Source organism: Thermostichus sp. MS-CIW-37, assembly GCF_054060065.1.
Map to the genome: position 1 here is coordinate 1 of NZ_JBSSCV010000027.1, position 41,535 is coordinate 41,535.

The window sequence follows — 41,535 nt, forward strand, 5'->3', positions numbered from 1 at the left end:
CTTGCCAACTGCAGGGCTACCGTTCGCGCCAGCGGGCCGGAGGCCTTAAGCCCGCCCTGTACTGCGAAGCAGTCAGGGTTGGGTAGTTTACCACTGCACCTTTCTATAAATGGGTGGAGCGATACTCACATCCTATCAGGAGACGGTAGCTTATCCCTAGGCATAAATGCCGGGGCCTGAGCCGCCGAGTTTTCGGTCAGCTCGCAGTTCCGGGCCGTCTACACAATCTGTGCCGTCACGAATAGGCGCTGATGCTCGGCTGGGATCCGCTCTTTCTCTTGGGCCGGGATCACCAGGGGAGGTTGCTGAGTGTAATTGATGGGATCCCGAAACCAAGCGCGGCTGTAGGTGTTGTAGAGAAGAGGACGGGGAGCGGGCGAGCGATTGGCCCGACCCAGGTGAATCAGGCGGTAGTCAAACAGGAGGCAGGATCCCTTGGCCAGGGGCGGATCGACAAAGGGCATCTGCTGGGCCAGCTCGGTATAGTGGGCATCGAAGACCGCATGGCTGCCGGGCCAGAGACGGGTCATGCCGTTCTCTTCGTTGACCTCCACCAGAGGAATAAGCAAATTCAGGGCATAGCAAGGAATGATTGCATCCAAGGTCTCGTCGCCAAACAGATGAGACAGATCCCGGTGAACTTGTTGATCGGCGGATCCCGGCAGAGAGACCACCGCCCCCAGCCCGCTCAAGATCAACTCCGGCCCCAAAATCCGCTTCAGGATGGGCAAGATCAGAGGATGGGCATAGATGAGGGGATCGTTGAAGGGGCCCTCCAGGCGAACCGTTACCATCACCCGTCTATTGCCCACTAACAGGGCATCGGCGTGGTTTTCGTGGGTGCAGTAGTGGCTGTAGGTGGCCAGAAAGCTGCTGTGCAACTTGTCGATGAGCTCGGGGGGAAAGATCTCCGGCAACACCAGATAGCCCTCTGTGGAAAACAGTTCAAAAGCCTGCTCTACGGTCTCTGGATCCGGCTGCTGGAGCTCCTGTAAGGACTCCGTCCCGCTGACGCGAACCGCAGGGCTGAAGCGCAACTGGGCCAACATGGGCTAGGTCTCCTGCAAACTGGCCACAGCCATTAACATGCCCCGCGCTTTGTTCAGACATTCTTGGTATTCCCGCTCCGGATCCGAGTCGGCCACAATACCTGCCCCGGCCTGCAAGCTCACCTGGCCCTGATGAACCAGCAGGGTGCGGATGGTGATGGCGGTGTTCAGTTGGCCGGAAAAGTCGTAGTAGCCATAGGCGCCGGCATAGGGCCCGCGGCGGCATCCTTCCAGCTCATGAATAATCTGCATGGCGCGGATTTTGGGGGCACCCGTAACGGTTCCGGCGGGGAAGGTGGCCCGCAGCAGATCCCAGGCGCTGTACTGGGGATCCAGCCGCCCCACCACGTTGCTGACAATGTGCATCACATGGCTGTAGCGCTCGATCTGCATCAGGTCATCCACCTGCACAGATCCCAGTTGGCAGACCCGTCCCAGGTCGTTGCGGGCCAGATCCACCAACATCACATGTTCGGCCCGTTCTTTCGGATCTGCCAACAGCTCTTGCTCTAACTGCCGGTCTTCCTGAGGGGTGGTGCCACGGGGGCGGGTGCCGGCAATGGGGCGCACGGTGGCGATGCGGTCTTCTCCCACCCGGCTGAGTTTGACCATCACCTCTGGGCTGGAGCCGATGAGGCAGAGATTCCCAAACTGCAAAAACGCCATATAAGGGGAAGGGTTAATCAGCCGCAACGAGCGGTAGAGGCAAAAGGGATCCCCCGCAAAGGAGATGGTAAACCGCTGCGAGAGCACTACCTGGAAGATATCTCCGGCGCGGATGTAGTCCTTAGCCCGTTCCACCGCTTGGCAGTAGGCCGGGCGGCTCAGGGTGCTGGGAGGGATTTGTTCGCGCCAGCGGGACGGAGTCCTTTCCGACAGGTGGGGCTTCCAGTTGAGGTGCAGATGGGCCAGAGAAAGAGGAGCGCTGAGCTGCTGCATCAGCTTTTCCACCCGCCGGCAGGCTTGGGCATAGGCTTCCTCAGGAGCGTGGTGACGGGTATCGGCGAAGGCCACCACCCAGATCTTGCGCTTCACCTGGTCGAAGAGCAAAATGCTGTCCACCTGCATAAAAACGGCGTCAGGAGGATCCCCCGGCTGCAGGGGGTGGATGGGCACCTTGGGTTCGACCCAGCGAATCAGCTCATAGCCCCAGTAGCCAAATAGCCCGCCAATGCTGCTGGGCAGTTCCGACAAATGCACCGGCTCATAAGGCTGCAAACAGCGGGCCAAAATTGCGAAGGGATCCCCTTGGTGGTGCTCCTGTCGGCCATCGCGGTATCGCTGTAGCGCCTGATCCCCGCGTATTTCCAAAACCCACAGGGGATCGCAGCCCAAGAAGCTGTAGCGGGCCACCTGTTCCCCCCCCTCCACCGACTCCAGGAGAAAGTTGTAGGGCTGGCCAGCACAAACCCGATACCAGGCAGAAACCGGCGTTTCCAAATCCGCCACCCATTCCTGGTACACCGGGATAAAGTTGCCCTGCTTGGTGAGGGCAAGAAACTCCTTCAAGGGGGGGTAAATCATGGCCTGCAACTTTTGTGCTTTCCCTGACTCTACCCCAGACAGGGAATCCCAAGGGCGTTGTGGATCCCTCTGGATGGCCCGGTTGCAACAGCGCCGGAAACCATTAAGCTGAGAGCGGCTCTACTCTCGAGAACCCTTGCCATGCAAAACCCATCTCAGGTGATTCGTGAGCGCCTCCGCTATCAAGGCCACAAATACACCTTCGTCAGCCAGCGTTTGCGTTTTCCCAACGGCAAAGAGGGAGAGCGGGAGTACCTCATCCATCCTGGCGGGGTGGTGGCAGTGCCCGTCACTGCAGCAGGCAAGTTCGTCTGCATTCGTCAATATCGCTTTGCGGTTGCCTCCTACCTTTATGAATTTCCGGCAGGCACAGTCGAGCCAGGGGAGCATCCCGATGACACCATTCGCCGCGAGCTGGAAGAAGAAACGGGCCTGCGTGCCCATCGCTGGGATCCCCTTGGCCAATTTTATTTGTGCCCCGGCTATTCCAGCGAGATTATGTATGCCTATTTGGCGCGGGAGCTGGAAGTGCTGGATTCCCCTCCCGATAAGGATGAGGATGAAGATATTACCGTAGTGGAGTTTTCTGCTTCTGAGCTTACAGAAATGGCCCGTTTGGGAATGGATTTGGACAGCAAGTCCATTGCCTGCTTTTGGCGGGCCCAATTGTTTTTGGCTGCCGAAAAATAGAGCCCTCCGTCGGGGGGGGCTGCCCCTTGCTCCTGGGGGATCCCTTTCCAATTGGCGGGGCGTCGTTCCAAGCCGACTTTGTTGGCTACAGAGGAAGCTCCAGGCTTTTCACCCTAACTTGGTAGCCCATTGCCAGGCGAGATCAAGGTGAGATCGAGGTTGCGTTCGACATAAAAGGGATCCCTGTATCCCGGCTGTTTGGTTGACTGGGAGAACCTTGGAGTCCTTTAGAATTTTAGGGGCGAGGAGTGAGGAGAGGAGTGAGGAAATATGCGGAAGCTGTTGTGTTCCTGTGGTCGAATAGCCTGGGGAGCGGCCTTGGCTGCCACTCTACCGGTTGCTGCTGTTCCTGCCTATCCCCAGCCTGTGCTTCCGCTGCTGCCGGTTCCTTCTGAGGGTGGCACTGCTCGAGGTGGGGTCGTGGCTTTATTCAATCAATCCATTTGGTGGGATTTCATTCGCGGCAATCGCGGTGAAAACCTGCGCCTGTTCCCGGCCAGCCTAACCTCTCCATCTCGCCAGGATGTGGTGGCCGTGTTTCAGATTCAGCGGCAGCCCACCGTGGAGCCGGTGGTGCGCGTTCTCAGCTTCGAGCACCAGGGGGGGTATAGCTTTCGTCTGCTCCACACAGCTGAGCCGATCCCAGGGCGGTTGGTGGAGGCTCACCTGCGCACGGACATTACCTCCAGCCCACAGCCCAAGTTGGTGCTCCTCACCGAGCGAGGGGGCATCAGCCTGCTGCGCTCTGTCTTGGTCTTGGAACACCGGCCTGAGGGACTTGTGCCACTGCTGAGCGTGACGGATCTGAGCAATGCCAGCCTGCGGGTCAGCCCGCAAGGGATCCTGGTCATCTCAAGCCCGCCCGGTGCCAGCCGTGACTTGAGGGCTACCCTCTACCAATGGGAGGGGGATGGCTTTGTCCGTCGAGATCTATAAGTCCATCATCTGTTGTGACTATTGTGAATCTGCCTGTCAATATCCATCTTTGTCAGCGAGGTCTCGCGCGGAGCGGATGTCCGTCTCGGCTATCGCTGCCCTTGCCAGCAAGCTCCCAAACTGGGGGCTTGTCCCACCTGCCAAAGGAACAGGCTTTCGGCCCCAAGGGGATGAATGCTCCAGGGATCCAGGCCAGACCCAAACCACCCGTAGGGATCGACGGCAGCTGGTTGGCCGGAGTTGGTGTTGTCGAAGCGACGCACCTCGAAATGGAGATGGGGCCCGCTGGCACAGCCGCTGTCTCCCGATAGGCCGATGACTGCTCCTGCGGCCACCACTTGCCCCTCCTGCACCCCGATTTGACTGAGGTGGGCGTAGAGGGTCTCCCAGCGGGGAAGTGCTCTCCCGTCTGTTCTCTCCCCCTCCGAGAGTTCTGGCTCGTGCAGAAGGCGCACCCGCAACCCCCTGACCAGCCGGCCCAAGCTGGGGCAAAAAAACTCCGGCTCCTCGCGGGCCACGGTGACCCGTCCTGCGGCAGCAGCCAAAATCGGGGTTCCCACCGGCATCTCCCAGTCATAACCGGCATGGCCATCGCTTTTGCCACACGGGTGCAGCGGGCCAGGGATCCAAACTTGGCCTTGCCCACTCACAAACCGTCTGTTGCCATCCCTCTCCCCCAAAGGCAAGTCATGGTCGAAGAGGTTGGTGACAGGAAATTCCCCAACAAAGGGCTTGTGCAAAAACGGCCACTGGGGCGGCGGCGGATCCCCATAAGCAGAACGATATTTTTCCAGCTCCAGCCGATAGTCTTCCAGATCCTGACGCTGGGCGGGATCTTCCGTGTGCTGCTGCAACAGATCCACCAGCTGCAGGGCCTGAAGCCAGTCCTGGCGCTCCACAGCACGAGCCAACTGGGCGTACACCCCCACCCGGGATCCCTGCGGCGAAGACGGGGAGGAGACCTGAGGAAAAACGGGCGATATGTTTACGAATTGATACAATAGACAGCAAAATATCAGCAGTGTCACCGTTAGCGGTGGTGACATCCCTGCCCAGAGGGCCATCCCAAGTAGGCCGGCCTGCAAGCAAGCGGGCTTGTTCTTGGCTTTAGGCTCTCTCTTGGGGCCATCCGCTTTTTCCCTCAGCTGCCGTATGGGTTGCAAGGAGACAGAGCGGCTTCGCTTAACCACTCTTCGGGAGTTTCTCATGCGTTGGTTCTCGTCCTCTGGTGTTCTCGTCAGCCTGCCTTTCCAGTCTTCTGTTGGGCGAAGTGTTCTGCCCCTGTCTGGCTCGATTTGGCAGCGGCTGGAGGCCTTAGCTCTGGGTTTGCACATTCTGTCTTTGCTTTTTGGGTTGGCAGGGTTGCTCTGGGTTGTACCCCATCCTGAGTGGGTGGCCAGTTTGCCCCCCATTGGCATTCAAGCTTTCTCCTTGAGCATGGGCAATGGCGGCGTGGCCTACATGGTGTTCGGTGCGCTGGCGGCAGCTCTGATGGGATCCCGGCTGTTGGGGATGCGGCGCCTGTTGATGTTTTTGATCCCGGCGGTGGGCATTTCCTTGGGCAGTGAGCTGTTGGGTACCAGCACTGGGATCCCTTTTGGCAACTACGGCTACCTGAGTGGGCTGGGCTACAAGATTGCCGGTTTGGTGCCTTTTACCATCCCTCTGTCTTGGTTTTATGTGGGGTTGTCGTCCTACTTGTTGGCGCGTGTGGCTCTGCAAACCCAGCGCCACTGGCTGATTCACTTCGAGGCCATTATGTTGGGGGCGTTGCTGCTCACCGCTTGGGACTTCGTGCTGGATCCGGCCATGACCCGCGGCTTGATCCCGTTTTGGACGTGGTTTCAGCCGGGGCCCTTCTTCGGCATGCCGTTGCAAAACTTCGGGGGTTGGATGCTGACTGGGGCTGCCTTCATGACGGTGGCCAATCTGCTGTGGGGCGAGGATCAACCCATCCTTGACCGCCGCCAGTTGGTGGGGCCGCTGGTGCTCTATGTAGCTAATTTTGCTTTTGCCCTGCTGATGAGCCTGGGCTCCGGCATTGTTGCGCCGGCGGGGCTGGGCCTGTTGTTGGGGTTGGGGCCCGCTTTGGGGTTGTGGTGGAGTGCAAAGACCCCATCCCGCTATTGCGAAAGGACTCCGTCCCGCTATCGCGACCAGCCTGAGCCGCCTTCCCATCCCCAAAAGGACTCTGTCCCGCCATTGCAAGCGGTCGAGGGAGAGGCAGGTCGGGACTGGGATACTTTGGAGGATCCCGGTTGGGTTGGCGCGAAGTAAGCCGGCCCTAACCCTTCCTCGGCGAGATCCCTTGGGTTGTCCATGCCATGAACTTTTGCAGCGACAATGTTACAGGCGCTTGTCCTGAGGTGATGGAAGCCCTGTTGGCCCTCAACCGGGGATCCGCCATGCCCTATGGAGGAGACGAATGCACAGCGCAGGTGCAGAGGCTCTTTGCCGAGATCTTTGAGCATGAAGTGGCGGTGTTTCCGGTGGCAACGGGATCTGCTGCCAACGCCTTGGCCCTTTCGGTGCTCACCCCGCCCTACGGGGCGATTTATTGCCATCCCGAGGCCCACATCAATCTGGACGAATGTGGAGCGCCAGAGCTGTTTACAGGTGGGGCCAAGTTGGTGGGGATCCCCGGAGAGCAAGGCCGTATTGACTGGGGCAACTTAAAAGCAGCCCTGGAGCGGGCGGGGTTTGGGGTGGTTCATCACGTGCAGCCTGCCTGCCTCAGCCTGACGCAAGCCACTGAGGCCGGCACCCTCTACTCCTTGGAGCAACTTGGATCCCTGGCGGATTTGGCCCATCACTTTGGCCTTAAGGTGCATATGGATGGGGCCCGCTTTGCCAATGCCCTGGTTAGTTTGGGTTGCACCCCTGCCGAGATGACCTGGAAAGCGGGGGTGGATGTGCTGTCCTTTGGGGCCACCAAAAATGGGGCCTGGGCTGCGGAAGCGGTGGTGTTTTTTCATCCAGATCAGGTGGGCGATTTTGAGTTTCGCCGCAAGCGCAGTGGCCATCTGGTTTCGAAGATGCGCTTTTTGTCTGCCCAATTGCAGGCTTATCTCCAGGATGGGGTGTGGCTGCGCAATGCTCGCCATGCCAACGCGATGGCCCAACGGTTGGCGCAGGGACTGGGATCCCTGCCGGGAGCCAAGTTGGTGTATCCTACCGAGGCCAATGAGGTTTTTATCGAGCTGCCGGAGCCGGTTCTCCAGGCCCTAGAGGGAGCGGGGTTTCGGTTTTACCGCTGGCTGGGGGAAGGTCACCACTTAATCCGCCTGGTGACGGCTTTTAACACTTTGCCCGCAGATGTCGAGCGCTTCTGCCAGGTGGCTCAGCAAGCCAGCCGTTTGCAATAGGCGGACGGAGTCCTTGCAGCTGACCAGGGATCCCCCTTGCCAAGGACATGAGCATCCCAAGGGATCCCTGAAGGCTGTTCATCGGCTGGTCAATCCTTAAAGTGGGTGCTGTCGCGACTGGGCTTTTTCTCCAAGCGAGGCGAGGTAGCAGTCGATCCCGTTTTCTTTGAGTTGTCCTGTAGCAAACCGATCAGCAGGCAGGCCACCCCGAGGTTGATGGCCACATCCGCCACGTTGAATACCGGAAAGCGAATCCAGATCAAATTGAAAAAATCCACCACATAGCCGTTGACGAAGCGGTCGATGCCGTTCCCCACCGCTCCTGCCCACACCAAGCCATAGCCCGCCTGTTCCCAACGGCTCAGGATCCCGCCGCGGATGGCCAGCAGCCCCAATGCCAGCGCTACCCCCAACGAGATCCACTTCAAGAGCTCTGCCGAATCTTCAAACAGGCTCCAAGCAGCGCCGGTATTCTCCACGTAGGTGAGGTGAAACACCCCTGGCCACAGCTCAATCTCTGGCCCCGGCAGCAGCCGTTCTACCGCCCAGCGCTTGGTCGCCTGATCCAAGATTACCCCCAGGATCCCGGCCAGCCAAAAGCCTTTGTTTTTCATGTCGTCTTGGCCTCAATCACGTCCACCGGCAAGAGCGCCCGGATGAGCACTTTTCCCATCCTGACATGCCGCTCTTCTGTCGGCTCATTGCCCAGAAGCTCAAGGGCGGAGCCTTGGATCCAAGGTTGGGCCTGCGGCGGGATCCAACACCGGTGAGTGGCCTCAGAAGCGATTGGCCGCCTCTGGCTTGAGAGGAGCAGCAAGAAAACCGTCCAGCTTAGGCAACTGGACGGGGATCCCCTGGGGGTGGACAGGATTGGCTACCGACCCTGCTGCTCCAGGGAGCGGCGCAATTCACTGGCCATCTGCATAAACTCTTGCGGATTGCCCGCCTTGCCGTAGGAGGAGCGATCTTGAACCTTTTTGCCGCTGCCTTGGCGGGTGCGGGTGCTGAGCAAAGCGCTGGCCATTTCCATGAACTTGGCAGGATTTCCCTCGCTGCTGCCCCGCACGAGAGGGGCGCGTCCGGCACGAGTGACAGCCATAGATACCTCAATTTCAGAAATGAAATGCTTGTTACATTTTCTCACAAGGGATCCGCGATCAACCAGGGCCAGCGTTTCCTTGCTGTTACAGCGACTCCGGCCAATGCTTGGGGATCCTTCTAAGCCGCAAACCTTGCCTGAGGTTGGAAAGAGCCATCAGCGAGTTGAGGTTTTCTCTTGAGTCCAATGATGGGTCAGCCAAATGGGGAGCACCGTCAGGCCGATCACCCCCAGGGCCACCACGCTGATCACCGGGCGCTGCCGAGGCTTGGTGAGCTGGCTGAACACCCAGATCGGCAGGGTTTGCTGCTGGCCAGCGGTGAAGGTGGTGACGATGATTTCATCGAAAGACAGGGCAAACGCCAGCAGGGATCCCGCCAATAGGGCCGAGGCCAGTTCGGGCAGAAGGATGTAGCGAAAAGTTTGCAGGGGGTTGGCCCCCAAATCGGCAGAAGCTTCTAGCTGAGAGCGTCCCATGCGGCGAAACCGCGCCAGCACGTTGTTGTACACCACCACCAGGCAAAAGGTGGCATGGCCGATGACAATCGTCCAAAAGCTGAAGGGGATACCCAGCAAATGGATCGCCGAGCGCAAGGCAATCCCGGAGACAATGCCCGGCAAGGCGATGGGCAGCAACACCAAAAATGAGATCGTCTCGCGGCCAAAAAATCGGCTACGATAGACAGCCGCTGCCGCCAGGGATCCCAGCACCACTGCCACTCCGGTAGCCAGCAAAGCCACCCGCAAAGACAAAAACAAGGCCCGCCAAATATCGGCCCGCCCCCAAGCCACGGCAAACCAATGCCAGGTCAGCCCCGGCAAAGGGAAGCGCAAGGTCGCCTCATCGGGGCTGAAGGCATAAAGGACGATCACCAGCAGAGGAAGATGGAGAAAGAGCAGCACCCCCAGCGAGAACAGGATCCAAAGCCATTGGCCGATGGGAAAAGGGCGAATCGGCATGGATGAGGGAGAATACAGAGCTGGATGGGGAACAGTCTACAGGTAGAGAAATGGTCTGTGAAATAGCCTTGTAGGGAAGCAGCCTTTGGCAAGGACTTTAGATTGCTTGGCCGACTTTGGAGCTCCAGTCGAGCAGAGCATCCCAAACCCAGATTAAACTCGCAGCATGATCGCGTTTTTAAGCGGCCACCTTGTTGCCATCGAATGGGGAGAGCGCAGCAGCCTCACCGTTGAGGTGCAGGGGATCGGCTATCGCGTCAAGGCCCCAGGACGTTTTCTCAAGCAACTGCCCGCAGTGGGGGAGCCCGTCCGGGTGTTCACCCATTTGGTGGTGCGAGAGACCGAGCTGGTGTTGTACGGGTTTGGCTCGCCAGCCGAGCGCGATTTGTTTGTGGAACTCATCAAAGTCTCGGGGGTGGGGCCGGCTTTGGGCTTGGCCCTGCTGAATACCTTCGGCCTGCCGGAGCTGGTGCAGGCGGTGGTGACCGAAAACGTGCGCCTGCTCTCCCTCACGCCGGGGGTAGGCCATAAAACGGCCCAACGGCTGGCCCTGGAGCTGAAAACCAAGCTGGCCCACTGGCGACAGGGGGTGGGAGTTGCGGATCAACCCTTGGCCGGAGGGCCGCCCATGCCCATCCGAGAAGAGGTGGAAATGGCCTTACTGGCCCTGGGCTACAGCACTCAGGAAATTCAGGCTGCCTTGCAAGCTCTGCCCACTCACCCCCGCCCAACGGAAGACTGGCTGCGGGATGCCATCACCTACCTGAGCCAGCAGCCATGAAGCACCGCCGCATTGCCATTCTGGGTGGAACCTTCAACCCTGTACACCACGGCCACTTGATCATGGCAGAACAAGCCCTTTGGCAGTTTGACCTGGATCAGGTGCTGTGGATGCCCGCCGGGGATCCCCCCCACAAGCCTCTGGCCCCTGGTGCCAGCAAAGCCGACCGCCTGGCCATGGTCAAGCTGGCCATTGCCGACCACGAGCGCTTCGCCTGCTCAGAGCTGGAGATCTGCCGTCCGGGGCGCTCCTACACCATCGAGACGCTGCGCACCCTCATCCAGGAGCAACCCAATACCCAGTGGTACTGGATCATCGGCGTGGATGCTCTGCGGGATCTGCCCCAGTGGTATCAAGCGGAAGAACTGGCCCGCCTCTGCCATTGGATTGTTGCCCCACGGGTGGATGCCGGCGATGCTGCCCAGGTGTTGCAGGCGGTAGCCGAAAAGTTGCCCATCCAAGCCCAAATCCTGGAAGCCCCTACCCTGACGCTCTCTTCCACTTACCTAAGGCAGCAAATCCAAAAGGGAAGGTCTATCCGCTACCTGGTGCCCCCTGCCGTGGAGCACTACATCCGTCAGCACCGCCTCTATCTGCAGCCCTAGTTTCCAATTTCTTCCAATTTCTAGGGATCCCCCCGAAGGGGGAACCTGAACCTGGTTATGGAAAGTTAGTTGATAGATCAGGTACAGTTTCCAATTTCTAGGGATCCCCCCGAAGGGGGAACGCCTTAGACTTACGAGCTACGTTCTTCTTCACGGCTTTATTAGTTTCCAATTTCTAGGGATCCCCCCGAAGGGGGAACAACAAGCGAGTGGAACGGTACTACGCAGTCTACTAGTTTCCAATTTCTAGGGATCCCCCCGAAGGGGGAACTTCAACAAACAGGTTCGCAAGAACCTGGGCCGCAATGTTTCCAATTTCTAGGGATCCCCCCGAAGGGGGAACACCCAAGTTATACCGGGGAAGGCGTTGAAGTCATCGTTTCCAATTTCTAGGGATCCCCCCGAAGGGGGAACTCTGGTTAGTAACAGCATTCGGGAGTCCTACGAATGGTTTCCAATTTCTAGGGATCCCCCCGAAGGGGGAACTAGAGGTTGAAAAGGATGAGGTCAAACCCATCCCTGCCCTGGTTTCCAATTTCTAGGGATCCCCCCGAAGGGGGAACATCTGTCGCATGTTCCGTACCAGCACCGGATGCTGGTCGAGTTTCCAATTTCTAGGGATCCCCCCGAAGGGGGAACTTTAGAGGCAGGTTTCAGTCATTCACTGCCTTTAGGAGGGTTTCCAATTTCTAGGGATCCCCCCGAAGGGGGAACGACAGGGCAGAATCCCATTTTGTATATTAGTTGGACAGTTTCCAATTTCTAGGGATCCCCCCGAAGGGGGAACCCAAAGGGATGCTGTGGTACTGGCAAACCTGGAACGGTGTTTCCAATTTCTAGGGATCCCCCCGAAGGGGGAACCTGAGGTAGACCCAAATGACGAGTCTAACTTCGACTGTTTCCAATTTCTAGGGATCCCCCCGAAGGGGGAACATCTTCTCTGATACAGTGTCCGGCACACGCCAACGGTCCGTTTCCAATTTCTAGGGATCCCCCCGAAGGGGGAACTTTCTTCAGAGGAGTATTGAAACAACTTAAGAATGTTTCCAATTTCTAGGGATCCCCCCGAAGGGGGAACGTTGGTGTTGATCTTGGATTAAAGACTTTAGCTACAGTTTCCAATTTCTAGGGATCCCCCCGAAGGGGGAACCCTTCGGTACTACCCTGGGCTTGCGCCCGATCCAGCCGTTTCCAATTTCTAGGGATCCCCCCGAAGGGGGAACCCTAAAGGCAGGGAATACACGAACCTGCCTTTCAAAAAGTTTCCAATTTCTAGGGATCCCCCCGAAGGGGGAACTCCACCCCTATTAAACCCAAGCAGGGCAAGGAATGCAAGACCCATTTGCGAGGGATCCGGAAAAAAGTCGGCAAAAAGAGCTGCGGCGAGGGGGTTTTGGGGCTGGAAAGCCTTGTGGCGCAAGGCATCGAGGGATCCGACGAAAGAATCGGCCTTTGCGGCTTTTGGCGGATCGCTCGCGGAGGCGTTGATACCGTTTGGGTGTTGTCTTGGAAACAAGGGTGAGTACCCGAGCCTCAACCGGAGTTTGCGGGGCTTGGCGATTGCCCAAGGCGTGCCCCCTAGCCGCGGGTGTAGCCGGCTGGGGGATGAAAGCAGATACGATGTTTTCAACTTTTCACAGTCGGAGAAATCTCATGAAAAAGTGGATTGCCTCGGCTACAACCCTGCTCTGCTGTGTGCTTGTCCTGGTTCTGTTTTGGCCCCACGTTACCTCTGCCCAGAGGCAGACCCTCAATCTCTACATCTGGTCAGAATACATCGATCCCGACATCCTCACTGCCTTTGAAAAAGCCACCAACAGCCGCGTGGTGGTCAGCGTGTACGAATCCAACGAAGACATGGTGGCCAAACTGCGGGGGGGTGGCACCAGTCAGTACGACATTGTTGTTCCTACCGACTACATCGTGCCCAACATGTTGGAGCTGGGGCTGCTGCAGCCTCTCAACAAAGAATTGATCCCCAACCTGAGCAACCTGGGCGAAAAATTTGTCGGCCTGCCCTTCGACCCAGAAAACACCTACACCGCCGCCTATCAGTGGGGCACCACCGGCATTGGCTACCGCAAAGACCGCCTGCCCGAAAACTTTGAACGCTCTTGGGGACTGATTTTCGACCCGCAGCAGCAGTATGGCCCCTTTGTGATGATCGATGAGATGCGATCCATGATCGGTGCCGCTGCCGTTTACCTGGGCTTCGATATGAATACCACCGTTCGCTCAGAGCTGCAGCAGATCCAGCAGCTTTTGATCGACACCAAGCGCCGCAGTGCCGGCTTAATCGGGGGCGTGGGGGGTAAAAACCAACTGGTTTCTGGAACGGCCAATGTAGCCATCGTCTACAGCGGCGATGCCCTGCAAGCTGCCGAAGAAAACCCCAACATCGGCTATTTTGTCCCCCGCGAGGGTGCCCACATTTGGCTGGATGTAATGGCCATTCCCGCCCAGGCCCCCAACCCCGAGCTGGCCAATCGCTTCATCAATTTCATCCTGGATGCTGAAGTCGGCGCTCAACTGAGCAACCACAACCGCTTCGCCACCCCCAACGCTGCAGCTCTGCCCATGATCAACCCAGAAGATCGGCAAAACCCGGCCATCTACCCCGACGAAGAGGCCCTGGCCAAACTCACCTACCTTAAAGTGCTGTCAGGGGAAGAGCTGCGCCTCATCGACGCCCTCTGGACAGCGGTGAAAAGCAGCTAGGGATCCCTTTCCTCTCAGCTACCGCCTCAGTGGGGCAGAAGCGAGCAGGCTAGAATGAGCGGATCCCCTACGCCATCGACCGCTACGTGAGAGAGACCCAGCGCCTGTTTGGAGTGGTGGAACAAGCCTTGATGGAGTCGGAGTACCTGGCGGGCGACTACTCCATCGCCGATATTACCAGCTTCCCCTGGATGCGGGGCTATGAGCGGCAAGGGTTGGACATCGAGCCATTTCCCAATCTCAAACGCTGGTTGGCAGCCATCGAAGCCCGTCCCGCCGTGCAGAAGGGCTTGCAACTGCTGGCAGAGGTACGCCGTTCCCTCGAGCAGCTCCTCAGTGACGAGGAACACGGGATCCTGTTTGGCGACCGGCAATACCAAAGGTGCTGATGCCAGAGGAAAGGGACAATCTTGTTAGCTCTCGACATAAAACTTGACACTTTTTAATATCTGAGCCACATTAAAGATGTCACCTGTTGATGGAGCTAGAACCATGGAAAACCAAGAAGCTAAGTTTGGCTTTACCACCTTCGCCGAAAAATGGAATGGCCGTTTGGCAATGTTGGGCTTTGTGATCGGCGTTGCGACCGAGTTGCTGACCGGCCAAGGGATCCTCTCTCAAATCGGCCTGATGTAATCCCGGTGGGCCTAGGACACTGCTGTAGATCCTTGCTTGCCTGGCTGTAGTTTCCACCCTCTGTAAAGCAGCCAGGCTTTTGCATTGCCCTCGATTCTGGATTTAGGTCTGAATGAATCCAAATGGAAGTGGAAGCGAAATGCAGGCTGTTAAGTCCAGCTTCCACTGCCTTGCTTCTGCCGCTGACTCTCCTCTTCCACTGGGAGAGGGGCGGGGAGTGAAAGCTAGCAGCGCAGAAGGCTTGGGATCCCTAGGAATCTACTCTTCCAAATCCTGCAAGTACTGGCGGATATCGGCCAAGATGCGTTCTAGGTCTTCTGGGGCCTGGAGAGCGCGTGCCCATTCTAGGTCATGACCACCTTGGGATCCCTGCTGGGCCAGCGCTACCCCCAAGTGCTCCAGCTCGCGAACCACTTGGCAAAAAGCGTTGGCTCCCACATTGGAGCTGGCTCCTTTGAGGCGATGGGCGATCCGCCGCATTCTTTCTGCGTCGTAACCGGCAATGGCTTGGCGCAGTTGCGGAAGCTGGTCTTCACAATCTTGGATGAACACCTGCAATAGCTCTCGCTGAAACCCGCGATCCCCGCCGGAAACCTGATCCAGATAGGCAGAGTCGATGGGGTAGGGCTGGGTGGGAGAAGAGGGATCCCGGCTCTCGGCGGGGGAAGCTGGAGAGGCTGCTTTAGAAGCGGATCCATTGGAGGATCCTGCTGCAGACTGGGCAATCACCTGGCTCCAGTGGTTGAGCACCCTTTCCAAATCTTCCTTCAGCACCGGCTTGCTGAGATAGTCATCCATGCCTGCCTGCAGGCAGCGCTCCCTATCCTCCTGCATGGCGTTAGCCGTGATGGCGATGATGACGGCGCGACGGCGGGATCCCTTCTCCAGTCTTTCCTGCTGGCGGATACGGCGGGTGGCCTCGTAGCCATCCATCACCGGCATCTGACAATCCATGAGAATAAGGTCATATCTGACCTGCTGCAGGAGATCCAATACCTCCTGACCGTTGGCCACCACATCGGCCTTGTAGCCCAAACTCTCGAGCTGGCGCAAAGCCACCTTTTGGTTGACGGGGTTATCCTCTGCCAGCAAAATGCGCAGGGACTGCTGGGGTCGGTCGGCCATAGGCGTCGTCTGAGAGAGAGGGGGGCCAATGCCCAAAAGAGAGGTGGAGAGGCCAGAAGATTTCCCCAGGGCGATGGCCAACGCCTCCTGAAGGCGGCTTTGTTTTACCGGCTTAACCAAGTAGGCGGCAAAGCCGATTTCGGCAGCGCGGCGGGAGTGCTCCCCCAGTCCCAGGGAGGTCATCATCACCAGTTGCGTCTCGGCCAGTTGCGGATCTGCCTTGATCCAGCGGCCCAAGGTCTCCCCATCCACCTCCGGCATTTGCATATCTAAAATGGCCAGGGGGAAGGGTCTGCCTTCCCGAACGGCTTGGCGTAGCTTGTCCATGGCCTGATAGGCATTTTCGGCCTCTTCCACCACCATTCCCCAAGCCGTGGCCTGGCAGCGCAGGATCTTGCGATTGGTGGCATTGTCGTCCACCACCAACAGCCGCTTGCCCTGCAAATCCACCGGGACACGAGCAGAAGGCTGGGCAAGCTGCTGGACGTAGGGCTGCCGCTCCAGAGTCAGCTCAACGCTGAAGGTGCTGCCCTGTCCCTCTTGGCTGTGCAACGAGATGGTTCCCCCCATCAGTTCTGTCAGTTGTTTGCAGATGGCCAAGCCCAGTCCCGTACCTCCGTATTTGCGGGTAGTAGAGGCATCCACCTGGCTAAACGGTTGAAACAGCTTGCTCTGCGCCGCCGCCGGGATCCCGATTCCGGTATCTCTCACCGAGAGCTTGAGGTGGGCATGGGTAGCGGTTTCTTGCAGCACCTCTGCTTGGATCACCACCTCTCCTCGGTGGGTGAACTTAATGGCGTTGCTCACCAAGTTGTTGAGGATTTGCCGCAGACGCGAAGCATCTCCCCGCAGGTAGCGCGGCACTTCCGGTGGCATGAGCACCGCCAGCTCCAATCCCTTGGCGTGGGCAGTGGGGGCAAACAGATCCGCCACCTCCTCCAGACACGAGCGGAGATCGAAATCCAGGATCTCCAGCTCCATTTCCCCGACCTCCAATTTGGAGAAGTCCAGGATGTCGTTGATGAGGGTGAGCAGCGCATCGCCGCTGACGCGGATGGTCTCTACAAAGTCCCGCTGTTCTGCATTGAGGGGGGTCTCCAGCAGCAGGCCCGTCATCCCCAACACCGCGTTCATGGGGGTGCGGATCTCGTGGCTCATGGTGGCTAAGAAGCTGCTTTTGGCCTGTGCAGCCTGCTCTGCTGCTTTGCGGGCTTGTTCCAGCTCGAGGCCGCGCTTTCTCTCCCGCTCCAAAAGGGCTGCCTGGGTGAGGGCAATGCCAATTTGGTTGGCCAACTGCGACAGCAGCTCCATCTCAAACGGCTGCCACTGACGCGGGCCAGAGCACTGGTGGGCCAGCAACAACCCCCACAACTGCTGCTCCAAAAACAGCGGCACCACCAAGTTGGCCCTGACCTGCATTTTTTGCAGCAGCTCTAGGTAACAAGGCTCCAGTCCTTCACTTTCCACATCGCTAACAACGCGAACGCGGCCCTGGCTGTAGAGCTGGGCGTACTTTTCCTGAAAACAGGGATCCTCGATCACCTCTCCCATCAAGGAGGGGATCCCCGGCTGAGTTTTCTCGTTGGAGATGATCCCAGAACCATCCGGCTGGAAGCGGTAGACCAAGACTCGGTCGGCTTTGAGCAGGGCTTGGATTTCTGTTACCGCCGTCTCTAGGATCTCGGCGATATCCAAAGATTCGCGGATCTTCAAGCTGAGATTGGCTAGCAACTGAGCCCGGCGGTTTTGCCGCTCCAATTCTTCTGCCGCTTTCTTCTGCTCGGTAATGTTGCGGAAGATGCCCCGCGTAGCCACCATTACCCCATCTTCAAAGCGGCAGTTGACATTGCCCTCCACCCAAACGGTTTCACCGCTGGCCGTGAGGAAAGCTGTCTCTACTCTCTCTACTTTCTCCCCCGATAGAAGCTTCTGGAAAAGAGCCTGGCAGTGCTCTCGGCAGTCGGGATGGAGAATGTCGAAGAGGGTCATTTGATAAACTTGAGCTTCGTCATAGCCCAAGGTCTCTTTCCAAGCGCGGTTGACATATAAAAAGTGCCCTTCAGCATCCACGCTCTGGATGAGGTCGCTGGCATTTTCAAAGAGATCCCGGTAGCGCTCTTCGCTTTCTTTCAAGGCCAGCTCCGCCAGCTTGCGGTCGGTGATGTCGATGCCGGTGCCCATGACAAACTCCACCTCGCCGGCAGCGTTGATTAGGGCGGTGTTAGACCAAGAAATAAGCCGCAGTGCCCCCTGCTTGCTGCGCCAAAAATTCTCATGGCGATTCAAAAAGAGGGAATGATTGCCCTTGAGCTGTTCAAAAGCTTGCTTTACACCAGGCACATCTTCCGGTGGGATCAAACCTAAGTCCCATAGCAGCCGGTTCTTAACTTCTGCCAGCGAGTAGCCAGAAAGCTGCTCGGCAGCGCGGTTGAAGCGCAAAATGTGTCCCTCAGGATCCAGAACCACCACCAGCGCCCCTGCTGTATCAATAACCGCGTTGGTAAAATCCCGCTCTTGCTTGAGGGATCGTTCTGCCTCTTCTCGCTCGGCAGTCTCCCGGCGGATGAGGAAGTAAACCGAGGCCAAAACCAGGTAAGTAAAAATGAGCCCGCCAAAAGCAATGAGATTGGTTCTAACCCAGGCAAACTGAAGTTCCTGGCTGCGTTGCTGCAGAAGGCGATTTTCCTCCTGCTGGAGCACCCGAATCAACTCGGCAATTTGCTCCACCAACCTTGGCCCTTCGCTGCTTTCCAGGGCTTCCTGGGTGGCGAGTAGCCCCTCTTGCTCCCTCAGCCGGATTAAGTCTTGGATGACTCGTAGCCGTTGCTCCAGCAGCAGCTCTAGGCGCTTCAGACGCTCCTGTTGCAGGGGGTTGTCGACAGTCAGTTCCTGCAGCAGGCGCAGACGGGTAGAGATTGCTTCAAGGCTGTCTTGGTACTCACCGAGGTAGCGAGGATTATCGGTCAGAAGATAGCCACGTTTACCGGCTTCGGCGGCGCGGGTTTCCGCCAGCAATCCTTCCAAGTTTTGGATCACTTTTAGAGTGTGGGCCACTCGTTCTGTAAGCTGCGGCAGTTGAGAGGCATTCCGCTGAGCTGAGTAGGTGATCCCGCCCAAAAGCAAGGCAGCCAGGCCAAAACCGGCGGTAACTTTGAGGAGAAAGCGGTTTTTGCGGGCAGGTTTAGTATCCCCCGACTTAGGCAGCAAAGGCGTCCGAGCCAGTTCCCTCAAGCTACGGCGCAGCTCCAACTGAGCTACTACCTGATGGGCCAGAGCCTTGAGCTGCTCCAATTGCTCCGGGCTAAGCTGCCGAGGCTGATAATCGATAACGCAAAGCGTGCCTAAGGCTTGCCCTTCTGGAGTTACCAGAGGGATGCCAGCATAGAAGCGGATGTGGGGCTCTTGCGTAACAAACGGGTTATCGGCAAAGCGCGGATCCTGGGTAGCATCGGGCACCACCAGCGGCTCTTTAGGCGACAAGATGGCGTGGGCGCAGAAGGCCACATCCCGTGGGGTCTCCTGCACATCGACGCCGAATTTGGCTTTAAACCACTGGCGGTGTTCGTCGATAAGGCTGACCAGAGCAATGGGCGTGCCGCAGATGTAGGCGGCAAGGCGGACGATCTCGTCAAAGCTGTTCTCAGGAGCGGTGTCCAAAATCTGATACTGCCGCAGGGCAGCCAGCCGTTGCTCCTCATTGGGGGGGAGGGGGGCCTTAGGCATAGGTCAAACTAAGCGGAGAGGAAGGGTTCCGATCCCCCGATCTCGGAGGTCGATAGTCTCAAGGTAAAAGAGGTAACCCCAGCATAACTTCCAAGCCTCTCCACCGGAAGCTACAGGGATCCGATCCCCAAACCAGCTTCCCGTTGGTTCAGCTCGCTACATTTTCACCACGCCTGCGTCAGCTACTCTAGCTCCTGCAAACGAGCCAAAATAAGGGTCTGAGCCGTGGCCCGTCCAGAGCCGCCGCGGGCAGAAGGGAAAAAAAAGACTTACCGGATCCCAGTTTCAGTATTTATACTGATGTCAAAGATGAGAAAGCTCAATAAGCTTCCTCTAATGCATTTGGTTTCACTTACCCTATAAATAATCAAATCCTAACATTTTTAAGCAAGCTTCGAGTTGAAATTTCTCAACGGAAGACTTACTATAGAGCGACGAGCTTTGTAAAGGGGGAACACTCTCAGTCATGCAAAAACTCCAAGACAGTTTGGTAAAAGCTCTGAGCATCGATGGAGCACTGGGGGTAGCGCTGGGGGACTGGAAAACTGGGATGTGCTTGGGATATAAGGGCACCAACAGCCCCGCTTTCCCAGAAGCTAACTTGGAGCTGGCAATCGCCGGAAACACAGAAGTGATTCGCGCTAAGATGCGAGTCGCGGAGTCACTTAAGTTCACCGACAGAATTGAAGAGATTTTAATCATCCTGGAAACTCAGTACCATCTAATGCGTATGCTTAAAACCATAAACGGCCTATTTTTCTACCTAGCCTTAGACCGAGAAAAAGGGAACTTAGCTCTTGCCCGCATTAAACTCAGTCAAATTGAGAGCGAATTGACCCTCTAAGGGCAACTTGAAAGAGATGAAGCATCACGGCGAGCAGGGAGTCTAATTTGGCCGTGGAGCTACACCCCCAATACTTATCCTTGGCCGACAGGGCATGTCGGCATAGCTTAACCTAAGTGTTGAAGGAAAGAGAGTGCGGAACCGGGGACTTGAACCCCGATGGCATTGCTGCCACTAGAACCTGAATCTAGCGCGTCTACCATTCCGCCAGTTCCGCGGCGATCTACAAGTGTGCCCAAAGCAGGGGATCCCTGTCAAGGCTGGCAAAAGGGATCCCTTGCCGGCGGCTCTATCTGTGCTAAGCTCTGCTGCGCACAAGATTAAAGCCGATAACGCTGACCTTGGCCGACTTTACCTTTACTTGTGAGGGCACTTGCCCCCATACCCAAGCGCGGGCAGGATACTTCGTCACCCCCCACGGTGGGATCCCTACTCCTTGTTTTATGCCGGTGGGAACTTTGGCCAACGTGAAAACCCTCACCCCGGCCCAGCTCAAGGAAACGGGCGCCCATATTATTCTCAGCAACACCTATCACCTGCACCTACAGCCCGGCGAGGACATCATTCAAGCAGCAGGGGGGCTGCACCGCTTTATGGGCTGGTCGGGCCCCATCCTCACCGATTCAGGCGGCTTTCAGGTCTTTAGCCTTAGCGCCATTCGCCAAATCAACGAGGAGGGAGTGACGTTCCGCTCTCCTCTCGATGGCCGCATCATTCACTTCACCCCAGAGCTATCCATCCAGATTCAAAATGCCTTGGGTGCCGATGTGATCATGGCCTTCGACGAGTGCCCGCCCTACCCTGCCAGCCCTGAGGAAGTGGAAGCAGCGGTGCGGCGAACCACCCAGTGGCTGAAACGGTGCGTGAAAGCCCATCGCCGCTCAGATCAGGCTTTGTTTGGCATTGTGCAGGGGGGAGTTTACCCTGAGCTGCGCCGGCGGGCGGTGGAAGAGGTCTGTCGGTTGGATCTGCCGGGCTATGCCATTGGCGGGGTGAGTGTGGGGGAGCCGGTCGAGTTTATGCACGCCGTTGTGCGGCAAACAGCCCCTCTACTGCCGGCAGATCGCCCCCGTTATCTCATGGGGGTGGGCACCTATGCAGAGATGCGGGCCGCCGTGGCCGCCGGAGTGGATTTGTTTGACTGCGTGATCCCCACCCGCTATGCCCGCCATGGCACGGTGATCAGCCGCGGCCAACGCTGGAACATCAAAAATGCCGAGCACCGCCGCAGCCTGGATCCCATCGATCCCGACTGTCCCTGCTACACCTGCCGCCACTTCAGCCGCGCCTACTTGTGCCACCTCATCCGCGCGCAAGAGATCCTGGGCTACACTCTGCTTTCTATCCACAACATCACTGAGCTAGTGCGCTACATGCAGAAAATGCGCCAGGCCATCCTGGAAGGTAAGTTTCACGAAAATTGGGATCCCTGGAGCTAAGCCGGCCGGGAGATTTGTCTGGAAGCATCTGATCCATTTTGGTAGAATAAGTACATGGGATAGTACGTGCATTTAAGCTATCCCATGTAGCCGCAGGAAGGAGTCAGATCATGGCTATCCGAACCCTCAGCAGCGTGATTGAACAGCACATCGCCGGCCTTCCGGGCTTGATTGCTGTTTTGATAGGGCGGGCCACTGATGGTGCTACAGTAGCCAAAGTAACCTACGTCAGCGATTCCCAAGAGGAGCAAGCCCTAGAACGTTTGGGCACCTACGCCGGCGACCTAGTCCAAGCCAACAGTCGTCTATGCCAGCTTGTCAGCTCTGACCAAGAGGCGGACTACCTTTTGGCCGGCACTTCGGCGTTGCGGGTTGTCATCAAAGCGTTTCCCAAAAGCCCCTACTTTGTGTTACTCCTGACCCGTTCCATCACCGACCTCAGAGCCATTTCAGAGCGCATCAAAGCCATTCTGATTGACGGAAAGCCGCTACTGCCCCCTGTGCAGGACAGCACCATGTCTTTGGCTCAGGCTCTGATGGACTATGCCAAGCGCTACGCTCCGGATCCCAACTTTGTGGCCCTGCGTCTGTCTTTGAAAACGGGCCTAGACCGCAACCGTCTCGAAAAGGGCACCCTGACCCGGCAGGAGCTGCGCATTCTTTACAAAGCGGTAGCAGATCTTTTGGGCCGAGAGCGTCTGCCTATTGCCATGCCGGCCTGAGTAGTTCAAAATAGCTAGCAAGCTTTGTCCAGGGGTAGCTGCTACACGTGGAAGGCTTTTTTAGGTTTACTTTAAGTTTATTTGCTCGCGCTTAAACCCTTTCATCTCGACTGCGACCGCAGGCTCGTCTCTTGAAGGCTGAGTTTGGGGGACGGGCAATCTCTTGCAATCTCAATCTCTATCTGGAGGCAAACTGGTGACCATACGTACCCTTATCAGTGTGGTTGAGCAGCACATTGCCGGTCTTCCGGGCTTGATCGCAGCTTTGGTGGGGCGAGTAACCGATGGCGTTGCAGTGGCTAGGGTTGCGTACACCAACGATGTGCAGGAAGAGATCTCCCTGGAACAGTTGGGCAACTACGCGGCTGACTTGATACAGGCCAACAATCGCCTCTGCCAGTCGGCAAGCCCTGACCAAGAGGCGGACTACCTTTTGGCCGGCACGTCGGGGTTGCGGGTTGTCATCAAAGCATTTCCCAAAAGCCCCTACTTTGTTTTATTTCTAACTCGCTCTCACACTGACCTCAAGGCAATTTCAGAGCGTGTCAAAGCCATCCTCATCGACGGAAAGCCTCTGTTACCCCCCGTTCAGGACACCACCACATCCACTACTCAGGCTTTGGTGAGCTATGCCAGGCGCTACGCTCCGGATCCCAACTTTGTGGCCATGCGCCTGTCTTTGAAAACGGGCCTAGACCGCAACCGCCTTGAAAAAGGCACCCTGACCCGGCAGGAGCTGCGCATTCTCTACAAAGCAGTGGCCGATCTTTTGGGCCGAGAGCGGCTGCCTATTGCCATGCCGGTTTGAGTAGTCGAGAATAGCTGGCGAGGTTTGTCTGAGGGCAGTTGCTGCGCTTGTGGGATCCCCTATTGTTTATCTGAGTTCACTTGCCTATGCTTGAGCATCTACATCTCGACCGCGACCGTAAGCTCATCTCCCTGTTTGGAGAGCCGGTTATCTTCCACTGCCATCACTACAACCTATTCCTGCAGCAGACTATTGAAGATCCCGACTGGATCGATGGAGTGGGAATTCTGCGCACCGCAGCCCAGGAGATCTTTTACAGTCTTCTGTACGGAGCTTTCAAGGCTCTTGGCATTCAGGAGACCCAAGAGCGCCTGGCAGTGGCAGCTCAGATCTTCAGTTTTTTAGGATTTGGGCGGCTGGCGTTTGAGGTGACACCTTCAGGCGGGGAAGTGCAGCTGACCCATTCTCACTACGCAGAAGGTTGGCTGAGCAAGTACGGGGATCAGGTCAACCGCACACGTCCCATTGACCACTTGGCGGTGGGCTATGTGGCGGCAGCTCTGGATGCCACGTTTGGCGAGCTGGGAAGCTACGGGGCAGAAGAAACGGAGTGTATGGCCGTTACGCGCAAGGATCACTGCGTGATCCAGGCCACTCGGCTGCCGCGGCCCCAGTTGTTGACTCCCAGTCCAGGGATGGGCAAGTTGATCGAGCAGCCGCTCCGGTTCCCCCGGCCCACAACAGCAGTGGACTACGATGCGGTCAACGAAGCTCTGTGGGGCTTGCCTTTGGCCGGAGATGAGCGGGGGCAAATTCGCGCGTTTAACGTGTTGCTAACGCGCATGCCTGCCAACTACTACAACCGCATTCAATATCGCTTTTTACAGGAGCTGAAGGCGGTGCAGGCTGAGCTGATGGGGGTGGGGGAAGCTCTTATCCGCGAGTCGGGGCATGTTTGTGTCTTCTACACCTTCGGCAACATCATGGAATCGGTGGAGTGGGAAACCCTGGTGGGGCCGATGCTGGAGAAGGACACGGACTGGATCCACGGCGGCTATGCGGTGGCCAGCAGCCTGGGGTGGGGTCGCTGGCAGGCTTTGGAGGTGGTGAGTGGCCAGTCTTGCCGGGTGGCCATTGATGGCAACTACGAAGCCAACTACTTTTTGGCTTCCTACCCACGGGCAGAGGATCCCGCCTGCTATTTTGCTCAAGGGGCGGTGCCGGCGATGATGAATCTGGTCTACAACGGCAACATCCAGCAGAAGCCGGTTTTGGATCAAGTCTTCTACAACCGCCTCTTCCAGCGGGGTGGGCTCTTCCACGGCCAGGAGACCAAGGCCAGAGAGAAGGGGGATCCCTGGTGCGAGTTCTACGCCGCTCGCGTCAGCGGGACGGAGTCCTTGCGGATGTAGGGATCCATGCAGGTGCGTATCCTCAGGCGGCGGGAGTGTGGAGCGGGGTGGGCCACCGACCTGCTGCTGCCACGTTGCCTTGTCTGGTCAGAGGTAGAGGCTCTGGCCCAGGAATGGGGAGCCGCTTGTCGCTGTTTTCAAGGGCAACTGGTGTGGCTGGATCTGCCCTCAGGCCGGATTACGGCTTCACTGCGGGTGCCCCGCCTAACGTTGCGACTCCACGATGCCAACGCTGAGGCGCAGATCTTAAATCGTTTGCAGCAGTTGGCCAAGTCTTCTGGTTCCCAGACAGAGGGAAGTTAAGGGCAAAACGAGAAGTTTAGCTTGGCACCGACATTTTGCGGCAGACTATCGACCAATGCAGGATCGACTTTCCAGGAGTGCCATGCGCCCACCAAGTTCGAGCCTGCTGAGGAACTGGGAGCCGCGTTCATACTCGCTCATAGTCATAATGTATGCAGCATGCATGCAGCTCGGTACCTACCTTGCCATAGCAAAGAGAGCGCTCCATTCTTGGTTGGGCACACCCGGCTTGGCGATGATCTCAAGGATGCGATTTTGGGCGGCGGGCTGGAATAAACTTTCGACGGCCACTTGGGCTACCTTCGTGCGGGGGATGCTGCCGTCAAAGAGGGTATCCGCCTTGGACAGGACAATACCATCGTCGTTGTCTTGGTTTTTTAGGCCCCCCGGTCGAACGATGGTGTAGGTGAGGCCGCTTTTTTGCAGGTATTCTTCTGCGCGTTTTTTCCACACCAAAATCAGCCAAAACAAGTTGAGGGGATGGAACAGCTGGGAAACACACAGGGAAGAGATTAAAACAAAGTGTTGGATCCCTTTGGCTTTGGCCACATCTACCAGGTTCTTGGTGCCTTCATAATCCACTCGGTAGGGCTGAAAGGGATCCCAACTGGGCCTGGCCCCGGTGGCACAGAGCACCACTGTGCATCCTTCCATGCCCGTCTCCAGCGTGGCCGGATCCAGCACATCCCCCACCACCACTTCCGCTTCGGGGGGCAAAACCCGAGCGGCCAGCTCGCGGCTGCGCACCAGCGCCCGCACTCGGATGCCGCGGCCCACCAACTCTTTGACAATGCGGCGTCCGGTTTCTCCTGTAGCCCCTGCAACAAAAGCCTGCATAAGTTTCTCCTGCAAAGCTGCCTATACCCGGCGTAGCTATTCGAGGATTTGCGGTGGCCCCATCTGCCATTATCTTCCCAAAATCGGCCTCAGGTTCCATTCTTTCCATGACAGGATGGTAGGGATCCTGCGCCCCAGTTCACCCAGTTCATCAGATGGTTGCCCAAGCTGCTCCTACCGCCTACGAGGCCCAAACCCAAGCTCTTGCCCAATCTCTGTTCGCCTCTCTTTCGGGAGAGAAGAGATCCCTGCTGGCCCAGTGGCGGGATCAACTGCGCTGGGAGGACAAGCTGCTGGCCTGGGCGATGGAGAACCCCCACCTGCGCACCCAGTTGTTCCGCTTGATCGATGTCTTGCCCAGCTTGAAAAGCAAGGCTGAGGTGGCCCGCCATTTGCAGGAGTATCTTTCAGATCCGGCGGTGGAATTGCCGGGAATGCTGAAGAGCCTGCTCAACTTCGCAGACCCCGACTCCCTGCCAGGACAATTGGCTGCCACCACCCTAACCGCTGCCGTGGAAGCCTTGGCCCGTCGATACATTGCCGGAGAAACTCTACAGCAAGTCAGCAAAACTCTGGAAGCTTTGCACCGGCAGGGTATGGCTTTCACCCTGGATTTGCTGGGGGAAGCCGTCATCACCGAAGCGGAAGCCCAATCCTATCTGGATCGCTATCTGCAGGTGATGGAGCATTTGGCAAAGATGGTCAAAACCTGGCCACAACCGCAGCCGGTGCCGCAAGTGTCGGTGAAGCTGACAGCCTTCTATTCCCAGTTCGATCCCATCGATCCCCTGGGGGCCAAAGCCAAAGTGGGGGAACGGATTCGCATCCTGTTGCGCCGGGCAGAAGCTCTGGGAGTCGGGATCCATTTCGACATGGAGCAGTACCGCTACAAATCCCTCACCCTGGCCATTTTGCAGGAGCTGCTGCTGGAGCCGGAGTTCAAAAGCCGCACCGACGTTGGCCTGACGCTGCAGGCCTACCTGCGGGATAGCTACACCGATCTGCAAAACCTGATCGCCTGGGCCAAGGAGCGGGGATCCCCGGTGACGGTGCGCTTGGTCAAGGGGGCCTACTGGGATCAAGAGACCATCCTGGCGGCGCAAAAGCACTGGCCACAGCCGGTTTACAACAGCAAGTCTGCTACCGACGCCAACTTCGAGCGCATGACCCAGCTTTTGTTGGAGCACCACACCCATCTCCACGCCGCCATCGCCAGCCACAATGTGCGCTCTCAGGCCAAAGCCATCGCCATTGCCCAAGCCCTGGAGGTGCCCCAGTCTGCTTTTGAACTGCAGGTGCTCTATGGCATGGCCGATCCCCTGGCCAAGGCCCTGGTGCAGAAGGGACAGCGGGTGCGGGTGTACTGCCCCTACGGGGAGCTGCTGCCGGGTATGGCCTACCTGATCCGGCGCTTGCTGGAAAACACCGCCAACACCTCTTTTCTGCGGCAAAGCGTTCAGGGCTACAACCCCGAGCAACTGTTGGCCCCGCCGGTCTTGGACGAGGGATCCGTTTTCCAGGCTCCTTCTCTCTCGTTTGCCGCCGCTCCCGATACGGATTTCAGCCAGCCCCAGCAGCGGGATCCCTTTTTTCAGGCATTGGACGAGATCCGACCTCAACTGGGTCAGAGGGTTCAGCCCTGGATTGCCGGAGAATATCGCCCCACCCAACAAGCGATGCTCTCCCTCAACCCTGCGGATCCTGAACAGGTGGTGGCGGAAATTGGGTTGACCGAGCCGGAACAGGTGGAGCAAGCCTTGGCAGCGGCCCAAGCCAGCTTCCCCAGCTGGAGGCGCACCCCCGTTGCCGTGAGGGCGGGGATCCTGCGGCGGGTGGCGGAGCAAATCGAAGCCCAGCGGGCGGAGCTGGCTGCCTGGATGGTGCTGGAGGTGGGCAAGCCCATTGCCCAGGCCGATGGGGAAGTTTCCGAGGCCATCGATTTTTGCCGCTACTACGCCCAACAGATGGAGGCTCTGGAGCGGGGACGGGAGTGCAACCTGCCCGGCGAAACCAACCATTACCACTACCAGCCCCGCGGTGTGGCGGTGGTGATCGCCCCCTGGAACTTCCCCCTCTCCATCCCCTGTGGCATGACAGCGGCGGCTTTGGTGGCCGGAAACTGCGTGCTCCTCAAACCGGCGGAGCAATCTTCGCTGATCGCCGCCAAACTGGCGGAGTTTATCCTCAAGGCCCTTGCCGAAGCTGGGATCCCGAAGGGTGTCTTTCAATTCCTGCCGGGGGTGGGCGAGGCCATTGGCCCCCTGTTGGTTCAAGACCGGCGGGTGCACCTGATTGCCTTCACCGGATCCCAGGCAGTGGGTTGCCAGATCCTCGCCCAAGCCGCGCAACTGCAGCCGGGCCAGCACCACATCAAACGGGTCATTGCCGAGATGGGGGGCAAAAACGCCATCCTCATCGACGAAAGCGCCGACCTGGATCAGGCGGTCAAAGGAGTGGTCAACTCCGCCTTTGGCTACAGTGGCCAGAAGTGCTCCGCCTGCTCGCGGGCGATCGTTTTGCAGTCCATTCACGACCTGTTCTTGGGACGGCTCGTCGAGGCGGTGCGCTCTTTAAATGTGGGGGATCCGGCCCACCCCGGCACCCAAGTTGGCCCGGTCATCGATGCAGAAGCCCAAGCTCGCCTGCACCAGGCCATTCAATCGGCCCAAGCCTATGCCCGTCTCGACCTCAGCCTGCCCGTGCCGGAAAAAGGCTACTTCGTCGGCCCCACCGTGTTCAGCCAGGTGGATCCCCAGTCAGAGCTGGCGCAGCGGGAGCTGTTTGGCCCGGTTTTGGCGGTGATCTCAGCGCCGGACTTTTCTTCTGCTCTGCAGATGGCCAATGCCACCCCCTACGCCCTCACCGGCGGTCTCTACAGCCGCACCCCTTCCCACATTCAACAGGCTCGCCAGGACTTTGCCGTCGGCAACCTCTACATCAACCGCGAGATCACCGGGGCGTTGGTGGAGCGGCAGCCCTTCGGCGGCTTCAAGCTCTCCGGCGTGGGATCCAAAGCCGGCGGCCCCGACTACCTGCTGCAATTTTTAGAACCCCGCACCGTAACCGAAAACACACAACGGCAGGGCTTTGCTCCCCTCGAGGGATCCTGAGGATCGAGTTTGGGAGGGGCGGTTCAGGGGTTTACTGGAGAGGCTTGGCTACATCCCCAACCTTGAAGCCTGCCCCGCTGAGAATGCGTCCCACACTGGAGCTGTCATCCACCTCCGTCAGTTGGACCTGTCCGGCTGGCTCAGTCAATTTGCGCAAGACTGTCCCCGTGGCCGGATCCTTGACTTCGCGGACGACGCGCTCCACAGAAAGAATCAATCCCACCCGATAGCCATCGCGGCTGCCCTTGTTCAGGATCACCTGGTTGCCGTAGACATCCGCCACCAAGGCGTCAACCGTTGGCAGAGAGCGAGGCTGAGCTGCCAAGCGCCCGGCAAAACCGGCCAACTGCTGGGCAATTTGCTCCACCGCCTGTTGGGTTGCCAATACCAACAGCTTCTCTTCGTTGCTGGTGGCGGATCCCCCCCCAAAGCCGGCGACCGTGACCGTGCTATCGGATTGGCTGACATTGCCCCGGCCCTCGACCACGGCCAAGATCTCGGCAGTGCTGGTGCTCACCAGGCGAGCATTTAACTGCACGTTGGCATCGGCATCCACCGACTCAGCCCCCACCGCCAGCGGGAAGCTGCCAAAGGGGGTCAAGACCGGCGCCCCACCCCCGGAACGACGCACCGACACATCAAATTGGGTCACACTGCCGAGGATCACAGCATCGACCCCCAGGATCCGGCCTACCTGAGCAGCGGTATTGGCATCCAGCCGCCCGGATAGACCCAGGTTCTGCTCGGCCAAGATCGCGTCCAGCCGCGAGCGCTCGATGACGGAAAAGGTGCCATCTTTCACCAACCGATCCACCAACAGATCGCTCACCCCCCGCGAAGCCTCGCGGATGCTGTAGGGATTGCTGAGGCTGCTGAAATCAAAGTCCAAGACCGCAATCCGAGGACGGGATGTGGGTTGCGGCGCTTGTCCCACCTGGCTGGGGGCAGAGAGAGTGCAGCGAATATCTTGGGGAAATTTCTGACAGAGGGCCTGATTGGCAGATTGGGCCACCACCGGGATCCCTGTCCAACTGAGGCTCACCAAAGGGATCCCGAACAGCAAAACGGAAGAGAGGTTGCGCATGGTTAAACGATCTCCTAGATCTGGGAAGTGGCCACAGTTACTCTCAGCTTGCACCCAAAAGAGCTTCAGGGCGGTGACCGGTATCACCTGGCAGCTAAGGGTTAAGGATCCCGGCATCGCCTGTTCCCAGCAGATGTCCCATACTCTAGCGGCTACAGGGCTGTTGGGAAAATGGATTGAGAAGATTTGCACAGAAGAGTTGACAGATCTCAACTCTGTTGAGCCGAGATGCTTGCCCTCTTTCAGAAACCGCTTAATGGCCGGCGGTTAACTAGGATCCAATCTCTGATGACCCCCGATAGTCTGAAAGAGCTACTCAACCACACCACCAGAGAACAGTTGGTGCAGGGAGCCCTACGAGCGGAACGTTCCAAAAGCTACTTGGCTTTTCAAATGCTTTCGAATTTGCTTTCTATGAATCCCCCCGAAGGGGGGACTTGCGGACAGCAGGCGTTAGGCAAGAGCGGTTGACTACCCCGCCGCTACAGGCAGCATAGTGCAAAGCCGCCCTGGAAGGACGGGGCTTTAAACCCAGTTTTTTGGTTAAGCTTGATGACGACTCTTTCCCAGGCATCAATGCCGGGGCTTGCACGCCAAACTCTCGGTGAAGCTTTTGCCAGTAATTTATAGGCAATTGCAAATCAGGATGCAACCAGCCCCCAGCAACTCAGTAGGCCAAGCCCATGCTGCGGGTGGTTTCGGGGCCAAGGTAGACCCGGATGCTCAGGAAGTCGGTAGGGCAAGCGGTTTCACAGCGTTTGCAGCCAACACAGTCTTCGGTGCGGGGGGCAGCCGCGATCATCCCAGCTTTGTTTTTTCCCTTCCAGGGCACCATCTCCAACACGTCGGTGGGACAAGCCCGCACACACTGAGTGCAGCCGATGCAGGTGTCGTAGATCTTGACCGAGTGAGCCATTAGCGTTCTCCAGTCGAGCAGGTTGAAAAGTTAAAAAAAGGTTTACCGAATCGGCATGGCAGCAACATCGCTGCGCCAGTGCCCTCAGTGTACTGTAGTCCTGGGAAGCCTCCAAAATCTCCGATCCAAATGTTCAAACAAATTTACATCCGGTCGGGTCGTCCTCTGAGCTGATGGGAAGGTTGCTAGGGTTGGGCTAGGATCGGCCTGAAGATCACAGGACAAGGGATCCTGAACATGGGGCGTTCGGTGCAGGATTGGCGAAGGCAAACTCAGGGCAATCTGCGTCGTCTGGGGCCGATTTTGCTGGAGATCTTCGAGGAGAACAGGCCTCGCCTGCGCCAATGGGATCAGCAGCTCACCGATTGGGTGCGCAGCCGCCGCTGGGGGGTGGATCCGTCTCTGCCCAAGGTGGCTATCTATGTCCTGGGCGCAGTGGTGATCCTGGCGATCCCACTTCTCACGTTTGTGGCTTTGGGGGCCTTTCTGACCTTTCTGGGTGTCCAAATTGTCCAAAAGTGGTCACAAGGGGATCCCGCTCGCCAAACTCAGCGCCGCTATCTGCGCAGTGCTGACGCGGATGATGATGACTTTGATCTGGATTGAGAAAGGGGCTGCGGGGAATGGGCGGGCTAACTGTCCGCCGACCGTTGGGGCTCCTGGGAGTCTTGCTGCATGCCCAAGCGTTGTTTGACCTGTCTGATCACCTTCTGGTGAGAGCGGTTTTCCAGCCTGTTTAGGCCGATGGCGCCGGCCAGGATCCCCAACTGCAAGGCCAAGCTGGGCAAGGTGGTGCTTAAGTCTCGCCCCGCCAGGGCCTGAAAGAAAAACACAAACGCCCCAATGGTGGCCGAGAAGCCCGCTGCCAGGTAGATGAAGCGCCGCAAGCTGCGATAGGGAGCGGCCAGCTCCGTCAAGAGCCTCACTTGCTCCGCTGAAGAGGGATCCCGCCGCTGCGACAGGGGCGATCTTGGCTTGGGATCGGAGTCTGCCATTGGCTACACCTCCTCAGGCAACAAGAGGGGCTCCCGACCGGAAACCCCCGCCAAGACGGCTTCAGCAGCACGGCAGGCGGCCAGAATATCTCGCTCTTCCCCTCCCAAGTACACGCGGCCAAAGCTACCGAAAGGCATCACCTCCAGGATGTTGATCTGGGCAGATTTTTCTGCCTCGTTGGCAGCCAGGGGGGCATAGCCTGCCGGTTGCACCTCCAGGATATAGAGGGTTTGGCCGGCCAGGAGCATTTGGCCACGGCGGGAACGGTTAATCAACTGGGTTTGGTGGGGATCGATGTTGCGGATGATCTGGCTGGAGATGATGCGGGGCTTGAGGCGCTCCTGTTCACTCACCCCTAAGGCAGCCAGAATCGCCCGTCCGGCGGTGCGGGTATCCCCTTGGTTGCTGGAGTGTACTTCCAGAAGGCCGTAGAGGCGTTCCACCACCTGCAGCCCCGGCCTCACCGAGGTGGCCTTCAGGGCAATATCCATAACGCGGTTGATCTCGATGCCGGGGGAAATCTCGACCCACAAAGAAGTGTCCCCAGGCAGGGGCAAAAAGCCGTAGGCTACTGTGCCCAGATAAGCAGCATACTGGGGTTGCAGCCGATCCAAAAACACGTAACTGCGAAGGTCGATCCCCAAAAAAGTCCTCCCTTTGGGCTCAGTTGGATGTTGAGCTGATGGCGATCTACATTCTCATTCTCCAGCCTCATCCCAGCTCTTGGATCTTGGGCAGACCGGCCAACCTTGGCGCATCAGTTGGGTTGCTGCCCGGCTCTACAGATCGCCCTGAGCCACCACCTTCACCGTTGTCAGGGCTTCCACGTCGATGGGCCCGCGCACGTGCAGCCGCTGGGTAGAAATGCCCAAAGACAGGTCGCGAAACGCTCCCAACGTGGGGATCCCAGCTCCCCGGCCTGCCGAGAGGGGGGAAGTGTTGATGTGGATCAGGGCGGCATCTACTTCCTGGAGAAAGCGCTGGGCCGCCGATTGGCTATCGGTGAGGATCGTCTCCGATTGACGGCAACCATTTTTGTTAATCCAGGCGATCGCCTCCGTCAGGTCGGCAATGGGCTGCAGGCGCAGATGAGGTCGTTCTGTCGAGTCAAAGCCTTCCCCAAGCGGCTGGAGCTGCGGGAACTGCTCTAGGATGGGTGCTGCTGCCTGTACAGCGATCCCGTGACCCAGCAAGTCCTCCACCAAGGCGGTCAGATGGTTGGCGGCCCAATCGGTGTGGATCAGCAGCCAGAGGGTGAGGGGCTGATAGATAGGGATCCCTTCTGAGCCATACTGGGCGAGGGGATCCAACAAAACCGACTTGACCAAAGGCCAAGGGGCGGTGCGATCCAGATAGATGTGGCCGTAGCCCAAATGGGTAGCCAGAGTCGGCACTTTGCTGGCCTGCAACAGGAACTCCACCCAGCCGGGGCGACCGCAGGGAATCACCAGGTCTAGGTAGCGGGTTTGCTGTAACAACGGCAATAGTGGGGAATCTACTTGGGGATCTGCGGTTCGGTCTTGGGCGGGCAAGGTTTGAATGGCCCCTTCCGGGATCCCGTGCTCATAAGCCGTCTCTGCCAACAGGTTGACCATAGCCTGGTGGGTTTTCTGGATGGGACCGCTGCTGGCCAAAATCACGCCATTTCCTGTTTTTAGGCACATGCCAATGCCATTTAAGGCAAACTCGGGGTAGATTTCGTAGACCAGAGCGATCAACCCCAATGGAACGCGGTAGCGGCCAATAAACAGGCCATTCTCCTGGCGGTACCCCTTCTCCAGCTTGCCAATGGGATCCGGCTGCTGGGCCAGGAGAGTCAGCAACTGGGCGGATCGCTGTAGACGCTCGGGGGTGAGCTTCAGGCCGTTGAGGATCCACTCCGGTACGGTTTGCTCGCGGCAACTTTCCAGGTCGAGGGTATTGGCTTCCAGGAGCAGATCGGAGCGCTCCAACAAACACCGCGAGAGAGCCAGCAGGGCCTGGCGCTTGATTTGGCTGCTCAACCGCTGCAGTTGGGGTAGCAAACGGCGTACCTGTCGCAGAGTGGTACCTAAGTCAAAGTCTGAACCGAAATCTGTCACTTGAACTTCTCCCGCCTAGCCCATCAGAGACAGATCCGCCGCTTTCTCCAGACCACTGCTAACACTGCTAACAAGAAATGGTTGAATCCACAAGTGTCAGGGCTGCCGACTCTAGAAACCGGTTGCCGGATCAGATCTCGTAAGTCTCAGGGCCGCCGCAGCAGCAGGATCGCCGTTACCATCAGCAGCGTTAGCAACAAGCCGAGAATCATGAACCAACTGAGCAACTGGGTTTGGTTTGGGAAGAGCACTGCGCCGATGAACCCAACCGCCAAGACAATGCCCAAGCTGAGGGTGAGGCCCAAGAGCGCGGATCCCTGTAGGGTGTTTTCCCGCCGCAACACCCATTGGTAGCCGTTCCAGAACCACATTTTGCGGTAGGGATAGGAAACGGCCAGTTGCTCGATGTACAGGCGGTCGGGGGTGATGGCAAAAATATGCTGGCAACGGCTACACCCGAAGGCTTCGGTTAGGGTGATCAGGCGTAACTGACCTTGGTGGCAGCACGGGCAGGGGTAAATTTTGGTGGGCTCAAGGGTCTGAGCGACACGCGAGGCTGATTTTTGACGGGGAGACTTGCGGGGAGAAGAGAACGCCACAGCTCTCAGCCGGTGAGAAGTTGGGATCCCTCACATCCTATCTCCAGCCAAGCCGGTTCAAGCTACCCAAAGATGATGGACGTAGCGCCAGATGAGGATTTGGTTGAGGACACAAAAGACTAAAGCCAAAAGCCCATATCCCAGCTTCAGAGCAACACCAAGATAAGGCCGCACCTGTTGGGGGATGAAGCTGAAATCGGTGTGTTTGGCCCAATGCGCCAACGCCAACACCTGCATGAGGTGAACCGGCAGGCAATAGCGGCTCATGCTTCGTTGCCCCAAGGGGCTCATACCCGTTAGGGCAATGTAAAACATGGCCCAGGCAGCCAGGTGAAACCCCAGCCGCTCCCGCCAACACTGGCTTCTACCTGCCATAACTCCTGCCGCATCCATTAAACCTGTAACAAGCAGGGATCCCAGGGTGGCAGACACAAACAGTTGGCTAAGAGCGTCAGCCCACAGCCCAGGGTCTTTCATCGGTGCAGAAAGAGAGAGTAAGCTTTGCCAGCGTTCGGCGGAAAGGACATATGTGCGAGCTTGGAAAATAGCTTGATAATTGGCTTTCACGCCGGTAAAGTAACGCTGCATTTCCAGGTAGAGATCCCAGCGTCCGAAGCGGAGCTGACAGTAGAGAAAAAAGCCCAGGCCACCCAACAGAGCCAAGCTCGCTGCCATACTCGTCCAAAACCAACGGCGGGCTTGGGTTCTCTCCCCCGCTTTCAGGAGATTCAAAAAAGGGAGCAGCGCCACCGGCAAGCCGACAATCCGAGTAGCACTCATCACCAAGCCGTGGATCCCAGCCAGGAGCATCAGCAGGGGACGGCCCCCGTGAATTGACCAGTAGAGAAAACCCAGTAGGCTGGCCATAAACAAAGATTCGCTGTAGCCCACGACCAGGTAAAAGCTGGTGGGATAAAAGAAGATGAGCAAACTGGCCAAAATTTGCCAGAGGGGGGGAATTTGCCACCTGCGGTAAAACAGGAAAAGGTAAACCCACATCAGCCAGCAAAAGAGCTGGGCGGTGAGGTAGAGCCCCAGTTCAGGGTCAACTCCCACAAGGTGACTGATTGCGGCCACTGCCAGGGGATAGCCGGGGAAAAAAGCTACGTTGCTCTGCTCGTAGGCAATCTTGTCGAAACCCACAAACTGGTACCCCCGCCGCACAATGCTGAGATACCAATAGCTATCCCGCTGACTCAGGGCTGTGAAGGCAGAAGCATAATCGCTCTCCTCACTCCAGAGGGAGATCATAAAGATCTGCAGCACTGTCAAGGCCAAACTGGGCAACAAGATTTGCCCTAAGAAACGGGCAAGGTACTGCCGACCTCGCTGCAACAGATGACTGAGAGGAAAGCTCATCGCTGAATCGTTAAGGGTGAAGATGGCACTTTGATTTCTTCTTGATAATCGTCGTCGGAGTTCACCTGCCAGAGATTGTGACTACCGGGTCGGAGAATGTTCTCAGCCGCCAGCAAGCCCATCAGTAAACTGTGATCTTGGTTGTTGTATTTAAATGAGCCGTAGCGGCCCACCACTTGTAGATTTTCAAACTGGCTGAGATACTCCTGCAAAATGGCTAAATCTTCTTTATAGCTACCGGTATAGATGGGATAAGTGCGGGGCAGGCGCACCACAAAGCCACTGTAGATCTTTTGATCGTGAAGCAGGCCAATTTGACGCAGCTCCTTCTCGGCCAAAGCCAGCAATTCCTCCTCAGGAGCTTGCCACAAGGGATCCCCAAAGTTGCACCAATACTCACAGCACAAGGGGGTTTGCTCTTGGTTGGGCAACATGGCCGGAGACCAATTGGCGAAGTTGGTCACCCGTCCCACCCCCACCGTTGGATCGTTGATATACAGCCAGTTATCGGGGAAGAGCTGGGATCCCTGCACAATCAAGTAAACCAAGACAGTATTGCGAAATCTGAGATTGCGGGCTGCCTGCAGCACTTGGGGGGGAGGCAATTTCCGCAGGCTCTGCACCAACACCGTCAGAGGGATCGAGGAAATGACGTGGGAGGGGGAGACCCAAGTTTCACTTCCATCCTGAAGATTGCGCAGTTGCAGCTCGACAACTTGGGATCCCCGATGTCTGAGGGTGACTACTTCTGTGTTGAGCAGGACTTTTTGTCCCTCGGCAAGCAAATACTCCTGCATTTTTTCATAGAGCTGCCCGGATCCCAGACGAGGAAACTGAAACTGGTCGATCAGAGACTTGGCCAAGCTTCGATTCCACCCCAAGGCCTTTTGGATGGCTTGCCCAAGGCTGAGACCTTTGATGCGCTGGGCAGCCCAATCAGCACTGATCTCGGTACAAGGGATCCCCCAAAGCTTTTCCGTATATCCTTCAAAGAACATTTGAAAGAGTCGGGTGCCGAACTTGCCTTTGACCCAGTCGGCAAAGTTCTGGGGAGCTGGTCGCGGAATTAATTGTGCCCAGAGATAGGAAAGGACAATGTGCAGGCTTTCCCACCAACCCACTTTGCGCAGGACTTCCCAGGCCTGAATGGGGTACTGAAAATACTGCTTGCGGTAATAGATGCGGGTGAGCCGTCGGACGGTTACTTGCTCGGATTCCAAAACCTGATTCCACAACTCTCGCACCGGCAGGATTTTAGTGAAAAAACGGTGCGGGCCATAGTCCAAGATAAACCCCTGATACTGAATACTTTTGGCCAAACCCCCGACCTTCTCCTCTCGTTCTACCACCACTACGGAAAAACCCAGTTGGTTCAAGCGATAGGCAGCCGCCATGCCTGCCGGCCCCGCTCCCAGGATGTAGATGGGATCCCCCACTCTGTCTCTTCCCGAAACTGCTTTACAGGGACATTCTAAAACAGGTCGAGAAACTTCCCTACCATCGGCCAATTCCCTGCCAAACCCCAGGACAATGAGGGGAGAAGAGAAAGGTTAGACTGGTGAGGCTGCGGCTGGAGGCTGGCCTGTGCTGTTAACCAAGGGCTTTGAGGTGGAAATGTACACCGGCACCGCCGCCGGGGAAGTGGTGGGTCTATCGGATCGCATTTGCCAAGCTTTGCCGGGGTTTGTGCGGGAGCCGGATCGGCGCAACGTGGAGTATATCACCCCTCCCCTTCGCCGCTACGAAGACCTGCTCTGTGCCTTGTTGCGGCCTCGCCTACAGTTGCGGCAATTTTTGCGCCGTCTTGGCCCTTACACCCTTCTGCCAGGGAGCACGCTGGCTTTGGGCGGCAGCGACCACTTCGAGCGGTCGGATCCCGGCAACCCCTACCACGACTACATCGAGCGCACCTATGGCACGCGGGTGGTAACTGCTAGCATTCACATCAATGTCGGCCTGCCAGGTACCGAGGCCATCTTCCGGGCCTGTCGCCTGCTGCGAGCGGAAGCATCTCTCTACCTAGCTCTGAGCGCTTCCTCTCCTTTTCTGGACGGACGGGTGACGGGATCCCACTCCAGCCGTTGGCAGGTGTTCCCCAAAACGCCGGCTCAGGTGCCCTTCTTCCGGGATCACGCCCACTACATTGCCTGGATCCAGGAGCAGCTAGCCCTGGGCACCATGCAGAATGTGCGCCACCTGTGGGCCTCGGTGCGACCCAACGGCCCGGAGCGGCCCTACCACCTCAACCGCGTGGAGCTGCGCATTTGCGATCTGGTGGGGGATCCGGTAATGGTTCTGGCGATTACCGCCTTGGTGGAAGCCCGTCTCTGGCAGTTGCTGGCCCAGCCGGAAGCGCTGGATCCCTTGCGGGGGCCCTTTACCCCGACAGAGCTGGAGAGCCTTTGCGAAGCCAACGAGCAGGCTGCTGCTCGAGAATCGCTGCAATCTCATTTGGTCGATTGGCGGACAGGCCGGGAACGGGCGGCCCAAGAGTGGATCGAAGAGCTGCTGACCGAAGCTTGGCGTATTGGCCAACCTCAAGGCTTGGGCTGTTTTCTAGCTCCCTTGCAAACCCTGCTCCACCAGGGCAATGAGGCCCAACGCTGGCTGAAGCAAGTCAACCAGGGATCCACACCTGCCCAGGTGTACCAACAGGCCATCCAGGAGCTGGCCGAACAAGACCGAGAGAGGCAGGAAACCCTCTGCCAAGTTGTTGGCTAAGCCTCTGCCCAACGGTGAGCGTTCTCAACCCGGTGCTTTCTACACACTAGCTCGCCGAGCCAACTTATAGTCATTTCAAACTGGATTGAGACACTCCTACTGCTGCCCAAACGCTCCGCGCCGCTTCCGCGACCACCTCCAGTCCTTCTCCCAGAGAGAGAGGAGTTGGGAAGCAATGCAACAGATTTCATTCTTGTTTAAAATGCAATTCCCTAGGCAGGCTCCACCGCTTCTTGTAGGGCTTTGCGGGCAATGCGAGTGACGTAGACGGTAGCGGCTACGGTGGCGATGAGCCCCACGAGGCGAACGGCCCATTGGGCGGTTTGAGCCTGAGGATCCAACTCCGCGCCTTCCATGTCGGCCAGGGATCCCGCCAACGAGCCGATGTACACATACATAAAAGTGCCCGGCACGATTCCAGCGGTGCCCAGCAAGTTATCCAGAAAAGAAATTTGGGTCAGCCCCAGGGCGTAGTTGAGCACATTGAAGGGAAACGCAGGCGACAGCCGAATCAGGCCGACTATTTTCCATCCCTCACGTCCCAACGCTCGATCGATGGCCGCAAACTTGGCGTTTCCCTCAATCCATTTCGCCACCTGTTCCCGCGCCAAGTAGCGCCCGATTAAAAAAGCCAAGTTGGCTCCAATGGTTGCCCCGATTAGCACATACACAGTTCCGGCCAGCAACCCGAACACGGCCCCTGCCCCCAAGGTCAGCACCGAGGCTGGTAGAAGCAGCACCGTCGCTACAATGTAAATGGCAATGAAGAGGATTGGCCCCAGCAACCCCAAGCTTTCAATCCAAGCCAGAGCTTCGGCGAGCCAGTCTTGAATAACTCCAAAAAATCCCAATCGATGGGCTGCCCAAAAGATAAAAATGGCCAAGCCCAAGCCGGTAGCAAGCTTAAGCAAAATCCGCTGCTTTTGGGGATTTGTGTTGAGTTGAGGTAGCTCTTCCATTGGCTAAACTCCTACAAAGTTCTTGTGAGGCGAGCTAGGGCAAGCCAGAGTAGACAGCTCTTGGAGTGGGGGAAGTATCTCTACCCGAAAGTCGTGCCGTTCCATCCCCAAAGATAGCCTTTGGCATCGCTGAACTCAATGTAAATCCTCTTCTTGGGGATCCCCAATCGGGCCTCGATGGTGCCGCAAAAAAACTCGCTCATGGCTCGGGTTTGTTGGGCGGAAAATTGCCCGATACTCTTGATTTCTAGGTAACAACAGGGATCCCCACTGCCAGCAAAGGTCATCGGGATCCCACCCTCAAAGGCGGTCATCACGTAGGCTTCCGACTTGCCCAACTGTTCCGATAGAGCAGCAGACAGCACCTTAAGCAGTTCCTCTACTGCGGCGATTTCTGGTTGCACAGACGTTTGCAGCTTGATCAAAGGCATGGATCCCTCTCCCTATCAACAAATTCATCTTGAAATTCATCTTGGCATTCTCAGCCCCGCTCTTCGGCAATCCACCTGTGGTAGCGTAGCGACAGAGTTGGGCAAACCTCTATGGAGCAGACGAAGCCGGCCAAGCCAGAGATCGGCCACCAGCAGGGCCAAATCGGGCCAGGCCCTTGTGCTGTGCAAACTGAGGCTGCCCCCGCTCCTGTCGGCCCTTACAGCCAGGGCGTTACTGCTCTGGGGCCGTTTCTGTTCACCGCCGGACAGGTGGGCCTGGATCCCAAAACCGGCAAACTGGTGGGGGAGGACATTGTTTCTCAAACTCGGCAGGCGTTGCTGAACGTGCAGGCAGTGCTGGAAGCGGGGGGCACCACTCTCGCCAATGTGGTGAAGACAACGGTTTTCCTGGCCGATATGGAGGACTTTGCGGCCATGAACGAGGTTTATCGAGAGTTTTTTGCCACCGATCCGGCTCCGGCCCGCTCTTGCGTGCAGGTGGCTCGCCTGCCCCTCAATGCCCGAGTAGAAATCGAGGTTGTGGCTTGCTACCCACAATCAACCTAAGTGCTAGGTGTCTCTAGAGTGGGAGCCCGGCTGGGGGGAGGGTTTCTGGGTCGGCGCGGATCCCGGCAAATCGGGAACCGGATCGTAGCCCCCTGGGTGCCAGGGATGACAGCGACAGAGGCGACGGATCCCCAGCCAACCCCCTCGTAGGGCACCGTAGCGCCGCACCGCTTCCAAGGTGTACTGAGAGCAGGTGGGGTAATAGCGACAAGCAGGTGGCAGCCAAGGAGAAATGCCGACCTGGTAACCCCGGATCAGGGCAATCAAGCTGCGGGTGAGGGGATCCGATTGTTCGGGCATGGGTCGGAGTCCAAAAAGCGCATCGCTACTTCAAGGTCATCTGGAACGTACCGGCGATCTCTATTGTCAATCCTTGCAGTTACCAAGAAAACTGGGTTTAAAGCCCCGCCCTAAGGCCTACGGCCCGCTGACGCGACAAGAGCGGCTTTTATCTTGCTAGACCTTTGATAAAGTAGGCTCATGCGCGTCCTCGAAGCCAAGCTCCTCAACGGCACAGCCCAGCAGTACCAAGCCTTGGATGAGGCCATTCGGACTGCCCAGTTCGTGCGCAACAAGTGCCTGCGCCACTGGATGGATCATCAGGGGGTGAACAGGGCCACGTTGTACTCCCTCTGCAAGGACTTGGCCAGAGAGTTCCCCTTCGCCCAGAAGCTGAACTCCTCTGCCCGACAAGCCAGTGCAGAGCGAGCTTGGTTTGCCATCTCCAACTTCTACCGCCGCTGCAAGGAGAAGGCAGCCCGGAAGGGCTATCCCAAGTTCCAGAAACATTGTCGCTCCGTGGAGTACAAAGTCTCCGGCTGGAAGCTGGCAGCAGATGGGATGTCCCTCACCTTCACGGATGGCTTCCAGGCAGGCACCTTTGCTTTGTATTACAACGACAAGGCGCGGCGGGACATCCTCACCCTGAAAATCAATCGGGTGCGGGTAGTGCGGAGAGCCGATGGCTACTACGCCCAGTTCTGCCTGGACGTGGAGCGTCGGGAGAAGGTGGGCTACACCGGCGAGGTGGTGGGGCTGGATGTGGGCTTGATGCACTTCTACACCGACAGCAATGGGAACGCTGTGCCGTGTCCCAAGTTTTTGCGTCGTGCTGAAAGGAGGTTGAAGCAACACCAGAGGAGACTGAGCAGAAAGTTTAAGAAGGGGGCCAAACCTCAATCCAAGAACTACCACAA

Annotated in this window: 39 protein-coding genes, 1 tRNA gene and 1 CRISPR repeat array; of the genes, 20 read left to right on the top strand and 20 right to left on the bottom strand. The window is 57.7% G+C overall.

The window, feature by feature from the left end:
• Positions 1-218 precede the first annotated feature (218 nt).
• Positions 219-1,049: a phytanoyl-CoA dioxygenase family protein gene (locus ACVWYZ_RS11435; RefSeq protein WP_457467132.1), complete on the bottom strand. Its 831-nt coding sequence runs from the start codon at positions 1,047-1,049 to the stop codon at positions 219-221.
• Between the two features lie 3 nt (positions 1,050-1,052).
• Positions 1,053-2,573, bottom strand: coding sequence for an anthranilate synthase component I (gene trpE / locus ACVWYZ_RS11440; RefSeq protein ID WP_457467133.1), 1,521 nt, complete (start codon positions 2,571-2,573; stop codon positions 1,053-1,055).
• A gap of 141 nt (positions 2,574-2,714) precedes the next feature.
• Here trpE and ACVWYZ_RS11445 point away from each other — a divergent pair, with 141 nt between their 5' ends.
• Positions 2,715-3,263 carry an NUDIX hydrolase gene (locus ACVWYZ_RS11445; protein WP_011432186.1) on the top strand — a complete coding sequence of 183 codons (549 nt, stop codon included), beginning with the start codon at positions 2,715-2,717 and terminating at the stop codon, positions 3,261-3,263.
• Positions 3,264-3,581: 318 nt separating this feature from the next.
• Positions 3,582-4,199: a hypothetical protein gene (locus ACVWYZ_RS11450; protein WP_414380724.1), complete on the top strand. Its 618-nt coding sequence runs from the start codon at positions 3,582-3,584 to the stop codon at positions 4,197-4,199.
• An 89-nt stretch (positions 4,200-4,288) separates the two neighbouring features.
• Here the strand turns inward: ACVWYZ_RS11450 and ACVWYZ_RS11455 are convergent, their stop codons facing one another.
• Entirely contained in the window at positions 4,289-5,128 is an 840-nt protein-coding gene (locus ACVWYZ_RS11455; RefSeq protein WP_457467134.1) for a M23 family metallopeptidase, read from the bottom strand.
• A 277-nt stretch (positions 5,129-5,405) separates the two neighbouring features.
• Here ACVWYZ_RS11455 and cruF point away from each other — a divergent pair, with 277 nt between their 5' ends.
• Both cruF and ACVWYZ_RS11465 read left to right on the top strand, forming a co-directional pair.
• Positions 5,406-6,476, top strand: coding sequence for a gamma-carotene 1'-hydroxylase CruF (gene cruF / locus ACVWYZ_RS11460; protein WP_457467135.1), 1,071 nt, complete (start codon positions 5,406-5,408; stop codon positions 6,474-6,476).
• Positions 6,477-6,523: 47 nt separating this feature from the next.
• Positions 6,524-7,564, top strand: coding sequence for a threonine aldolase family protein (locus ACVWYZ_RS11465; RefSeq protein WP_457467136.1), 1,041 nt, complete (start codon positions 6,524-6,526; stop codon positions 7,562-7,564).
• Positions 7,565-7,653: 89 nt separating this feature from the next.
• Here ACVWYZ_RS11465 and lspA read toward each other — a convergent pair whose 3' ends face one another.
• From lspA to ACVWYZ_RS11480, 3 genes are all read right to left on the bottom strand, one after another.
• Positions 7,654-8,178: a signal peptidase II gene (gene lspA, locus ACVWYZ_RS11470; RefSeq protein ID WP_457467137.1), complete on the bottom strand. Its 525-nt coding sequence runs from the start codon at positions 8,176-8,178 to the stop codon at positions 7,654-7,656.
• 260 nt (positions 8,179-8,438) lie between these two features.
• Entirely contained in the window at positions 8,439-8,663 is a 225-nt protein-coding gene (locus tag ACVWYZ_RS11475) for a hypothetical protein (protein ID WP_414332042.1), read from the bottom strand.
• Positions 8,664-8,819: 156 nt separating this feature from the next.
• Complete coding sequence (locus ACVWYZ_RS11480) at positions 8,820-9,623, bottom strand: ABC transporter permease (RefSeq protein ID WP_457467138.1); 804 nt, start codon at positions 9,621-9,623, stop codon at positions 8,820-8,822.
• Positions 9,624-9,789: 166 nt separating this feature from the next.
• On the opposite strand from ACVWYZ_RS11480, the gene ruvA reads away from it, so the two are divergent.
• The 5 genes from ruvA (at position 9,790) to ACVWYZ_RS11505 (ending at position 14,363) form a co-directional block, all read left to right on the top strand.
• A complete protein-coding gene (ruvA, locus tag ACVWYZ_RS11485) occupies positions 9,790-10,404 on the top strand; it encodes a Holliday junction branch migration protein RuvA (RefSeq protein ID WP_457467139.1) in 615 nt (204 codons plus the stop codon).
• The gene (nadD, locus tag ACVWYZ_RS11490) at positions 10,401-11,009 is read left to right on the top strand and encodes a nicotinate-nucleotide adenylyltransferase (RefSeq protein ID WP_414409330.1); all 609 of its coding nucleotides are present in this window, start codon (positions 10,401-10,403) and stop codon (positions 11,007-11,009) included. The genes ruvA and nadD overlap by 4 nt, the downstream gene beginning before the upstream one ends.
• Before the next feature lie 9 nt (positions 11,010-11,018).
• Positions 11,019-12,306: a CRISPR direct-repeat array (repeat unit 36 nt; unit sequence GTTTCCAATTTCTAGGGATCCCCCCGAAGGGGGAAC).
• Positions 12,307-12,662: 356 nt separating this feature from the next.
• Positions 12,663-13,727: a polyamine ABC transporter substrate-binding protein gene (locus ACVWYZ_RS11495; protein WP_457467140.1), complete on the top strand. Its 1,065-nt coding sequence runs from the start codon at positions 12,663-12,665 to the stop codon at positions 13,725-13,727.
• Between the two features lie 86 nt (positions 13,728-13,813).
• Complete coding sequence (locus ACVWYZ_RS11500) at positions 13,814-14,116, top strand: glutathione binding-like protein (protein ID WP_414375558.1); 303 nt, start codon at positions 13,814-13,816, stop codon at positions 14,114-14,116.
• Between the two features lie 103 nt (positions 14,117-14,219).
• The gene (locus tag ACVWYZ_RS11505; RefSeq protein WP_041436191.1) at positions 14,220-14,363 is read left to right on the top strand and encodes a chlorophyll a/b-binding protein; all 144 of its coding nucleotides are present in this window, start codon (positions 14,220-14,222) and stop codon (positions 14,361-14,363) included.
• Positions 14,364-14,621: 258 nt separating this feature from the next.
• On the opposite strand, the gene ACVWYZ_RS11510 is transcribed toward ACVWYZ_RS11505, so the two are convergent.
• Complete coding sequence (locus tag ACVWYZ_RS11510; protein WP_457467141.1) at positions 14,622-19,211, bottom strand: GAF domain-containing protein; 4,590 nt, start codon at positions 19,209-19,211, stop codon at positions 14,622-14,624.
• Between the two features lie 466 nt (positions 19,212-19,677).
• Here ACVWYZ_RS11510 and ACVWYZ_RS11515 point away from each other — a divergent pair, with 466 nt between their 5' ends.
• A complete protein-coding gene (locus ACVWYZ_RS11515; RefSeq protein ID WP_414329842.1) occupies positions 19,678-20,055 on the top strand; it encodes a hypothetical protein in 378 nt (125 codons plus the stop codon).
• A 134-nt stretch (positions 20,056-20,189) separates the two neighbouring features.
• Here ACVWYZ_RS11515 and ACVWYZ_RS11520 read toward each other — a convergent pair.
• Positions 20,190-20,272, bottom strand: a tRNA-Leu gene (locus ACVWYZ_RS11520).
• 124 nt (positions 20,273-20,396) lie between these two features.
• Between ACVWYZ_RS11520 and tgt the strand changes: the two genes are divergently transcribed.
• The 5 genes from tgt to ACVWYZ_RS11545 all read left to right on the top strand — a co-directional run bounded on the left by tgt (position 20,397) and on the right by ACVWYZ_RS11545 (position 24,679).
• Positions 20,397-21,494 carry a tRNA guanosine(34) transglycosylase Tgt gene (gene tgt, locus ACVWYZ_RS11525; protein ID WP_457467142.1) on the top strand — a complete coding sequence of 366 codons (1,098 nt, stop codon included), beginning with the start codon at positions 20,397-20,399 and terminating at the stop codon, positions 21,492-21,494.
• A 110-nt stretch (positions 21,495-21,604) separates the two neighbouring features.
• On the top strand, positions 21,605-22,216 hold the full coding sequence (locus ACVWYZ_RS11530) for a hypothetical protein (protein WP_414384268.1): 612 nt from the start codon (positions 21,605-21,607) through the stop codon (positions 22,214-22,216).
• Between the two features lie 196 nt (positions 22,217-22,412).
• Entirely contained in the window at positions 22,413-23,024 is a 612-nt protein-coding gene (locus ACVWYZ_RS11535) for a hypothetical protein (RefSeq protein ID WP_457467143.1), read from the top strand.
• 86 nt (positions 23,025-23,110) lie between these two features.
• The gene (locus ACVWYZ_RS11540) at positions 23,111-24,376 is read left to right on the top strand and encodes a hypothetical protein (protein WP_457467144.1); all 1,266 of its coding nucleotides are present in this window, start codon (positions 23,111-23,113) and stop codon (positions 24,374-24,376) included.
• Positions 24,377-24,382: 6 nt separating this feature from the next.
• On the top strand, positions 24,383-24,679 hold the full coding sequence (locus tag ACVWYZ_RS11545; RefSeq protein WP_414351089.1) for a hypothetical protein: 297 nt from the start codon (positions 24,383-24,385) through the stop codon (positions 24,677-24,679).
• Between the two features lie 177 nt (positions 24,680-24,856).
• Here the strand turns inward: ACVWYZ_RS11545 and ACVWYZ_RS11550 are convergent, their stop codons facing one another.
• Entirely contained in the window at positions 24,857-25,516 is a 660-nt protein-coding gene (locus tag ACVWYZ_RS11550) for an SDR family oxidoreductase (RefSeq protein ID WP_414427278.1), read from the bottom strand.
• 155 nt (positions 25,517-25,671) lie between these two features.
• On the opposite strand from ACVWYZ_RS11550, the gene pruA reads away from it, so the two are divergent.
• Positions 25,672-28,626 carry an L-glutamate gamma-semialdehyde dehydrogenase gene (pruA, locus tag ACVWYZ_RS11555; protein WP_457467145.1) on the top strand — a complete coding sequence of 985 codons (2,955 nt, stop codon included), beginning with the start codon at positions 25,672-25,674 and terminating at the stop codon, positions 28,624-28,626.
• 31 nt (positions 28,627-28,657) lie between these two features.
• Here pruA and ACVWYZ_RS11560 read toward each other — a convergent pair whose 3' ends face one another.
• Entirely contained in the window at positions 28,658-29,710 is a 1,053-nt protein-coding gene (locus ACVWYZ_RS11560; protein WP_457467150.1) for a CsgG/HfaB family protein, read from the bottom strand.
• Positions 29,711-30,377: 667 nt separating this feature from the next.
• Entirely contained in the window at positions 30,378-30,626 is a 249-nt protein-coding gene (gene psaC / locus ACVWYZ_RS11565; RefSeq protein WP_414350136.1) for a photosystem I iron-sulfur center protein PsaC, read from the bottom strand.
• Between the two features lie 237 nt (positions 30,627-30,863).
• Between psaC and ACVWYZ_RS11570 the strand changes: the two genes are divergently transcribed.
• Positions 30,864-31,232: a hypothetical protein gene (locus tag ACVWYZ_RS11570; RefSeq protein ID WP_414357203.1), complete on the top strand. Its 369-nt coding sequence runs from the start codon at positions 30,864-30,866 to the stop codon at positions 31,230-31,232.
• 26 nt (positions 31,233-31,258) lie between these two features.
• On the opposite strand, the gene ACVWYZ_RS11575 is transcribed toward ACVWYZ_RS11570, so the two are convergent.
• The 6 genes from ACVWYZ_RS11575 to ACVWYZ_RS11600 all read right to left on the bottom strand — a co-directional run bounded on the left by ACVWYZ_RS11575 (position 31,259) and on the right by ACVWYZ_RS11600 (position 37,097).
• Complete coding sequence (locus ACVWYZ_RS11575) at positions 31,259-31,621, bottom strand: DUF3493 domain-containing protein (protein WP_414374954.1); 363 nt, start codon at positions 31,619-31,621, stop codon at positions 31,259-31,261.
• A gap of 3 nt (positions 31,622-31,624) precedes the next feature.
• Positions 31,625-32,266, bottom strand: coding sequence for a hypothetical protein (locus ACVWYZ_RS11580; protein ID WP_011432202.1), 642 nt, complete (start codon positions 32,264-32,266; stop codon positions 31,625-31,627).
• Between the two features lie 135 nt (positions 32,267-32,401).
• Positions 32,402-33,703 carry a gamma-glutamyl phosphate reductase gene (locus ACVWYZ_RS11585; RefSeq protein ID WP_457467146.1) on the bottom strand — a complete coding sequence of 434 codons (1,302 nt, stop codon included), beginning with the start codon at positions 33,701-33,703 and terminating at the stop codon, positions 32,402-32,404.
• A gap of 146 nt (positions 33,704-33,849) precedes the next feature.
• Positions 33,850-34,302 carry a hypothetical protein gene (locus tag ACVWYZ_RS11590; protein ID WP_414374957.1) on the bottom strand — a complete coding sequence of 151 codons (453 nt, stop codon included), beginning with the start codon at positions 34,300-34,302 and terminating at the stop codon, positions 33,850-33,852.
• Between the two features lie 57 nt (positions 34,303-34,359).
• Positions 34,360-35,661 carry a hypothetical protein gene (locus ACVWYZ_RS11595; RefSeq protein WP_457467147.1) on the bottom strand — a complete coding sequence of 434 codons (1,302 nt, stop codon included), beginning with the start codon at positions 35,659-35,661 and terminating at the stop codon, positions 34,360-34,362.
• Complete coding sequence (locus ACVWYZ_RS11600) at positions 35,658-37,097, bottom strand: NAD(P)/FAD-dependent oxidoreductase (RefSeq protein WP_414409351.1); 1,440 nt, start codon at positions 37,095-37,097, stop codon at positions 35,658-35,660. Before ACVWYZ_RS11600 ends, ACVWYZ_RS11595 begins: the two co-directional genes overlap by 4 nt.
• 148 nt (positions 37,098-37,245) lie before the next feature.
• Here ACVWYZ_RS11600 and gshA point away from each other — a divergent pair, with 148 nt between their 5' ends.
• Positions 37,246-38,382: a glutamate--cysteine ligase gene (gshA, locus tag ACVWYZ_RS11605; protein WP_414357209.1), complete on the top strand. Its 1,137-nt coding sequence runs from the start codon at positions 37,246-37,248 to the stop codon at positions 38,380-38,382.
• A 212-nt stretch (positions 38,383-38,594) separates the two neighbouring features.
• Here gshA and ACVWYZ_RS11610 read toward each other — a convergent pair whose 3' ends face one another.
• Together ACVWYZ_RS11610 and ACVWYZ_RS11615 are read right to left on the bottom strand one after the other, a co-directional pair.
• Positions 38,595-39,341, bottom strand: coding sequence for a TVP38/TMEM64 family protein (locus tag ACVWYZ_RS11610; RefSeq protein WP_457467148.1), 747 nt, complete (start codon positions 39,339-39,341; stop codon positions 38,595-38,597).
• Between the two features lie 80 nt (positions 39,342-39,421).
• Positions 39,422-39,772 (bottom strand): phenylpyruvate tautomerase MIF-related protein, encoded by a 351-nt coding sequence (locus ACVWYZ_RS11615; protein WP_011432208.1) that lies wholly within the window; start codon positions 39,770-39,772, stop codon positions 39,422-39,424.
• Between the two features lie 183 nt (positions 39,773-39,955).
• Here ACVWYZ_RS11615 and ACVWYZ_RS11620 point away from each other — a divergent pair, with 183 nt between their 5' ends.
• A complete protein-coding gene (locus ACVWYZ_RS11620; RefSeq protein WP_011432209.1) occupies positions 39,956-40,339 on the top strand; it encodes a RidA family protein in 384 nt (127 codons plus the stop codon).
• A 3-nt stretch (positions 40,340-40,342) separates the two neighbouring features.
• Here the strand turns inward: ACVWYZ_RS11620 and yidD are convergent, their stop codons facing one another.
• Complete coding sequence (yidD, locus tag ACVWYZ_RS11625; RefSeq protein ID WP_414357215.1) at positions 40,343-40,639, bottom strand: membrane protein insertion efficiency factor YidD; 297 nt, start codon at positions 40,637-40,639, stop codon at positions 40,343-40,345.
• Between the two features lie 180 nt (positions 40,640-40,819).
• Between yidD and ACVWYZ_RS11630 the strand changes: the two genes are divergently transcribed.
• Positions 40,820-41,535 (top strand): RNA-guided endonuclease InsQ/TnpB family protein (locus ACVWYZ_RS11630; protein WP_457467149.1); only part of this gene is annotated, 716 nt, incomplete at its 3' end.

Bases quoted from the DNA above. Each gene is read 5' to 3' on its own strand.
- ACVWYZ_RS11435 (WP_457467132.1), bottom strand. From the start codon at position 1,049: ATGTTGGCCCAGTTGCGCTTCAGCCCTGCGGTTCGCGTCAGCGGGACG.
- trpE (WP_457467133.1), bottom strand. From the start codon at position 2,573: ATGATTTACCCCCCCTTGAAGGAGTTTCTTGCCCTCACCAAGCAGGGC.
- ACVWYZ_RS11445 (WP_011432186.1), top strand. From the start codon at position 2,715: ATGCAAAACCCATCTCAGGTGATTCGTGAGCGCCTCCGCTATCAAGGC.
- cruF (WP_457467135.1), top strand. From the start codon at position 5,406: ATGCGTTGGTTCTCGTCCTCTGGTGTTCTCGTCAGCCTGCCTTTCCAG.
- ACVWYZ_RS11465 (WP_457467136.1), top strand. From the start codon at position 6,524: ATGAACTTTTGCAGCGACAATGTTACAGGCGCTTGTCCTGAGGTGATG.
- lspA (WP_457467137.1), bottom strand. From the start codon at position 8,178: ATGAAAAACAAAGGCTTTTGGCTGGCCGGGATCCTGGGGGTAATCTTG.
- ACVWYZ_RS11475 (WP_414332042.1), bottom strand. From the start codon at position 8,663: ATGGCTGTCACTCGTGCCGGACGCGCCCCTCTCGTGCGGGGCAGCAGC.
- ACVWYZ_RS11480 (WP_457467138.1), bottom strand. From the start codon at position 9,623: ATGCCGATTCGCCCTTTTCCCATCGGCCAATGGCTTTGGATCCTGTTC.
- ruvA (WP_457467139.1), top strand. From the start codon at position 9,790: ATGATCGCGTTTTTAAGCGGCCACCTTGTTGCCATCGAATGGGGAGAG.
- nadD (WP_414409330.1), top strand. From the start codon at position 10,401: ATGAAGCACCGCCGCATTGCCATTCTGGGTGGAACCTTCAACCCTGTA.
- ACVWYZ_RS11495 (WP_457467140.1), top strand. From the start codon at position 12,663: ATGAAAAAGTGGATTGCCTCGGCTACAACCCTGCTCTGCTGTGTGCTT.
- ACVWYZ_RS11505 (WP_041436191.1), top strand. From the start codon at position 14,220: ATGGAAAACCAAGAAGCTAAGTTTGGCTTTACCACCTTCGCCGAAAAA.
- ACVWYZ_RS11510 (WP_457467141.1), bottom strand. From the start codon at position 19,211: ATGCCTAAGGCCCCCCTCCCCCCCAATGAGGAGCAACGGCTGGCTGCC.
- ACVWYZ_RS11515 (WP_414329842.1), top strand. From the start codon at position 19,678: ATGCAAAAACTCCAAGACAGTTTGGTAAAAGCTCTGAGCATCGATGGA.
- ACVWYZ_RS11530 (WP_414384268.1), top strand. From the start codon at position 21,605: ATGGCTATCCGAACCCTCAGCAGCGTGATTGAACAGCACATCGCCGGC.
- ACVWYZ_RS11540 (WP_457467144.1), top strand. From the start codon at position 23,111: ATGCTTGAGCATCTACATCTCGACCGCGACCGTAAGCTCATCTCCCTG.
- ACVWYZ_RS11545 (WP_414351089.1), top strand. From the start codon at position 24,383: ATGCAGGTGCGTATCCTCAGGCGGCGGGAGTGTGGAGCGGGGTGGGCC.
- ACVWYZ_RS11550 (WP_414427278.1), bottom strand. From the start codon at position 25,516: ATGCAGGCTTTTGTTGCAGGGGCTACAGGAGAAACCGGACGCCGCATT.
- pruA (WP_457467145.1), top strand. From the start codon at position 25,672: ATGGTTGCCCAAGCTGCTCCTACCGCCTACGAGGCCCAAACCCAAGCT.
- ACVWYZ_RS11560 (WP_457467150.1), bottom strand. From the start codon at position 29,710: ATGCGCAACCTCTCTTCCGTTTTGCTGTTCGGGATCCCTTTGGTGAGC.
- psaC (WP_414350136.1), bottom strand. From the start codon at position 30,626: ATGGCTCACTCGGTCAAGATCTACGACACCTGCATCGGCTGCACTCAG.
- ACVWYZ_RS11570 (WP_414357203.1), top strand. From the start codon at position 30,864: ATGGGGCGTTCGGTGCAGGATTGGCGAAGGCAAACTCAGGGCAATCTG.
- ACVWYZ_RS11575 (WP_414374954.1), bottom strand. From the start codon at position 31,621: ATGGCAGACTCCGATCCCAAGCCAAGATCGCCCCTGTCGCAGCGGCGG.
- ACVWYZ_RS11595 (WP_457467147.1), bottom strand. From the start codon at position 35,661: ATGAGCTTTCCTCTCAGTCATCTGTTGCAGCGAGGTCGGCAGTACCTT.
- ACVWYZ_RS11610 (WP_457467148.1), bottom strand. From the start codon at position 39,341: ATGGAAGAGCTACCTCAACTCAACACAAATCCCCAAAAGCAGCGGATT.
- ACVWYZ_RS11615 (WP_011432208.1), bottom strand. From the start codon at position 39,772: ATGCCTTTGATCAAGCTGCAAACGTCTGTGCAACCAGAAATCGCCGCA.
- yidD (WP_414357215.1), bottom strand. From the start codon at position 40,639: ATGCCCGAACAATCGGATCCCCTCACCCGCAGCTTGATTGCCCTGATC.